General features: G+C 74.6%; 44 protein-coding genes and 1 pseudogene (2 of these 45 running past the window's edge). 30 read left to right on the plus strand and 15 right to left on the minus strand.

Annotation, left to right across the window (positions count from 1 at the left end):
- The 9 genes from MT994_RS11050 to MT994_RS11090 form a co-directional block, all read left to right on the plus strand.
- Positions 1-1,487, plus strand: the 3' portion of a protein-coding gene (locus MT994_RS11050) for a hypothetical protein (RefSeq protein ID WP_354806270.1). Its footprint begins 2,230 nt before the window's first position; the window shows 1,487 of its 3,717 coding nt (coding positions 2,231-3,717); its start codon lies beyond the left edge, outside the window; its stop codon occupies positions 1,485-1,487.
- Positions 1,488-1,661: 174 nt separating this feature from the next.
- The gene (locus tag MT994_RS11055; protein ID WP_031317155.1) at positions 1,662-2,375 is read left to right on the plus strand and encodes a LytTR family DNA-binding domain-containing protein; all 714 of its coding nucleotides are present in this window, start codon (positions 1,662-1,664) and stop codon (positions 2,373-2,375) included.
- Positions 2,372-3,754: a GHKL domain-containing protein gene (locus tag MT994_RS11060; protein ID WP_354806271.1), complete on the plus strand. Its 1,383-nt coding sequence runs from the start codon at positions 2,372-2,374 to the stop codon at positions 3,752-3,754. The genes MT994_RS11055 and MT994_RS11060 overlap by 4 nt, the downstream gene beginning before the upstream one ends.
- Positions 3,755-4,098: 344 nt before the next feature.
- Entirely contained in the window at positions 4,099-6,498 is a 2,400-nt protein-coding gene (locus MT994_RS11065) for a glycoside hydrolase family 3 N-terminal domain-containing protein (protein ID WP_354806273.1), read from the plus strand.
- A 128-nt stretch (positions 6,499-6,626) separates the two neighbouring features.
- Positions 6,627-7,043: a hypothetical protein gene (locus MT994_RS11070; RefSeq protein ID WP_021482261.1), complete on the plus strand. Its 417-nt coding sequence runs from the start codon at positions 6,627-6,629 to the stop codon at positions 7,041-7,043.
- 198 nt (positions 7,044-7,241) lie between these two features.
- Positions 7,242-10,235, plus strand: a complete 2,994-nt coding sequence (locus MT994_RS11075; RefSeq protein WP_354806274.1) for a glycoside hydrolase family 3 C-terminal domain-containing protein — start codon at positions 7,242-7,244, stop codon at positions 10,233-10,235.
- Positions 10,236-10,480: 245 nt separating this feature from the next.
- Entirely contained in the window at positions 10,481-12,970 is a 2,490-nt protein-coding gene (locus MT994_RS11080; RefSeq protein WP_194521731.1) for a glycoside hydrolase family 3 C-terminal domain-containing protein, read from the plus strand.
- 21 nt (positions 12,971-12,991) lie between these two features.
- Positions 12,992-13,630, plus strand: a complete 639-nt coding sequence (locus MT994_RS11085; protein ID WP_043658912.1) for a hypothetical protein — start codon at positions 12,992-12,994, stop codon at positions 13,628-13,630.
- Entirely contained in the window at positions 13,627-14,670 is a 1,044-nt protein-coding gene (locus tag MT994_RS11090) for a glycosyltransferase family 2 protein (RefSeq protein ID WP_021482550.1), read from the plus strand. The genes MT994_RS11085 and MT994_RS11090 overlap by 4 nt, the downstream gene beginning before the upstream one ends.
- A 9-nt stretch (positions 14,671-14,679) precedes the next feature.
- On the opposite strand, the gene MT994_RS11095 is transcribed toward MT994_RS11090, so the two are convergent.
- On the minus strand, positions 14,680-15,156 hold the full coding sequence (locus MT994_RS11095) for an Lrp/AsnC family transcriptional regulator (protein ID WP_354806277.1): 477 nt from the start codon (positions 15,154-15,156) through the stop codon (positions 14,680-14,682).
- Between the two features lie 142 nt (positions 15,157-15,298).
- Between MT994_RS11095 and MT994_RS11100 the strand changes: the two genes are divergently transcribed.
- From MT994_RS11100 to MT994_RS11140, 9 genes are all read left to right on the plus strand, one after another.
- Positions 15,299-16,612, plus strand: coding sequence for a thiamine pyrophosphate-dependent dehydrogenase E1 component subunit alpha (locus MT994_RS11100; RefSeq protein ID WP_354806278.1), 1,314 nt, complete (start codon positions 15,299-15,301; stop codon positions 16,610-16,612).
- Positions 16,609-17,637: an alpha-ketoacid dehydrogenase subunit beta gene (locus MT994_RS11105; RefSeq protein ID WP_021483500.1), complete on the plus strand. Its 1,029-nt coding sequence runs from the start codon at positions 16,609-16,611 to the stop codon at positions 17,635-17,637. Before MT994_RS11100 ends, MT994_RS11105 begins: the two co-directional genes overlap by 4 nt.
- On the plus strand, positions 17,634-19,355 hold the full coding sequence (locus MT994_RS11110; protein ID WP_354806279.1) for a dihydrolipoamide acetyltransferase family protein: 1,722 nt from the start codon (positions 17,634-17,636) through the stop codon (positions 19,353-19,355). Before MT994_RS11105 ends, MT994_RS11110 begins: the two co-directional genes overlap by 4 nt.
- Positions 19,356-19,363: 8 nt before the next feature.
- Entirely contained in the window at positions 19,364-20,992 is a 1,629-nt protein-coding gene (locus MT994_RS11115; protein ID WP_354806433.1) for a carboxyl transferase domain-containing protein, read from the plus strand.
- A gap of 4 nt (positions 20,993-20,996) precedes the next feature.
- Entirely contained in the window at positions 20,997-23,393 is a 2,397-nt protein-coding gene (locus tag MT994_RS11120) for a biotin carboxylase N-terminal domain-containing protein (RefSeq protein WP_354806280.1), read from the plus strand.
- Positions 23,390-24,565, plus strand: coding sequence for an acyl-CoA dehydrogenase family protein (locus MT994_RS11125; protein ID WP_354806281.1), 1,176 nt, complete (start codon positions 23,390-23,392; stop codon positions 24,563-24,565). Before MT994_RS11120 ends, MT994_RS11125 begins: the two co-directional genes overlap by 4 nt.
- 105 nt (positions 24,566-24,670) lie before the next feature.
- On the plus strand, positions 24,671-25,342 hold the full coding sequence (locus MT994_RS11130) for a MaoC family dehydratase (RefSeq protein ID WP_354806283.1): 672 nt from the start codon (positions 24,671-24,673) through the stop codon (positions 25,340-25,342).
- Positions 25,336-26,238, plus strand: a complete 903-nt coding sequence (locus tag MT994_RS11135) for a CoA ester lyase (protein ID WP_354806284.1) — start codon at positions 25,336-25,338, stop codon at positions 26,236-26,238. Before MT994_RS11130 ends, MT994_RS11135 begins: the two co-directional genes overlap by 7 nt.
- 115 nt (positions 26,239-26,353) lie before the next feature.
- The gene (locus MT994_RS11140) at positions 26,354-26,941 is read left to right on the plus strand and encodes a hypothetical protein (RefSeq protein ID WP_051876826.1); all 588 of its coding nucleotides are present in this window, start codon (positions 26,354-26,356) and stop codon (positions 26,939-26,941) included.
- 52 nt (positions 26,942-26,993) lie between these two features.
- Here the strand turns inward: MT994_RS11140 and pntB are convergent, their stop codons facing one another.
- The 3 genes from pntB to MT994_RS11155 all read right to left on the minus strand — a co-directional run bounded on the left by pntB (position 26,994) and on the right by MT994_RS11155 (position 32,974).
- Positions 26,994-28,403, minus strand: a complete 1,410-nt coding sequence (gene pntB, locus MT994_RS11145; protein WP_085386790.1) for a Re/Si-specific NAD(P)(+) transhydrogenase subunit beta — start codon at positions 28,401-28,403, stop codon at positions 26,994-26,996.
- On the minus strand, positions 28,400-29,998 hold the full coding sequence (locus MT994_RS11150; RefSeq protein WP_354806286.1) for a Re/Si-specific NAD(P)(+) transhydrogenase subunit alpha: 1,599 nt from the start codon (positions 29,996-29,998) through the stop codon (positions 28,400-28,402). The genes pntB and MT994_RS11150 overlap by 4 nt, the downstream gene beginning before the upstream one ends.
- Positions 29,999-30,169: 171 nt before the next feature.
- Positions 30,170-32,974 (minus strand): lysylphosphatidylglycerol synthase domain-containing protein, encoded by a 2,805-nt coding sequence (locus tag MT994_RS11155; protein ID WP_228485185.1) that lies wholly within the window; start codon positions 32,972-32,974, stop codon positions 30,170-30,172.
- Positions 32,975-33,144: 170 nt separating this feature from the next.
- On the opposite strand from MT994_RS11155, the gene MT994_RS11160 reads away from it, so the two are divergent.
- The 5 genes and pseudogenes from MT994_RS11160 to MT994_RS11180 all read left to right on the plus strand — a co-directional run bounded on the left by MT994_RS11160 (position 33,145) and on the right by MT994_RS11180 (position 40,233).
- Positions 33,145-34,062, plus strand: a complete 918-nt coding sequence (locus tag MT994_RS11160) for a DUF308 domain-containing protein (RefSeq protein WP_354806287.1) — start codon at positions 33,145-33,147, stop codon at positions 34,060-34,062.
- A 294-nt stretch (positions 34,063-34,356) separates the two neighbouring features.
- Positions 34,357-36,003: an ABC transporter substrate-binding protein gene (locus MT994_RS11165; RefSeq protein WP_085386786.1), complete on the plus strand. Its 1,647-nt coding sequence runs from the start codon at positions 34,357-34,359 to the stop codon at positions 36,001-36,003.
- Between the two features lie 114 nt (positions 36,004-36,117).
- Entirely contained in the window at positions 36,118-37,239 is a 1,122-nt protein-coding gene (locus MT994_RS11170) for an ABC transporter permease (RefSeq protein ID WP_081600020.1), read from the plus strand.
- Between the two features lies 1 nt (position 37,240).
- Positions 37,241-38,221 (plus strand): annotated as a pseudogene (locus MT994_RS11175) (ABC transporter permease); the annotation flags it as partial.
- 281 nt (positions 38,222-38,502) lie between these two features.
- Positions 38,503-40,233 carry an ABC transporter ATP-binding protein gene (locus MT994_RS11180; protein ID WP_354806290.1) on the plus strand — a complete coding sequence of 577 codons (1,731 nt, stop codon included), beginning with the start codon at positions 38,503-38,505 and terminating at the stop codon, positions 40,231-40,233.
- A gap of 97 nt (positions 40,234-40,330) precedes the next feature.
- On the opposite strand, the gene MT994_RS11185 is transcribed toward MT994_RS11180, so the two are convergent.
- The 3 genes from MT994_RS11185 to MT994_RS11195 form a co-directional block, all read right to left on the minus strand.
- Entirely contained in the window at positions 40,331-41,137 is an 807-nt protein-coding gene (locus tag MT994_RS11185) for a CPBP family intramembrane glutamic endopeptidase (RefSeq protein ID WP_233139820.1), read from the minus strand.
- 216 nt (positions 41,138-41,353) lie between these two features.
- Positions 41,354-41,710 (minus strand): hypothetical protein, encoded by a 357-nt coding sequence (locus tag MT994_RS11190; protein WP_354806291.1) that lies wholly within the window; start codon positions 41,708-41,710, stop codon positions 41,354-41,356.
- The gene (locus MT994_RS11195; RefSeq protein ID WP_021482834.1) at positions 41,707-42,675 is read right to left on the minus strand and encodes an SPFH domain-containing protein; all 969 of its coding nucleotides are present in this window, start codon (positions 42,673-42,675) and stop codon (positions 41,707-41,709) included. Before MT994_RS11195 ends, MT994_RS11190 begins: the two co-directional genes overlap by 4 nt.
- A 180-nt stretch (positions 42,676-42,855) precedes the next feature.
- On the opposite strand from MT994_RS11195, the gene MT994_RS11200 reads away from it, so the two are divergent.
- Genes MT994_RS11200 through MT994_RS11215 form a run of 4 tightly spaced genes read left to right on the plus strand, consistent with a single transcriptional unit; the run spans position 42,856 to position 45,701 of the window.
- Positions 42,856-43,626, plus strand: coding sequence for a hypothetical protein (locus MT994_RS11200; RefSeq protein WP_354806293.1), 771 nt, complete (start codon positions 42,856-42,858; stop codon positions 43,624-43,626).
- Positions 43,619-43,924, plus strand: a complete 306-nt coding sequence (locus MT994_RS11205) for a transcriptional regulator (protein ID WP_021482836.1) — start codon at positions 43,619-43,621, stop codon at positions 43,922-43,924. The genes MT994_RS11200 and MT994_RS11205 overlap by 8 nt, the downstream gene beginning before the upstream one ends.
- Complete coding sequence (locus MT994_RS11210; RefSeq protein ID WP_083711332.1) at positions 43,921-44,913, plus strand: ABC transporter ATP-binding protein; 993 nt, start codon at positions 43,921-43,923, stop codon at positions 44,911-44,913. Before MT994_RS11205 ends, MT994_RS11210 begins: the two co-directional genes overlap by 4 nt.
- A complete protein-coding gene (locus MT994_RS11215) occupies positions 44,910-45,701 on the plus strand; it encodes an ABC transporter permease (RefSeq protein ID WP_061267065.1) in 792 nt (263 codons plus the stop codon). The genes MT994_RS11210 and MT994_RS11215 overlap by 4 nt, the downstream gene beginning before the upstream one ends.
- A gap of 106 nt (positions 45,702-45,807) precedes the next feature.
- Here the strand turns inward: MT994_RS11215 and MT994_RS11220 are convergent, their stop codons facing one another.
- From MT994_RS11220 to MT994_RS11230, 3 genes are all read right to left on the minus strand, one after another.
- Complete coding sequence (locus MT994_RS11220; RefSeq protein ID WP_354806294.1) at positions 45,808-48,462, minus strand: heavy metal translocating P-type ATPase; 2,655 nt, start codon at positions 48,460-48,462, stop codon at positions 45,808-45,810.
- A 209-nt stretch (positions 48,463-48,671) separates the two neighbouring features.
- Positions 48,672-49,046 (minus strand): heavy-metal-associated domain-containing protein, encoded by a 375-nt coding sequence (locus MT994_RS11225; protein ID WP_021483343.1) that lies wholly within the window; start codon positions 49,044-49,046, stop codon positions 48,672-48,674.
- A gap of 24 nt (positions 49,047-49,070) precedes the next feature.
- Positions 49,071-49,409 (minus strand): metal-sensitive transcriptional regulator, encoded by a 339-nt coding sequence (locus MT994_RS11230; RefSeq protein ID WP_021483344.1) that lies wholly within the window; start codon positions 49,407-49,409, stop codon positions 49,071-49,073.
- 247 nt (positions 49,410-49,656) lie between these two features.
- Here MT994_RS11230 and MT994_RS11235 point away from each other — a divergent pair, with 247 nt between their 5' ends.
- From MT994_RS11235 to MT994_RS11245, 3 genes are all read left to right on the plus strand, one after another.
- A complete protein-coding gene (locus MT994_RS11235) occupies positions 49,657-50,139 on the plus strand; it encodes a hypothetical protein (RefSeq protein WP_076403897.1) in 483 nt (160 codons plus the stop codon).
- 84 nt (positions 50,140-50,223) lie between these two features.
- Positions 50,224-51,321, plus strand: a complete 1,098-nt coding sequence (locus MT994_RS11240) for a DUF2330 domain-containing protein (RefSeq protein WP_354806296.1) — start codon at positions 50,224-50,226, stop codon at positions 51,319-51,321.
- A 159-nt stretch (positions 51,322-51,480) separates the two neighbouring features.
- Positions 51,481-52,083, plus strand: coding sequence for an HdeD family acid-resistance protein (locus MT994_RS11245; protein WP_034654883.1), 603 nt, complete (start codon positions 51,481-51,483; stop codon positions 52,081-52,083).
- 89 nt (positions 52,084-52,172) lie between these two features.
- Here MT994_RS11245 and hemL read toward each other — a convergent pair whose 3' ends face one another.
- The 5 genes from hemL to MT994_RS11270 form a co-directional block, all read right to left on the minus strand.
- The gene (gene hemL, locus MT994_RS11250) at positions 52,173-53,588 is read right to left on the minus strand and encodes a glutamate-1-semialdehyde 2,1-aminomutase (RefSeq protein WP_354806298.1); all 1,416 of its coding nucleotides are present in this window, start codon (positions 53,586-53,588) and stop codon (positions 52,173-52,175) included.
- Positions 53,585-54,619: a porphobilinogen synthase gene (gene hemB / locus MT994_RS11255; RefSeq protein WP_354806299.1), complete on the minus strand. Its 1,035-nt coding sequence runs from the start codon at positions 54,617-54,619 to the stop codon at positions 53,585-53,587. The genes hemL and hemB overlap by 4 nt, the downstream gene beginning before the upstream one ends.
- Complete coding sequence (locus tag MT994_RS11260) at positions 54,616-55,596, minus strand: uroporphyrinogen-III synthase (protein WP_354806301.1); 981 nt, start codon at positions 55,594-55,596, stop codon at positions 54,616-54,618. The genes hemB and MT994_RS11260 overlap by 4 nt, the downstream gene beginning before the upstream one ends.
- A gap of 134 nt (positions 55,597-55,730) precedes the next feature.
- The gene (hemC, locus tag MT994_RS11265; RefSeq protein ID WP_354806302.1) at positions 55,731-56,831 is read right to left on the minus strand and encodes a hydroxymethylbilane synthase; all 1,101 of its coding nucleotides are present in this window, start codon (positions 56,829-56,831) and stop codon (positions 55,731-55,733) included.
- A 175-nt stretch (positions 56,832-57,006) separates the two neighbouring features.
- Positions 57,007-57,671 carry the 3' end of an FAD-dependent oxidoreductase gene (locus tag MT994_RS11270; protein WP_354806303.1) on the minus strand. It continues 808 nt past the right edge of the window, so the window shows 665 of its 1,473 coding nt (coding positions 809-1,473); the start codon falls outside the window, past its right edge; the stop codon is at positions 57,007-57,009.

Consider the following 57,671-nt stretch of genomic DNA (forward strand, 5'->3'; position numbering starts at 1 on the left):
AGGCGAGCGCGGCCGTGACGGGGGCCATCGCTGTCGGGCTCGCGTACGGGCGCCCCGCCGCGGGCCCGACGATCGCCGTCGCCGTGCTGCTCCTGCTCGCCGTCGGCGCAGGGCTCGCCGCGCGCGACCGCGACCGGCGGGGGGAGTGGTGGCTCGCCGCCGTCCTCGGCACCGCGGCGCTCTGGACGGCGCTCGCGGCCGCCGAGGTCGGGCTCGTCGAGGCGTACACCGCGCCGCCCGCGCTCGCCGCCGTCGCCGTCGGCGCGCTCCTCGCCCGCCGTGCGCGGCGCGGGTGGGAGCTCGCGGGCGCGGGTCTCGTGCTGCTCGTCGTGCCGTCGGTGCTCGTCCTGGGCGCGGCCCCGGGCGCGGGCGACGTCCGCGCGTCGCTGCTCGTCGTCGCGGGTGCGGTGTCCGTCGCCGGTGCGGTGCTGCTCCGGCAGGGCACGACGGCGGGCGGCGTCGCCCCGGCCGCGACGACCCGCAGCGCGTGGCGGCGTGCCGGTGCGCTCCGGCTCGCCGGAGCCGCGGTGCTCGCCGCGGTCGCCGGGACGGTGGAGTCGCTGCACGTCGCGCACGTGCCCGGCGGTGGCGCGCTGTTCGTCCTCGGGTTCGCGTGGGCGGTCGCGGCGGGCGGCGTGGCGGTCGGCGCGGGGCTCGTCGCGGCGCGCTCGGCCTCGGGGCGGGGTGCCGCGGCGACGCGGCGCTGGGCCGTCGCGCCCGCCTTGGGGCTCGTGGTGGTCGGCGCCGTCGCGAACGTGCGGCCCGTGTGGGGCGTCATCGCGACGGTCTGGCTCGTCGAGGTCGCGCTCCTCGCGGTGCTCGTGGTGGGGGTGCGCCGCGCCGTGCGCGGGCGGCTCGACCTCCCGCCCGCCTGGTTCCTGTGGCTGCTCGCCCTCGTCGCCGCGATCGGTGCGTGGTCGCCGCGCGAGCTGCGCGTCGAGGTCTTCTCCCTGCCCCTCGGCGCCGGGCTCCTCGTCGCGGGCTACCTCGCGCTCGCGGCGGGCGCCGCGGGCACGACGGGCACGGCGGGAACCGCGGGCACGGCGGGCACGGCCCCGGGCGGACCGAGCGGTCTCCCGGCCGCGCCCGCGCGCACGCCCCGGCCCCTCGGCGGCTGGCCCGTCGGCGTCGTCGGGTCGTGGCGTGCGCTCGCGCCCGGGCTCCTCGCGCTCGTCGGGCCGTCGGTGCTCGCGACGTACACCGACGCGCGCACGTGGCGCGCGATGCTCGTCGTCGCGCTCGCGCTCGCGGCGGTCCTCGTCGGGACGCGCAAGCACCTCGCGGCGCCGTTCCTGCTGGGCGTCGCCGTGCTGCCGGTCGAGATCCTCGTCGTGTTCGTCTCGCAGCTCGGCACGCGCATCTCCGCCGGGCCGTGGATGCTCACGCTCGCCGCGGCGGGCGGCCTGCTGCTCATCATCGCGACGTACTACGAGCGGCGGATCGCCGCGTACGACGGCGCCGCCGCGTACGTCCGGGACCTGCGCTGACCGAAATCCCTACCGGGTGGCCCGTTTCTCCGCCGGGTGGCCCATAATGTTCGGGATCCGCCGCACGACGGCGGGCTCATCGGCAACGTAGGCGGGGGCGAGGCCGCGACGGCACACGGAGGTGTCCGGTCGTCGGGCCACGCCCCGGGGGCGCAGTCCCTGGAGAACGGCATCGTGATCAGGATCGGCATCGTGGAGGACGACCCCGCGAGCAGCGCGCTGCTCGTGGAGTACCTGCGACGCTACGAGCAGGAGCACGGCGAGCAGTTCGCCGTCGCGCTCTTCGCCGACGGCGAGCAGGTGGTCACCGGGTACCGGCCGGACTTCGACATCCTGCTGCTCGACGTCGAGATGCCGAACCTCGACGGCTTCAGCGCCGCCCGCCGCATCCGCCAGGTCGACGCGGACGTCGTCCTGATCTTCATCACCAACATGACCCAGCACGCGATCAAGGGGTACGAGGTCGACGCGCTGAGCTACATGCTCAAGCCGCTGCGGTACTTCGCGTTCTCCCAGGAGCTCAAGCGGTCCGTGGCCCGGCTCCGACGGCGGTCGGCCGACTACCTGCTGCTCGCGGTCGACGGCGGCCTGGCCCGCGTCGCGACGGACGACATCGTCTTCCTCGAGAGCGCGAAGCACCGCACCACCGTGCACACGGTGGACGGGAGGCACTCCGTCGTCGGGCCGCTCAAGGCGCTCGAGGCCCAGCTGGAGGGCCGGGACTTCTTCCGGAGCAACAGCGGCTACCTCGTGAACCTGCGGCACGTGCTCGCGGTCCAGGGCAGCAGCGTGCTCCTGGTCGGCGGGCACGACCTGCTCATCAGCCGGGCGCGGAAGAAGGCGTTCCTCGCGGCCCTCACCGACTACCTCGGGGCGCGACGGGCATGAGCGCCGCGACCGACCTCATGGCGACCCTGCCCGACATCCCGCGCGCGCTGACCGGCCTCGCGGAGTGGCTCGCGTGCCTGGTCTACGTTCTCCTGCGCCGACCCCGCCTGCCGCGGGCCCGGCTCGTGGCGCTCGCCGTCGCCGCCCTCGCCGCGCAGGTCGGGGTGCAGGCGCTCGCCGACCTGCTCCCGCGTCAGCTGTGGACCGTCGGGATGGCCGCCGCGGTCGCGTGCATGTACGGGTTCATCGTCGCGGCGGCGCGCGTCTCGGCGCGCGACGCGGGGTACTTCGCGGCGCGCGCGCTCGTGCTCGCCGAGCTCGTGGCGGCGCTGCACTGGCAGGTCCACTGCTTCTTCTTCCTGCCCGACGGCCGACCCGGCACGGCCTGGCAGGTCGCGTTCTTCGTCCTCGTGTACGCGGTGGGGTACGGGGTCGCGTACGTCGTCGAGTCCCGCCACTTCCGCCCCGACCAGGAGCTCGACGTCACGGTCGGCGAGCTCGCGTCGGCGGTCGCGATCGCGCTCGTCACGTTCTTCATGAGCAACATCAGCTTCCTCAACGCGAACACGCCGTTCAGCGGACGCCTCGGGCTCGAGATCTTCTACATCCGCACGCTCGTCGACCTGTGCGGGTTCGTCGCCCTCTACGCCCAGCAGGGCCAACGGCTCCAGCACCAGGCGCGGTCCGAGGTGCGCGCCATCGACGAGATGCTGCGGCGGCAGCACGAGCAGTACCTGCAGTCGAAGCGGAACATGCAGATCGTCCACCGCAAGTACCACGACCTCAAGCACCAGATCGGGGTGATCCGCGCCGAGGCGGACCCGGGCCGGCGCGCGTCCTACCTCGACCACCTGGAGGCCAGCATCTCCGGCCACGCCCGGCAGGCCGACACCGGCAACGGCGTGCTCGACGTGATCCTCACGACCAAGAGCCAGGAGTGCGCGGAGCGGGACATCGACCTCACGTGCGTGGTCGACGGCGCCCTGCTCGACTTCATGTCCGCGATGGACGTCGCCGCGGTGTTCGGCAACGCCCTGGACAACGCGATCGACGGCGTCATGGCCGTCCCCGACCCGGAGCGGCGGATCATCAAGGTCGCGGTCTACGCGCGCGACCGCTTCGTGCTGCTCACGGTCGAGAACTACTTCTCCGGCGAGCTCCGCACCGAGGGCGGGGACATCGTCACCCGGCGCGCCGACCGCACCCGGCACGGGTACGGGCTCAAGTCCATCCGGTACACCGCGGAGAAGTACGGCGGGTCGATGACGGTGAACACCGAGGACCACTGGTTCCTCCTGCGCGTACTGCTGCCCATGCCGGAGGACCGCCCGCCCACGGGCTCGCCCCGGCAGGCGGCGTCGGCCACGCACCCGGCGTAGACCCGCGCCCCGCGGCCACGGACCCCGGCCGGGGTCACGGGCCGTCGCACGGCCACGGCCGTCGCCCCGGAGGCCGCCGGACGGCCCGTCCGGGCGGGACCTGGGACCCGCCCACCGTGACCCCGCCGTGACCTCGACGACCGTTCGTAGACGCAAAGCGACGGTTCGTGCACCCGGCCGCCCCCGCCGTCCGCCGCGTCCATAGCGTGACGGCGCGGCTCAGGGACCACGACGTCCCGGGCCTCGACGGGTTCGCAGAGCTCGCTGCGCCACGCACGCGCCTCCGGGTGGGTCGCCGGGGTGGGTGCGGAGCGGGTGGGCGCGGAGACGACAAGGGAAGGTCGATGAAGACAACGACAACGGCGGGACACCGCGACAACCGGGCGGGCCGCGTCAAGGGAGCGGCGGCGCTCGCGAGCCTCGCGCTCGTGGCCGCGGCGGGATGCACGGCGGGCACCACGGACGACGAGAGCGCGGCGGACGCGTTCACGACCCGGGAGGTCACGGACGGGACCACGTCCTTCGTGGTCGTCGACAACCCGGGCGACGGGCCCACGCTCTCCTACGGCAAGGACAGCGCGGTCGAGCTCCTCACCGAGGAGGTCGACGGCCAGGAGCTCGCGTTCAAGGACATGAACGCGAACGGGACGCTCGACACGTGGGAGGACTGGCGCGAGCCGGCCGAGGAGCGCGCGGCGGCCCTCGCCGAGGAGCTCACGATCGAGCAGATCGCGGGACTCATGCTCTTCAGCTCGCACGAGCGGTCGCAGGCCGACGGCCTCACGGACGCCCAGAAGGAGTACCTGACGGACTCCCACCTGCGCAACGTCCTGCACGCGGGCCCGAGCGACGTCGAGGCGACCGTCACGTGGGCCAACGAGATGCAGGCCTACGCCGAGTCGCTCGCGACCGCGGACGAGCCCTACGTCCCGGTGAACTTCGCCTCCGACCCGCGCTCGACCGCGGGCTCCGGCGGCTACAACGCCGAGGGCGCCGACATCTCGCGGTGGCCGTCGAACCTCGGCCTCGCCGCGACGTTCGACGTCGAGCACATGGACAACTTCGCCGAGATGTCCTCCGCGGAGTACCGCGCGCTGGGGATCACGACGGCCCTCAGCCCGCAGATCGACCTCGCGACCGAGCCGCGGTGGCTGCGCGTCGGCGGCACGTTCGGCGAGGACGTCGAGCAGAACACGGAGCTGGCCGCCGCCTACGTGGACGGCTACCAGAGCACGACCGGCCAGGACGGCTGGGGCCCCGAGTCCGTCAACGCGATGATCAAGCACTGGGCGGGCGACGGTCCCGGCGAGGGCGGCCGCGAGGCCCACACCGACGCCGGCAAGTACGGCGTCTACCCGGGCGGCAACTTCGACGCGCACACCGAGGCGTTCCTCGGGTCGCTCGACTCCGCGGCCGTCATGTCGGCGTACTCGATCGCGCTCGACGGCGAGGGCGAGCCGCTGTTCGGCGAGCGCGTCGGCACGGCGTACGACGACACGCGCATGAACCTGCTCCGCGAGGAGAACGGCTACCAGGGCGTCGTCGTCACCGACTGGGGCGTCACGACCGGGATGAACGACGAGGGCGCGGTCATCGCGACCGGCTGGGGCGCCGAGGACCTCACCAAGGAGCAGCGCCACTACGAGATCCTCAAGACCGGGCACGACATGTTCGGCGGCAACAACGACGTCGCGCCGGTCCTCGCGGCCCACGAGATGTGGCAGGCCGACTTCGAGGCCGGCACGAACGACGTCGACGCCGACACGCGGTTCCGCGAGTCCGGCGCGCGCATCCTCACGATGTTCTTCAACCCGGGCCTGTACGAGAACGCGTACCTGGACCTCGACGAGTCCACGTCGATCCTGGCGAGCGACGACAAGGTCGACGCGGGCTACGCGGCGCAGCTCGACTCCGTGGTCCTGCTGAAGAACGACGGCGAGACGGTCACCGCCGCGGACGCCGAGGCGTGGAAGGACAAGACCGTCTACATCCCGCGCAGCTTCAACACCGGCTTCGCGAGCTCGTTCGGTCCGGGCGAGTACACCGAGGGCGCCGGGATCGACCTCGAGGTGGCCGAGCAGTACTTCGGCACCGTGCTCACCGACGAGGCCGTCACGGACGCCGACGACAAGGTCACGAGCTACACCGCTCCCGACCTGTCGGACGTCGACCTCGTGCTCGTGGGCATGGACAGCCCGGACAACGGCGGCACGTTCTCGAACATCGGGCACGACCTCGAGAACGACACCTGGTACCCGCTGTCGCTGCAGTACCGCCCGTACACCGCGGACGGCCCGAACGTGCGCCAGACCTCGATCTCCGGCGACCTGCTCCCGGACGGCACGCGCCAGAACCGCTCGTACTTCGGGAACACGTCGAAGATCGCGAACGAGTCGGACCTCGACGCGTTCGAGCGCGCCGTGGCGGCCGTCGCGGCGACCGGCAAGGACATCCCGGTCGTCACCGTCCTCAAGGCGACCAACCCGGTCGTCCCGGCCGAGTTCGAGGCCGCGTCCGACGCGATCGTCGTCGGCTTCGGCACGAGCGACCAGGCGCTCCTCGAGGTCGTGCTCGGCCTCCACGAGCCCCAGGGCCGCCTGCCCGTCCAGCTCCCGAAGGACATGGACACGGTCGAGGCGCAGCAGGAGGACGTCGCGAAGGACATGACGCCCTACACCGACGCCGCGGGCAACGCGTACGACTACGGCTTCGGGCTGAGCTACGGCGGGCCGATCACGGACTGACGGACCGCACGGGCGGGCGGTCGCACGAGCGGCCGCCCGCCCGGGGCGGACGGCGCCCGTCCGGCGCCGTCCGACCCCGACAAGGCCGCGGGGTGGGCCCGCGGCACGAACGAACCAAGGAGCAGGAAGTGAAGCGGAACAAGGCGCTGACCACGGGGATCGGGCTGCTCGTCGCCGTCACGGGGGCCTTCGGGCTGACGGCGTGCGGGAGCGGCGACGACTCCGCCGCCGGGCCGTCGTCGTCCGAGAGCCAGGCGACCGACGTCGACGTGGCGACCGACCTCGAGAACGCGCGCACGGCGGTCGCCGATGCGCTCGCGGAGGACGACAGCTGGGCGCAGATCATGCTCGCCAGCGACGTCAAGGAGCCGACGGTCAAGTACGGCCTCCTCGTGGTGCCGTTCGTCCCCTCCGACGCCGCCTCGCGCGTCCAGGGCACGGTCGACATCAAGGACGGGAAGTACACGATCGAGGCCGACTCCGCCGAGACCGGCGAGACGTGGCAGATCGACCAGGACGGCACCATCACCCCGGCCGGGGAGTAGCCGCACCGCTCCCCGCCGTCCGCCTCCCCGCCCGCCTCGCCGGGCGGACGGCGAGGCGGACGGCGGGGGCACCGGACGGCACGGGTCGAGCACGGACGACCGTCCGTGCCGCAGAAACGACCGATCGTGCAGCCGCGGCGGGCGGCGCCGTACCCCGCTCCTAGCCTGAGGAACGGGCCGCACTCGAGGAGGAATGCAGTGAACGCCAGGGCGAAGAACGCCGACGGTGCCAGGACACCGATGTCGAACAAGAAGTTCCTGTGGATCTGGGTCCCCGTGCTCGCGACGGTGACCGTGCTCGTCGTCGTCGCGAACGTCGCGCTCAACGTCGCGGGCGGCTGGGTCGCGTCCCAGCTCGGGTCCGGCACCTACACGTTCACCAACTCCGAGGAGTCCTCGGGCTGGGACACCGCGTACTACACGGCCGAGCACGACAGCCAGGAGTCCGTCGACGAGGCCGCGAAGGCCCTCGTCGAGGAGATCGCGGCCGGCGGCATCGTCCTCGCGAAGAACGAGGCCGGCGCGCTGCCCCTCACGCCCGACGCCCGCGTGACCATGCTGGGCCGCGCGTCCGCGGACCCGGTGTTCGGCGGCTCGGGCTCCGGCTCGGTCGACACGAACTCTGCCGTGACCGTCCGCGGGGGCCTCGAGAACGCGGGCCTCACGGTCAACGACGAGGTCTACGCCTCGATCGAGGCGTTCGCGGCGGAGAACCCGCGCGGCCACATCGAGATGGACAACCCCGACGCGTCGAGCTACACCGTCGGCGAGCTGCCCGTCAGCGACTACGAGGCCCGGTCCGGGACGTTCGCCGGGTTCGGCGACGCCGCGATCGTCACGATCGGCCGCCCCGGCGGCGAGGGCGGCGACCTCACGCGCGACATGACCGGCTGGGACGACCACGCCGAGCCCGGTCAGCACCAGCTCGAGCTGAACAAGGACGAGAAGGACCTGATCGCGCTCGCGAAGTCGAGCTTCGAGACGGTCGTCGTGGTCGTCAACGCGTCCACGACCCTGGAGCTCGGCGAGCTGCAGGCCGACCCGGAGGTCGACGCGATCCTCCTCGCGGGCTCGCCCGGCGCCACCGGCTTCAACGCCCTGGGGTCGGTCCTCACGGGCGAGGTCAACCCGTCCGGCCGCACGGTCGACGTGTGGGCCGCCGACTTCACGGCCGACCCGACGTTCGCCAACTTCGGGAGCTTCTTCTACTCGAACGTCGAGGCGTCCTACCCCGTCTCGGCGGTCGAGAAGGCGACGTCCAACGCGACCGTCACGAGCAACGCGCCGTTCGTGAACTACAGCGAGGGCATCTACGTCGGGTACCGCTACTACGAGACCGCTGCGGCCGAGGGCTTCATCGACTACGACGACGCGGTGGTCTACCCGTTCGGCTACGGCCTGAGCTACACCGACTTCGCGTGGGCGGTCACGGGCACCGAGGCGGGCGACGTCGACGGGACCGTCGCGGTCACGGTCGAGGTGACGAACACGGGCACCGTCGCCGGCCGTGACGTCGTCGAGCTCTACTACTCCGCGCCGTACACGCCCGGCGGGATCGAGAAGTCCGAGGTCGTCCTCGGCGACTTCGCCAAGACCGGGACGATCGCGCCGGGCGCGAGCGAGACGGTGACCCTCGAGCTCGCCGTCGAGGACATGGCGTCCTACGACCACCTGGGCGCGAAGGCGTACGTCCTGGAGGCGGGCGACTACACGCTCAGCCTGCGCACCGACTCCCACACCGTCGCGGCGGGCACCGAGCCGATCACCTACCCGGTCGCGTCCGACGTCGTGTACACGGGCGAGGAGCACCGCGCGTCGGACCTCGCCGAGGTGACCAACCGGTTCGACGACGTCTCCGCACGCTTCAGCGCCGACGGCGCGGACGGCACGGTCGTCCCGATGTCCCGCGCCGACTTCGCGGGCACGTTCCCGCAGGCCCCGACGGCCGAGCAGTCGGTCGCGGACGAGGCCACCCAGGAGGGCTTCGCCGCCTGGGACCACGAGGCCGAGGCCGCCGCGTTCGACGGCGAGATGCCGGCGACCGGCGAGCGCTCCGACCTGACGCTCGTCGACCTGCGCGGCCTGCCGAAGGACGACCCGCGGTGGGAGGAGCTGCTCGACTCCCTGACGGTCGGCGACATGACGGACATGCTCCTCAACGGCGCGTACCAGACGGCCGCGATCGCCTCGATCGCCAAGCCGCAGACGGTCGAGCCGGACGGCCCGGCGGGCTTCTCGTCCTTCATCAACTCGTCGATCAACGGCGTCGCCTACCCGTCCGAGGTGCTCATCGCGCAGACGTGGGACGTCGACCTCGGCACCGCGATGGGCACGATGATCGGCGAGGAGGCCCTGCAGAAGGGGCTCAACGGCTGGTACGCGCCCGCGGTGAACCTGCACCGCTCGCCGTTCGGCGGCCGCAACTTCGAGTACTACTCGGAGGACCCGCTCCTCTCGGGCCGCATGGCCGCCGCCGTGTCGAACGGCGCGGCGAGCAAGGGCGTCTACACGATGCTCAAGCACTTCGCGCTCAACGAGCAGGAGACGAACCGCGTCGACAACGGCCCGGCGACCTGGGCGACCGAGCAGACGATCCGCGAGATCTACCTCAAGCCGTTCGAGCTCGCGATCAAGGACGTCTCCCTGGACGTCCGCTACATCGCGGACGACGAGGGCACGATCGAGGAGACGACGGTCGGGGCGCTCGGCATCATGAGCTCGTTCAACCGCATCGGCGCGACGTGGACGGGCGGCTCGAAGCCGCTCATGACGGACGTGCTGCGCGGGGAGTGGGGCTTCGAGGGCTTCGCGATCACGGACTTCAACCTGTACCCGTACATGAACCCCAACGAGGGTCTCGACGGGGGCACGGACCTGACGCTCACCTTCCAGCCGTCGAAGTCGTTCGGCGACACGACGTCCGCGAAGGCCGTCACCGACATCCGGAACGCGACCCACAACATCCTGTTCACGGTGGCCAACTCGAACGCCATGAACGGGCTCGCCCCCGGCGCGACGGTCACGTACACGCCGCCCACCTGGGTCTACGTCCAGATCGGCGTGTCGGTCCTCCTCGGGCTGCTCGTCCTGGTCGGCGCCTTCCTCGTGGTCCGGCGCGTCCGCCGGCACCGGTCGGCGGCCGAGGAGGTCGCCGCACCCGCCTCCGAGCCGGCGGTCCCCGCCGCCCGGTAGCCGGTGACCACGGGCCTCCCGGGCGGGCGACCGCCCGGGAGACCTGGCACCCGGCGCCGTCGGGCCGGCGGCGCCCACCACCGCCGGCCCGACGCCGGGGCCCGGACCGCCGTCCGGCACCGGGCCCCCGCCCCGCACGTCCGACCAGCCGCCGTCCGCGGCGCACCGCCGACGGCCGGCCCCGGCCTGCCCGGGACCGCCCCGACGCACCCCGCACGACCCCACGACCACGCAAGGAGAGCACCGTGCAGCTCCACGGCGAGACCACCGCCGCGGCCGGCGAGACGGCCGCGGCCCCGGGGACGACGACCGCCGTCGTCCCGACCGCGAGCCTGACGCTCCTGGAGAAGGCGGCCCTGCTGACGGGGAAGACCGTGTGGGAGACGCACGACCTCCCGCGGCTCGGCGTCCGCTCCCTCTGGCTGGCCGACGGCCCGCACGGCGTCCGCAAGCAGCTCGGCGCCGCCGACCACCTCGGCATCGCGGCCTCGCAGGAGGCCACGTGCTTCCCGACGGCGGCCGCCGTGGCGAACACGTGGGACGTCGAGCTGGCCGAGCGCGTGGGCTCCGCGCTCGGCGCCGAGGCCGCGGCGCAGGACGTGGACGTGCTGCTCGGCCCGGGCCTCAACATCAAGCGGTCGCCGCTCGGCGGGCGCAACTTCGAGTACTTCTCCGAGGACCCGCTGCTCGCGGGCCGGATGGCCGCCGGCTACGTGCGCGGGATCCAGTCCCACGGCGTCGCCGCGTGCCCCAAGCACTTCGCGGTGAACTCCCAGGAGCTGCGCCGCATGGTCTCGGACTCCGTGGTCGACGAGCGCACGCTCCGGGAGGTCTACCTCTCGGCGTTCGGGATCGTCGTCGCGGAGGCCCGGCCCCGGACGGTCATGTCGTCGTACAACCTCGTCAACGGCGTCTACGCCCACGAGGACCCGTTCCTCCTCACCCAGGTCCTGCGCCGGGAGTGGGGGTTCGACGGCGCCGTCGTCTCCGACTGGGGCGGCTCGAACGACGTCGTCGCCGCCGCGGCGGCCGGTGGCACCCTCGAGATGCCGGCGGCCGGCCTGGGCTCGGCGCGCCGGCTCGTCGACGCCGTGCGGTCGGGCCGCCTCGACGCGGCCGACCTCGACGCGCGCGCCGAGGAGGTGCTGCGGCTCGTCGCCGCGGCCCGCGAGCCGGGCACCGCCCCGGCCGTCGACGCCGACGCCCACCACGCGCTCGCCCGCGAGGTCGCGGCGCGCTCGGCGGTGCTGCTCAAGAACGAGGACGCGATCCTGCCGCTCGCGGCGGGGACCAGGGTCGCGGTCGTCGGCGACTTCGCGCGCACCCCGCGCTACCAGGGCTCCGGGTCGTCCGCGGTCAACCCGACGCGCCTCGACAGCGTGCTCGACGTGATCGACGGCTCGGGGCTCGAGCTGACGACGTTCGCCCCCGGCTTCCGTCGGGACGGCACGCCCGACGCCGCGCTGCGCGAGGAGGCGGTCGCGGCCGCGCAGGGCGCGGACGCGGTGCTGCTGTTCCTCGGCCTCGACGAGATCGCCGAGTCGGAGGGTCTGGACCGCACGACGCTCGCGCTGCACCCGGCGCAGGTCGAGGTGCTCGAGGCCGTGGCCGCGGTCAACCCCGCGACCGTCGTGGTCCTCGCGGGCGGGGGCGCGATCTCCACCCCGTGGCTCGGCGCGGCTCGTGCGCTCGTGCACGGCTACCTCGGGGGGCAGGCCGGCGCCGGGGGCGTCCTCGACGTGCTCACCGGCGCCGTCAACCCGTCGGGGCGGCTCGCCGAGACGCTGCCCGTGCGGCTCGCGGACACCCCGACCGCCGCGTCGTTCCCCGCCACCGGGCGCACCGCCGTCTACCGCGAGGGCCTGTACGTCGGCTACCGCTACTACACGAGCGCGGACGTCCCGGTCGCGTTCCCCTTCGGGTTCGGGCTGTCGTACACGACGTTCTCGCACTCCGACCTCGTGGTCGACGCGGACGCGGGAGCCGTCGGCGTGACGGTCACGGTCACCAACACCGGGCCCGTCGCGGGGGCGGACGTCGTGCAGGTCTACGTGCGTCGGGAGACGCCGGGCGTCCACCGCCCGGACCGCGCGCTCGCGGGGTTCGCGCGCGTCGAGCTCGACCCGGGCGAGTCGCGCACGGTCACCGTGCCCCTCGGGGACGCGGCGTTCCGGCACTGGGACGTGGCGACCGGGGCGTGGCAGGTCGAGCAGGGTGCCTGGTCGGTGCTCGTCGGCTCCCACGTCGACGACCTCCCGCTGCGCGCGACGGTCGAGCTCGACGGCACGGTGCCTCCGCGCACCGAGGACGACCTGCCCGAGCCGTACCGCACCGGACGCGTCCACGACGTGTCGGACGCGCAGTTCGCGGCGCTCCTCGGCCGGCCGGTCCCGACCGCGGCGTGGTCCGGGGTGCTCGGCGTGAACGACCCGCTCTCGCGCCTCGCCGACGCGCGCTCGCCCCTGGCCCGGCTCGCGTTCCGCGTCCTGTCCTGGCGGCGCGACGCGGCCGACCGCAAGGGTGCGCCGGACCTCAACGTCCTGTTCCTGCTCAACATGCCGTTCCGGGCCATCGGGAAGATGACCGGCGGCATGGTCGACGACGCCATGGTCGACGGCATCGTCCGCATCGTCAACGGCCACTTCTTCCGCGGCACCGGCGCCGTCGTGCGCGGGTTCGTCCGCAACCGCCGTGCCGACCGTCGTACCGCCCGCACGCTGCGCGGCGACGCCTGACCCGCTCGAAAGGGAACACCCATGCTCACCCGCCTCCGCGACGCCTGGCGCCGGTTCTCCGAGAAGCGACCGGGGACCGCGCAGTTCGTCGTGTTCCTCGTGCTGAGCAACGGCATCACCGTGCTGCAGCTCGCGCTCATGCCCCTCATCAAGTGGGTCTTCGGCATGACCGCCCTGGTCGACGTCGCGTTCCAGGTCTGGCCGGTCGGGACGAACCCGGACGGGTCGACGTTCTACGTCTTCGACTACGCCGCCGGTCCGCTCCCGGGCGGTGGCGGGGGGCTGGCATACTTCCTCGCCGTGCAGATCACCTTGCTGGTGGCGCAGGTGATCAACTTCTTCGCGCAGCGCACCATCACGTTCAAGTCCAACTCGTCGGTCGCGAAGGCCGCGCTCTGGTACACCATCGCGTACGTCGTCATCTCGATCGCGGCGGCCGCCGCGCAGGGCCTGTACAAGACGCCGATCTACGAGCTGTTCATCGACACGTGGGGCCTGGGCGGCGCCGGCGAGACTCTCGCGGACTTCACGACGATGATCATCAACGCCGCGATCTCGTTCTGGGTGTTCTTCCCGATCTTCAAGGTCATCTTCAAGCAGGTGCCCGAGACGCCGGCCGCGCCGGAGGCGGAGCACGCCGGAGAGGTGCGTGCGTCGTGACCCCGCTCCTGACCGTCGTGGTGCCGGCGTACAACGCCGAGCCGTACCTGGCGCGCGCCCTCGACTCGCTCGTCGGGTTCGGTCCCGAGGTGGAGGTGCTCGTCGTCGACGACGGCTCCACCGACGGGACGGCGGCGCTCGCCCAGGGCTACGCGGACCGGTACCCGGGCGAGGTGCACGTGCTGCGCAAGGCCAACGGCGGGCACGGGTCGGCGATCAACACCGGCCTCGACCACGCGCGCGGGGAGTACCTCAAGGTCGTGGACGCCGACGACTGGGTGGACCGCGCCGCGCTCGCCCAGGTGCTCACGACGCTGCGCGGGTTCGTGCGCCGGTTCGTGGACGCCGGCACCCCCGGCGGGGAGCCCGTCGACCTGCTGGTGAGCAACTTCGTGTACGAGAAGGTCGGCAAGCGCGTGAAGACGGCCGTCCGGTACCGCGGCGCGCTGCCGCGCGGACGCGTGCTCACGTGGTCGCAGACCCGCCGCTTCGCCAAGCGCCAGTACATGATGATGCACGCCCTCATGTACCGGACCCAGGTGCTGCGCGACGCGGGCCTGCGGCTCCCCGAGCACACGTTCTACGTGGACAACCTGTACGCGCTGGTGCCGCTCGCGCACGTGCGCACGCTGTACTACCTCGACGTCGACCTCTACCGGTACTTCATCGGCCGCGAGGACCAGTCCGTGCACGAGGCCGTCATGCTCAAGCGGCTCGACCAGCAGCTCCGCGTCAACTGGCTCATGCTCGAGCACGTCTCCCGGACCCCGGTGACCGACCGGCGCCTGCGTCGCTACCTGCTGCACTACGTGGAGATCATCTGCGCGGTGTCGTCGATCCTGCTCGTGCGCGCGGGGACGCCCGCGTGCCTCGTGGAGAAGGAGCGGCTCTGGTCGCGCCTGCGCGCCCAGGACCCCCAGCTCTACCACCAGGTGCGCTGGTCGGGCCTCGGGCAGATCGCCAACCTCCCCGGTCCGGCGGGACGGCGCGTGACCGTCCTGGCCTACCGGGTCGCGCAGCGCGCGATCGGCTTCAGCTGACCGTCCCCGTCAGCGCGGGCCGCGGCGCTGCTTCTCGATGAGCGGCCGCAGCCGGTAGGGGATGAGCTCGCCCATCGACAGCGAGGTCTCCGTGCGCTCGACGCCGTCGATCGCGAGGATCGCGGCGTCGATGCGGAAGAGGTGGTCCGTGTCGCGGCACGCGACGGTGACGCGCAGGTCCGCGGTGCCGCTGCGCCCGAACGCCTGCACGACCTCGGGGATGCGCGCGAGGTCGTCGACGATGCGCGCGAGCTCCTTCTGCCGGAGCTGCACCTCGACGAACGCCGTGAGGGGGTGTCCCAGCACGTGCGGGTCGATGCGCCGGTCGAGGTCGAGGAACGCGCCCTCGGCCTCGAGGCGGGCGAGCCGCGCGGCGACCGTGTTGCGGGAGAGCTGCAGCCGGTCGGCGAGCGCGACGATCGTGGCCCGCGGGTCGTCGGCGAGCGCGAGCAGGAGGTCGAGGTCGACAGCGTCGGCGCTGTGCATGGTGCTCACCCTAACCGAGTGACAGCGGTCACAGTGCACGGTGCGGCAGGCGTCGGTGGAGCCATGTGCGTGACGCGGGTTACGTTCCCCCTACCTCGGTCCTCGACGGAGAGGACCGGCTCCCCGAGGTGAGGTGGCGACGATGCCCAGCGAACCTGCGGTGCGGACCGGACCGACGGCGGCGACCCCGCCGAAGGCGTACGACGGTCACCGGGCGGCAACCCCGCGCGACGCACGAGCAGACCGGAAGAACGTGGTGCGCGACGTGCGCAAGGACGCGCCGCGGCAGGACCCGCCCGACCCGAGCCCCGGGTCGACGCCGACCCTGCGCGTGCTCGACGAGGACGGCACCCGCCACCGCGACCCGGACCTGGACCGGTGGCTCGCGGACCTCGACCCGACGGCGCCCGACGACGCCGCGCGCGCGTCGGCCCGGTCGGCGCTGCTGCGGCTCCACGAGGACATGGTCGTGGCGCGTCGCATCGACGCGGAGGCCACGGCGCTCCAGCGGCAGGGCGAGCTCGCGCTCTGGCCGCCGCTCCTCGGCCAGGAGGCGGCGCAGGTCGGCTCGGCACGCGCGCTGCGCGACGACGACTTCGTCTTCTCCTCCTACCGCGAGCACGCCGTCGCGCGGGTGCGCGGCGCGGCGCTCGTCGACCTCGTGCGCGTGTGGCGCGGCGTCGCCGTCTCCGGCTGGGACCCGTACGCGATCGGCATGGCGTCGCCGCAGGTCATCATCGGCGCCCAGGCGCTGCACGCGACGGGCTGGGCGATGGGCGTGCAGAACGACGTCGACGCCGGCCGCGTCGACGCCGCCGCCGGGCTGCCGGTCGGGGTGTCGTACTTCGGCGACGGTGCGATGAGCCAGGGCGACGTGAACGAGGCGTTCGTCTTCGCGTCCACGTACCGCTCGCCCGTGGTGTTCTTCTGCCAGAACAACCAGTGGGCCATCTCCGAGCCGGTCGCGCTCCAGTCGCGCGTCCCGCTCGCGGAGCGCGCCCGCGGGTTCGGCCTGCCGGGCGTGCGCGTCGACGGCAACGACGTCCTCGCCGTGCTCGCCGTGACCCGCGCCGCCCTCGACCGCGCCCGGCACGACGGCGGTCCCACGTTGATCGAGGCCGTCACCTACCGCATGGGCCCGCACACCACGGCCGACGACCCGAAGCGCTACCGCGACGCGGCCGAGGTGGAGGAGTGGACGCGCCGCGACCCGATCGCGCGCTTCGAGGCGTACCTGCGCGCCGTCGGGGTGCTCGACGACGCGGGCGCGGCGCACGTGCAGGACGTCGCCGACGCGGCGGCCGCCGAGCTGCGCGCCGGGTGCGTCGCGCTCACCGACCCGCCGCCGCTCTCGCTCTTCGACCACGTCTACGCGGAGCCGCACCACGCGCTGGACCGCGAGCGCGCGGAGTACGCGCACTACCTCGCCAGCTTCGACGGGGAGGAGGCGCGATGACGACCCTCACGCTCGCGAAGGCGCTCGGCGCCGGGCTGCACCGCGCGATGACCGACGACGACCGCGTGGTCGTCATGGGCGAGGACGTCGGCCGCCTGGGCGGCGTCTACCGCGTGACGGACGGGCTCCAGGCGGAGTTCGGACCGCGGCGCGTGCTCGACACCCCGCTCGCGGAGTCCGGGATCATCGGGACGGCCGTCGGGCTCGCGTACCGCGGGTACCGGCCGGTGTGCGAGATCCAGTTCGACGGCTTCGTGTTCGTCGCGTTCGACCAGATCCTGTCCCAGCTCGCGAAGATGCACGCCCGCACCGGCGGGAAGGTGCGCCTGCCGATCACGATCCGCATCCCCGTGGGCGGCGGCATCGGCGCGGCCGAGCACCACTCGGAGTCGCCCGAGGCGCTGTTCGCGCACACGGCCGGGCTGCGCGTCGTGTCGGTCGCGAACCCCCAGGACGCGTACACCGTGCTCCGCCAGGCCGTCGCGTGCGACGACCCGGTGATCTTCTTCGAGCCCAAGCGGCGCTACCACCTCAAGGGCGAGGTCGACCTCGACCCCGTCGACCCGCCGCCCATGGACCGGGCCCGCGTCGTGCGCGAGGGCCACGACGTCACGCTCGTCACGTGGGGCGGCCTCGTCGGGACCGCGCTCGACGCCGCCGTCGCCGCGTCGGACGACGGCGTCTCCGTCGAGGTGGTCGACCTGCGCTCGCTGTCGCCGATCGACCACGACACCGTCGCGGCGTCGGTCCGCAAGACCGGGCGGGTCGTCGTCACGCACGAGGCCCCGCGCCAGGCCGGGCTCGGCGCGGAGATCGCCGCGACCGTGACGGACCGCTGCTTCGAGTACCTCGAGGCCCCGCCCGTGCGGGTCACGGGCCACGGCATGCCGTACCCGCCCGCGAAGCTCGAGGGTCACTACCTGCCCGACCTCGACCGCATCCTCGACGGCGTCGACCGCGTGCTGGGGCGCGTCGAGCCGTTCGTGCCGTCGTCCGGGCGTCCCGTCGCGGAGGTGGCCCGATGACGGCGCTGCGCGAGTTCCGCCTCCCCGACCTGGGCGAAGGGCTCACCGAGTCCGACATCGTCAGCTGGCACGTCCACGCGGGCGACCGCGTCGAGCTCAATCAGGTCATCGCGGAGGTCGAGACCGCGAAGGCCCTCGTCGACCTCCCGTCCCCGTACGCGGGCGTCGTCGCGTCCCTCCACGCCGAGGAGGGCCAGACCGTGAGCGTCGGCGAGCCGCTGGTCACCTTCGAGGTCGACGACGGCGCGGCCCCCGTGTCCGGCGGCGGTGCCGCCCCGGTGACGGACGGCGCCGCGGCGCCCGGGTCCGCCGAGGGCGCGGTGGGTGCGTCCGTCCGCGGGCCGGAGCGCGCGTCCGCCGGAGTCCCGGCCCGGGTGCCCGACGCCGTCCCCGCCCTGGTCGGGGCGTTCGCCGGGGCGGTCGGCGGGGTGGGAAACGCTCCGACGGGAGGCCTGTCCGACGGCCCGGCCCGCTCCTCGGGCGGTGACCCGGCCGTCGACCCGGCCACCGCCCTGGCCGACCCCGCCGACGCGCCCGAGCCGAACCTCGTCGGCTACGGGGCCCGACCCGACCGGGTCGGGCGGCCCGCGCGTCGACCCCGGCGGGCGGTGACTGAAACCCAGGTTTCACCGCCCGACGTCGCCGAGGCGCCCCGCCGCACCACCGGGACCGGCGAGCGGCCCCGGTCGACGCCGCCGGTGCGCGCGCTCGCGAAGAAGCTCGGCGTGCGGATCGACCGCGTCGAGGGCTCCGGCCGCGACGGGCTCATCACGCGCGAGGACGTCCTCGCGGCGGTGAGCTGCCATCGCGACGTCGCCCGCCGACCGCGCGACGAGCACCACGCGCACCCCGCGACGTCCGCCGGCCCGGGGGCATCGAGCGGCGAGAAGCGAGAAGTGGCCCCTCCGGACCGCGGCCGCGGGGCCACTTCTCCCCTCTCGGCGCCGGGCGCGGTGACGGGCGTGGCCGCCGACCGCGCGGCCGGCCTCGAGGCGGAGGTCGTGCCCGTGCGGGGCGTGCGCAAGCACACCGCGGCGGCGATGGTGGCGAGCGCGTTCACGGCGCCCCACGCGACGGTGCTCCTCACGGTGGACGTGACGCGGAGCGTCGAGCTCCTGGAACGGCTGCGCACCCACCGCCTCGCGCGCGGCGCGCGGATCACCGTGCTGGCGCTCGCGGCCCGAGCGCTGTGCCTCGTGCTGCCGCGCCACCCCGCGCTCAACAGCGCGTGGCGCGACCTCCCCGACGGCTCGGCGGAGATCGTGCGGCACCGACGGGTGCATCTGGGGATCGCGGTCGCGACCGACCGGGGGCTCGTCGTGCCGCACGTGCCCGACGCGCAGGCGCTCGACCTGCCCGACCTCGCCGTCGCGCTGACCGACCTCACGACCACCGCGCGCGACGGCCGCACGACGCCCGAGCGCCTGACCGGCGGGACGATCTCGATCACCAACGTCGGGGTGTTCGGCGTCGACGCGGGCACCCCGATCCTCGTCCCCGGCGAGGCGGCGATCCTCGGCCTGGGGGCGGTGCGGCGTCGGCCCTGGGAGCACGACGGCGAGGTCGCGCTGCGCGACGTCGTCACGCTCAGCCTGTCGTTCGACCACCGCGTGGTCGACGGCGAGCAGGGCGCGCGCTTCCTCGCCGACCTGGGCGCGCTGCTGGAGGACCCGGCGCTCGCGCTCCTCGCCGGGAGCCGGCAGGAGGTGGTCGCGTGACCGTCCTGATGAGCGCCGTCGAGCCCGGGTCGGACGCGGCGCGCGCGAACGACGCCGCGCAGCGCGGGCTCGCGCAGGAGCTGCGCGAGCGCACGGCGGACGTCGCGCGCGGCGGCCCGGCGTCGGCGCGCGACCGGCACGTGGCGCGCGGCAAGCTGCTCCCGCGCGACCGCGTCGACCGGCTGCTCGACGAGGGCAGCCCGTTCCTGGAGATCGCACCGCTCGCCGGGTACGGCGTGGACGACGGCGCGTGGCCGGCGGCGGGCGTCGTCGCCGGGATCGGGGTGGTCAGCGGGCGGCAGGTCATGGTCGTGTGCAACGACGCGACCGTGAAGGGCGGCACGTACCACCCGCTCACGGTGAAGAAGCACCTGCGGGCGCAGGAGATCGCGCTGGAGAACCGGCTGCCGTGCGTCTACCTCGTCGACTCGGGCGGTGCCTTCCTGCCCCGGCAGGCCGAGGTGTTCCCGGACCGCGACCACTTCGGCCGCATCTTCTACCACCAGGCGCGTCTCTCGGCGGCGGGGATCCCGCAGATCTCCGCGGTGCTCGGGTCGTGCACGGCGGGCGGCGCCTACGTGCCCGCGATGAGCGACGAGACGGTCATCGTGCGCGGGCAGGGCACGATCTTCCTCGGCGGGCCGCCGCTCGTGAAGGCGGCGATCGGCGAGGTCGTCACGGCCGAGGAGCTCGGCGGCGGCGAGCTGCACGCGCGTCGCAGCGGCGTCGTCGACCACCTCGCCGACGACGACGAGGACGCGCTCGACACCGTGCGGCGCATCGTCGCGACGCTCCCGCCCGACCCGGAGCCCGCGTGGGACGTGGCGCCCAGCGAGCCTCCCCGCGTGGCGGGTGCCGCCGTACAGGACCCGGGGGAGGATCTGTACGCCGCCGTCCCGGCCGACGTCCAGGCTCCCTACGACCCCCGCGAGGTCATCGCCCGGCTCGTCGACGGGAGCCGGTTCGACGAGTTCAAGCGCGAGTACGGCGACACGCTCGTCACGGGCTTCGCGCGGATCCACGGGCACCCCGTGGGGATCCTCGCGAACCAGGGCGTGCTGTTCTCGGCGTCCGCGCTCAAGGGGGCGCACTTCGTCGAGCTGTGCGACCAGCGCGGCATCCCGCTGCTGTTCCTGCAGAACATCTCCGGCTTCATGGTCGGCACGGACGCCGAGGCGGGCGGGATCGCGAAGGACGGCGCGAAGATGGTCACGGCCGTCGCGACGACGCGCGTCCCGAAGCTCACGGTGATCGTCGGCGGGTCGTTCGGGGCGGGGAACTACTCGATGTGCGGGCGCGCGTACTCGCCACGCTTCCTGTGGTCGTGGCCCGCGAGCCGCATCTCCGTGATGGGCGGCCCGCAGGCCGCGTCCGTGCTGTCGACCGTCAAGCGCGACCAGCTCGCGGCGCGCGGCGAGACGTGGGACCCCGACGAGGAGGCCGCGTTCTCCGCCGGCATCCGGGCCGACTACGACGAGCACGGCAGCCCCTACTACGCGACCGCGCGGCTGTGGGACGACGGCGTGATCGACCCCGCCGACACGCGCCGCGTGCTCGGCCTCGCCCTCGGCGTGTGCGCGCGCACGCCCCTCGCCGAGACCTGGACCGGTGACCGGTTCGGCCTCTTCCGGATGTGAGCCGATGACCTCCCGCACCTTCCTCGACGCGACCGCCCACCCGTCCGGCGGGACTGGCTTCCGCACGGTCCTCGTCGCGAACCGCGGCGAGATCGCGTGCCGCGTGATCGGCACGCTGCGCCGCCTCGGCGTGCGGTCCGTCGCCGTCTTCTCCGACGCCGACGCCGACGCTCGCCACGTGCGCGAGGCGGACGTCGCGGTCCGGCTCGGGCCCGCGCCCGCGACGCAGAGCTACCTCGACGTCGACGCCGTCGTCGCCGCGGCGGTCGCGACCGGGTCCGAGGCGGTCCACCCCGGCTACGGCTTCCTCTCGGAGAACCCGGCGCTCGCCCGGGCGTGCGAGCGCGCGGGGATCGCGTTCGTCGGGCCGGGCGTCGACGCGCTCGAGGCGATGGCCGACAAGCTCGCCGCGAAGAGCATCGTCGGCGCGCGGGGCGTGCCCGTCGTGCCGGGGGCGGGCGAGCCCGGGATGTCCGACGATGACCTTCTCGCCGCCGCGGGCACCGTCGGGTTCCCGCTGCTCGTCAAGCCGTCCGCCGGGGGCGGGGGCAAGGGCATGGTCGTCGTGCGCGCCGAGGCCGACCTGCCGGGCGCGCTCGCGTCGGCGCGTCGGGTCGCGGCGTCGTCGTTCGGCGACGACACGCTCCTGCTCGAACGGCTCGTCGAGGCGCCGCGCCACATCGAGGTGCAGGTGCTCGCGGACACGCACGGGACCGTGGTCCACCTCGGCGAGCGCGAGTGCTCTCTCCAGCGCCGCCACCAGAAGGTCGTCGAGGAGGCGCCGTCGCCGCTCCTCACCGCGGAGCAGCGCGCCCGCATGGGCGAGGCCGCGTGCGAGGTCGCGCGGTCGGTCGGGTACGTCGGCGCCGGGACGGTCGAGTTCCTCGTCCCCGCCGCGAGCCCGGACGAGTTCTTCTTCATCGAGATGAACACGCGCCTCCAGGTGGAGCACCCCGTGACCGAGATGGTCACCGGCCTCGACCTCGTCGCGCTCCAGCTGCGCGTCGCGGCGGGCGAGCCGCTGGGCCTGGCGCAGAGCGACGTCGTGCTCCGCGGCCACGCCGTCGAGGCGCGCCTCTACGCCGAGTCGCCCGACCGCGGCTTCCTCCCGGCGACCGGGTCGGTGCTGGTCTACGACGACGGTGGCGTCCCGTCCGGGCCCGGCGCCTCGCCGCTGCGCCTCGACTCCGGGATCTCCGCCGCTGCCGTGGTGGGTGGGCACTACGACCCGATGCTCGCGAAGGCCGTCGCCTGGGGCGAGACGCGCGACGAGGCCGTGGAGCGCCTCGACGGCCTGCTCGCGCGGACGGTCGTGCTGGGTGTCGAGACGAACACGGCGTTCCTGCGGTCTCTCCTCGCGGACGACGACGTCCGTGCCGGTCGGCTCGACACCGGCCTGATCGACCGGCTGGTGGCGTCGGGGTCGGGGTCTGTGGTCGGGTCCGGCGAGGGGCCGGGGGGTGCGCGCGCCGTCTACCCTCCGCGCCCTCGTTCCTCGGGCGCTCCCGCCAGGCCCGACCACGACGGCGCGCACACCCCCCGCCCCCTCGCCTCGGAGGTCGGCTCGCCGGCCGGGCGCGATGGTGCGGACGCTCGTCGGTCCCTCGTCGCCGCAGCCCTGTTCCTCGTCGAGCAGGCGGTTGTGGCTCGTCCGGGGGGCGGGACGGGCCATAACCGCCTGCTCGACGCCGGGATGGCTGCCGACGGCGATCCCTGGCGCGTGGGGGACGGGTGGCGGCTCAACGGGGACGCGGCGGCGCGGCGGGTCCTGCTCGTCGATGCCGGCGGGGGCGCGCACGAGGTGCGGGTGACCGGGGTGGTGGGGGACGCCGTCGTGCACGTGCCGGCAGCCGACGACGGCGCGTGGCCCGGCTCGACGACGCACGCGGTCCGGGCGTCGCTCGCCCGCGACCCCGGGGTCGACGGCGCGTGGTGGCTCACCCTGGACGGTGTCCGGGAGCGCGTGCGGCTCGCCCTCGACGCACCCCCCGCCGGCGGCGAGCCCGCGACGGTGTGGGTGTGGCGCGACGGGCGGACCGTCGCCCTGGCCGCCCCGGACCGGGAGCAGCGCGCGGCTCGGGCGCGGGCCGACCGCCGTCGGGCACGGGGTGACGCGCCCGGCGCGACCGACCCCGAGGTGCGCGCCGCGATGCCCGGCACGGTCGTGACGGCCGCCGCGGACGGCGAGCCCGTCACCGCCGGGGACGTCCTCGTCACCGTCGAGGCCATGAAGATGGAGCACCCGCTCCTCGCCCCGCACGACGGCGTCGCGGACGTGCGCGTGCGACCCGGCGACCTCGTGCGCCGGGACCAGGTGGTCGCCGTCGTCCACCCTCACGACTCCGGTGCGGCACAACCCGCCGCCCCGGTCCCGCAACCCGACACCCAGGGAGCATCATGATCGAGGCCGACGTCCTGCTCGACGACGAGCAGCGGAAGCTCAGCCAGGTGGTGCGCGACTTCGCGGACAGCGTCGTCGCCCCCGCCGCCTACCGCTACGACACGGAACGCCGCCTGCCGATGGAGATCATCGCGCAGATGGGGGAGCTCGGGCTGTTCGGGCTGCCGTTCCCGCGCGACGTCGGCGGCCAGGGCCAGGACTACGTGTCGCTGTGCCTCGCCGTCGAGGCGCTCGCGCGCGTCGACCAGTCGATCGCGGTGACGCTCGAGGCCGGGGTCGGGCTCGGGATCGTCCCGCTCTACCGGCACGGCTCGCGCGAGCAGCAGGAGCGGTGGCTGCCCGACCTGCTCGCCGGGCGGGCGCTCGCGGCGTTCGGGCTCACCGAGGCCGGTGCCGGGTCCGACGCGGGCGGCACCCGCACGACCGCGCGGCTCGACGGCGACGAGTGGGTGATCGACGGGTCCAAGCAGTTCATCACCAACTCGGGGACGCCCATCACGAGCCTTGTGACGATCACCGCCGTCACGGGCGAGACGGTCGGCCCGGAGGGCGAGCTGCGCAAGGAGCTGTCAAGCATCATCGTCCCGGCGGGGACGCCCGGGCTCGAGGTCGGGCCGTCGTACGACAAGGTCGGCTGGCACACCTCGGACACGCACCCCCTCACGCTGACCGACGTCCGCGTGCCCGCCGGGAACCTGCTCGGCGAGCGCGGCCGTGGGTACGCGAACTTCCTCCGCGCGCTCGACGAGGGCCGCATCGCGTTCGCCGCCCTCGCGACCGGCGCCGCGCAGGGCTGCCTCGAGGAGGCGCTGCGGTACGCGCGCGAGCGCGTCGTCTTCGGTCGGTCGATCGGGGAGAACCAGCACGTCGCGTTCACGCTCGCCCGCATGCAGGCGCGCGTCCACACCGCGCGCCTCGCGTGGCTCGACGCCGCGCAGAAGCTCGTGCGCGGCAAGCCGTTCAAGGCGGAGGCGTCGGTCGCGAAGCTCGTCGGTGGCGAGGCCGCGATGGCGAACGCGCGCGACGCCTCGCAGATCTTCGGCGGCTACGGGTTCCTCAACGAGAACCCCGTCGCGCGGCACTACCGCGACGCGAAGGTGCTCGAGGTCGGCGAGGGCACGACCGAGGTGCAGCTCATGGTCATCGCGAGGAGCCTGGGACTGGAGGGCTAGCGGGGGACCGACGCCGACCACGACGTTGCTGTCGTTCTCACGGTCATCCCGACAGCAACCTCGTGGTCGGCGGCCGGCGACGTCAGGGACGAGGGGAGGAGCAGCATGCGCGAGGTGGTCCAGCGGGGCCTGTACTACGACGAGCTCGAGACCGGGGTGGTGTACCGCCACCGGCCCGGCCGCACGCTCACGGAGGCGGACGACGTCGTCTTCTCCACGCTCACGATGAACCACCAGGCGCTGCACCTCGACGCCGCGTGGGCCGCGACCCAGCCGTTCGGGCAGCGGCTCGTCAACTCGATGATGACGCTGTCGACGCTCGTCGGGCTGTCCGTCGGGCAGGTCACGCAGGGCACGATCGTCGCGAACCTCGGGTTCCGCGAGGTCGAGTTCCCCCAGCCGCTGTTCCACGGCGACACCCTCTACGCCGAGACGGAGGTCGTCGAGAAGCGGCTCTCCGCGTCGCGGCCGGGGCAGGGCGTCGTGACCCTCGAGCACCGCGGCCTCAACCAGGACGGCGTGCTCGTCGCGCGCGCCGTCCGCACCGCGCTCTTCTGGACGCGCGCCGCCCACAAGGCGGCGTCCGCGGCGGTGCCCGACGACGCCCGGTCCCCCGGGGCGTCCACCGGACCCGGGGCTGCGGGCACGGTGGGTACCGATCCCGGCGACACCCCCGGGCCCGGCGCCGGGCACGACGACGGCCCCGGGCTCGGCGAGCACGCGGCGGGGGTGCACGAGCCCGTGCTCGAGCGCGGCGACGAGGAGAGCGCGTGGTGACCGGCGGCGTCGGGCACCGCGCCGCCTCCCCGCCAGGGTTCGGGCTCGGGCCCGCGCTGCTGTTCTGCCCCGCCGACCGGCCCGACCGCTTCGCCAAGGCCGCGGACCGCGCGGACGCCGTGATCCTCGACCTCGAGGACGCCGTCGCCCCGCACGCCAAGGACGCCGCGCGGCGTGCCGTCGTCGAGGCGTCCGCGACGCTCGACCCGGGGCGCACCGTCGTGCGCGTGAACCCCGTCGGGACGCCCGAGCACGCGCTCGACGTGGCGGCGCTCGCGGACACGCGGCTGCGCACGGTGATGGTCGCGAAGTCGGGCCCGGAGCTGCTCGGCTCGCTCGGAGCGCTCGCGACCACCCTCCCGGGCGTCCGGGTCCTCGCGCTGTGCGAAACGGCGGCCGGCGTCCTCGCGGCGCCGGAGCTCGCCCGCAGGCCCGAGGTCGTCGCGCTGATGTGGGGCGCGGAGGACCTCGTCGCCTCCCTCGGGGGGACGTCGAGCCGCCGCCCCGACGGCACGTACCGCGACGTCGCGCGGCACGCCCGCGCCGCGGTGCTGCTCGCGGCGGGTGCGGCGGGGAAGGCCGCGGTCGACGCGGTGCACCTCGACGTGGGCGACCTCGACGGGCTGCGTGCCGAGGCCGAGGACGCCGCCGCGTCGGGGTTCGCCGCGACGGCGTGCATCCACCCGAGCCACGTCCCCGTGATCCGCGCCGCCTACGCACCGACCGCCGAGCAGGTGGCGGACGCCCGCGCGCTGCTCGACGCCGCGGCCGTGAACCCGGGCGGCGCGGGCGCCGTCTTCACGTTCGAGGGCCGCATGGTCGACGAGCCGGTCCTCCGGCACGCACGGGCGGTCCTCGACCGGGTGGTTCTCGACCGGGCGCCGTCGGACGGATGAGCGCGGGGATCTCGCGCTCGCGGGCCCGGCCGACGGCGCCTCGTCGCGGCTGACCGGACAAATACCCCGCTCCGCCCGTTCCGCTTGCGGGCTCGGGCATCGTATGGTCACTCGCGTGAACGTCTACGTCGTCCTGTCCCGCAGTCGTACGGTCCTGTCCCGGACGATCGCGCTGGCGACGCGCGACGAGTTCACGCACTCCTCCCTGGCGCTCGACCAGGGGCTCGACCTCATGTTCAGCTTCGGCCGACGCCGGGCGGGCAACCCGTTCGTCGGCTGCTTCCGGCGCGAGCGGTTCGACGACGGCCTGTACCGCGGCATGGACGTCGTGCCGGGGGTCGTGCTCGCGGTGCCCGTGACCCCCGAGCAGCACGAGGCGATCCGCGTCCGGATCACCGAGTTCCTGCTCGACTCGCACGCGTTCTCGTACAACGTGCGCGGCCTCGTCGGCGCGCGGTTCGGCCGCGGGCACGAGGCCGAGGACCGGTTCTTCTGCTCGGAGTTCGTCTACCACGTGCTGCACGGCGCGGGCGTGTGCGACCTCGGGGTCGAGCGCTGGCAGGTGCGGCCCCAGACGCTGCTCGACCTGCCAGGCCGCGTCGTCTTCCGCGGGGACCTCAAGGACTACGTCGCCGCGCACCGGACGCTCGAGACGCTGCCGTCGCTGACGTTCGCCCCCGCCCGGGAACGCGTGCCCGGCTGATCGCCGACGCGCGCTCCACGGGCCCCGCGCCGTCCCCGTCGCCCGCGGCCCCTCAGCCCGCGCGGAGCGCCGCCACGATGTCCTCGACCCGTTGCTTGGCGTCCCCGAAGAGCATCCCGGTGTTCTCGCGGAAGAACAGCGGGTTCTGCACCCCGGCGTAGCCCGCCGCCATGGACCGCTTGAAGACGACGACCTGCTCCGCCTCCCACACGTGCAGCACGGGCATCCCCGCGATGGGCGAGCCCGGGTCGTCGAGCGCGGCCGGGTTCACGGTGTCGTTCGCCCCGATGACGAGCACGACGTCCGTCCCCGCCAGGTCGTCGTTGATCTCGTCCATCTCGAGCACGATGTCGTACGGGACGCGCGCCTCCGCGAGCAGCACGTTCATGTGCCCGGGGAGCCGGCCCGCGACGGGGTGGACGCCGAAGCGGACCTGCGCGCCGCCGTCGCGCAGGAGCTGCACGAGGTCGGCGACGGGGTACTGCGCCTTGGCGACCGCCATGCCGTAGCCCGGGGTGATGACGACGCTCCGCGCGTCGCGCAGGAGGGCCGCGACGTCGTCGGCGCTCACCTCGCGGTGCTCGCCCTGCGGGCCCTCGCCGCCCGCGGGGGCCGCACCCTCCTCGGCCCCGAAGCCGCCGAGGATGACGGACACGAACGACCGGTTCATGGCCCGGCACATGATGTAGCTGAGGATCGCACCGGAGGACCCGACGAGCGCGCCTGTGACGATGAGCAGGTCGTTGCCCAGCATGAAGCCGGCCGCGGCGGCGGCCCAGCCGGAGTACGAGTTGAGCATCGAGACGACGACGGGCATGTCGCCGCCCCCGATCGACGCGACGAGGTGCCAGCCCAGCGCGAGCGACACGACGGTGAGCAGCAGCAGCGGCCACACGGACGGCGCGACGACGAACCACGCGACGAGCCCGAGGCTCGCCACGAGCGCCCCGAGGTTGAGCAGGTTCCGGCCGGGGAGCTGGAGCGGCGCCGACCGCGTGCGGCCGGACAGCTTGAGGAACGCGACGACGGAGCCGGTGAACGTCACGGCGCCCACGAGCACGCCGAGCGAGACCTCGACGAGGTGCGCGACGTCGTCGTGCCCCGCGGCCTGCGCGGTGAGGTAGGAGTTGAAGCCGACGAGCACGGCCGCGGCCCCGACGAAGCTGTGCAGGATCGCGATGAGCTCGGGCATCTGCGTCATCTCGACGCGGCGGGCCCGCCACGTCCCGACGGCGGCGCCCACGAGGAGCACGACCGCGACGAGCAGCGCGGTGACGAGGACCGGGCGGGCGCTCGTGCCGAGCGCGAGGACGATCGTCGCGGCCAGGGCGAGGACCATGCCGACCATGCCGAGGACGTTGCCGCGGCGCGCGGACTCCTGCTTCGACAGGCCCGCGAGGCTCAGCACGAACAGGACGGCCGCGAGGACGTAGACGGCCTGGGCGACGGACGTGGCGGTCATCGGGCCACCCCCTGCGCGCGGGCGGGGACGTCCTTGCGGAACATGCCGATCATGCGGTTCGCGACGAGGAAGCCACCGAACACGTTGATGCTCGCGAGCGTCGCCGCGACGAGCGCGAGCGTCGTGACGACCCAGTCGTCGGAGCCGAGCTGCAGGAGCGCGCCGACGAGGATGATGCCGGAGATCGCGTTCGTCTGGGCCATGAGCGGCGTGTGCAGGGAGTGCGTGACGTTCGAGATGACGTAGTACCCGACGATCACCGCGAGCGTGAACACCGTGACGTGCCCGACGAGCGACGGCGGCGCGAACGACAGCGCGAGCGTGACGAGCACCGCGGCGAGCGCGGCGCCGACGGTCCGACGGCGGCGGCGCAGGCTCGCGGCGGCGGCGGCCTCCGCGGCGGCCCGCTCGCGGTCCGCGGCCTCCTGGGCGGGGTCCGGCGGTGGTGACGCGGCGGGGGACGGCGCCGCGCTCACCGCGACGGGCGGCGGCGGCCAGAGGACCTCGCCGGCGCGCGCGACGGTCATGCCGCGCTGGACCGGGTCGTCGAGGTCGAGCACGGGCACGCCGTCCGTGCCGGGCGTGAGCAGCTCGAGCAGGTGCACGACGTTCGTCCCCAGGAGCTGCGACGTGTGCTGCGGGAGCCGGCCCGCGAGGTCGGTCCAGCCGACAACCACGACGCCGTTCTCGGTGACGACACGCTCGCCCGGCACGGTGAGCGCGCAGTTGCCGCCGCCCGAGGCCGCGAGGTCCACGACGACGCTCCCGGGACGCATCCCGGCGACCGCCTCGGCCGTGAGGGTGCGCGGCGCCCGGCCGCGCACGAGCGCCGTCGTGACGACGACGTCCGCGTCGGCCGCCTCGCGCGCGTAGACGGCGAGGGCCGCCGCCTCCTGCTCGGGCGTGAGCGGCTTCGCGTAGCCGTCGGCCGACATGCCCTGCTGCGCCGCGGGCTCGCGCACGGCGGTGCCGCCCATGGACTCGATCTGCTCGGCCGCCTCCGACCGGACGTCGAACGCGCGGACCTGCGCGCCGAGGCTCGCGGCCGCGCCGACCGCGGCGAGCCCCGCGACCCCACCGCCGATGACGAAGACCTTCGCGGGCGGCGTCTTGCCCGCGGCGGTGACCTGCCCCGCGAACATGCCGCCGTACTCGGCCGCGGCCTCGACGACGGCGCGGTAGCCCGCGACGTTCGACAGCGTGCTCAGGACGTCGAGGGCCTGGGCACGCGAGATGCGGGGCACGGCGTCGAGCGCGAGCGCGGTCACGCCGTGGTCGGCGAGGCGCCGCACGAGGTCGGGGTCGTTCGCAGGACCGAGCATCGCGACGAGGGTCGCGCCCGGGCGCAGGAGCGCCACCTGCGCGTCGGTGGGCGCGTTCACGGCGGTGACGACGTCGGCCCCCCACGCCGTCGCGGCGTCGACCACCGCGGCGCCCGCGGCCTCGTACGCGGCGTTGGAGAACGTGGCCCCCGCGCCCGCGTCGTGCTCGACGACCACCTCGTACCCGAGCGCCCGCAGGCGCTCGACCGTGCGCGGGGTGGCGGCGACCAGCCGCTCCCCGTCCCTCACCTCGCGGGGGACACCGATCCTCACGTGCGGGCTCCTCACCTCGTCGGGCGTCGTCGGCACGCGCGCGACCGGTGGGGACGGCGGGTGCGCGGCGAGCCTATCGGGGGCCGCCCGCGCCGTCCCGGGTCGAACGTCCCCGGGGCCGCGGTGTCGGCCCGCGCGGTGCGCGGACCGCGCCGGAGCCGGGAGCGGCGGCTAGAGGTCGCCCTTCTTCTGCAGGAAGCGCATGGCGAACCAGCCGATGGGGATGCGCGCCCAGTACGTCGCGACGCGGAAGAGGAGGGTGGCCGACGTGGCGAGCGCGACCGGGACGCCGGCCGCGGTGAGCCCCGCGGTCAGCGCGAGCTCGATGGTGCCCAGGCCGCCCGGCGTCGGGACGGCGGCACCGGCCGCGTTGCCGACCAGGTAGATCACGGCGACGTCGACGAGGTCCAGCTCCTGCCCGAACGCCGCGAGCGCGGCGTCGAAGGCCAGCACGTAGCCGAGCGTCATGACGATGTTCCCCGCAAGGCCGACGGCGAGGCGCCCCGGCTGGCCGAGCATCTCCGAGAGTCGCGGCCACACCTGCTGGACGGTCGGCCGGAGCTTGGCGAGCGCCCACGTCCGCACCGCGGGCACGAGGAGCGTCGCGAGCACGGCGAGCGCGACGCCGCCGATGGCGAGCAGCACCGTCGTCGAGGGGAGCTGGACGAGGCCACCCTCGCCGGTGAAGACCGACAGCACCACGAGGATGAGGATCGTCACGACGAACTGCGACACCTGCACGAGCGCGACGGTGGCGACGGCCATCGGCGTCGAGATGCCGCGCTTCGTGAGCAGCCGGAGGTTGAGCGCCGCCGGGCCGATCCCCGCGGGCGCGGCGAGCGCGACGTAGGAGCCGGCCGCCTGGGTCAGGTTGACGCGCCAGAACGGCAGGCGCTTCGGCGAGAACGCCGTGAGCGTCATCGCGGCGCCGACCCACGTGAGGATGCCGAGCACGAACGACAGGACGGCCCACCACGGGTTCGCCTCGGTGACGGCCTCGGCGATCTGCTCGAAGTTGAACGACGTGACGAGCGCGGTCACCGCGGCGATCACGAGCGCGATCGTCAGCACCGTGCGGGCGCCGAACCGCGTGATCCGCTGCGGCTCGACGTCCGCCTCGGGCAGCCGCTCCACGAGGGCCGCGCGCAGCTCCTTGAGGAGCTCCTTGTCCTGCCGGATCTCCTCGCGCGTGCTCGGCGGCAGGGCGACCGACTGGAGCAGCGGGCCGATGGCGGCGATGTCGTCGTCGGGCAGCACGCTCACCGCCGACTCGACCGCGCGCTGCGCCCCGACGCGCAGCGCGAGCAGCGCGACCATCTGGGCGAGGTCCATGCGGCGCGCGAGCTCGGACGACGCGATGTCGCCCTGCTCCCACCCGGTGAGCCACACCTCCGGGGCGCCCGTCGCCGGCTCGTGCGAGACGAGCACGACGTCGGAGGTCAGGGCACGGTGCGCGATCCCCGCGGAGTGGGCGAGGCGGAGCTGGCGCCACGCCTCGTTGAGCACCGAGCCGGTGACGTCCTCGACGGGGAGGTCGCGCAGCGACACGGCGCCCGTCGCGTGCTCCTGGACCAGCACCATGGAGTCGGCGGACTCGGCGACGCCCAGGAGCCGCGGCGTGCGGACGCCGGCCGCCCGGGCCGCGTAGGACAGGAGGGCCGTGCGCTCCGCGGCGGCGCGCAGCGAGATCGCGGCGCGACCCTCGCTGCCGCGCAGGCGCAGCGACCGCCAGAAGCGGGTGAGGAAGCCGACGACCTGGCGGTCGCCGTCGAGCACGACGACGTCGCGGCGCACGTCGTCCTCCGCGAGCATCGCGTAGACGCGGTTGTCGCCCGCGCGCGTCAGCGCGATCGCGGCCGGGTCGGACGGGGCGTCCTGCGGCTCGGGGGCGGCGTCCGTGCCCTGCGGGACCTCGCTCTCGTCGGCGTGCGCGGCCCCGAGGTGGTGCGCCGCGAGGGCGGCGTCGGCGGTGAGGACGGTCCCGCCGTCGTCGCCCGCGCCGGGCGCGCGCAGCACGCCGACGTGCACCTCGGCCGTGATCCGGCCCTCGGCGTCGACCTCCGTGATCGGGTCGTCCGCCGCCTCGGCGAGCTCGTCGTCGTCGGTGACGTCGCGCACGCGGACGAGCGCCACGGGTGAGAAGCCCGCGCGCCGGACCCCGGCCACGAGGTCGGGCCCGTAGGCGCGCTCGCTGCGGACTCCGGAGACGTACCGCACGGCCAGCCCGGCGATGCGCCCGAGCAGCAGCGTGATGATGATGCCCGGCAGCGAGACCTGGCCGGTGATGAGCACGACGCCGATCGCGACGAACAGCAGGTTCCACGACCACTTGACGGTGCGTCGCCGGGTGCGGGTGCCCGCGGCCGTGAGGAGGCCGGCGATCGCGGCGACGTACAGGTAGTCGGGGATGGTGAGCTGCCACGACCCGTCGATGAACGCGGAGAGCCCGCGGATCAGGTCGTCGGAGCCCCACGTGCGCAGCGCGAGCACGACCAGCACCCCGAGGAGCAGGCCGAGCGCCGCGGCGACGATGGACTCGACGACCTGCCGCCCCAGCCGGCGCAGACCGAGCTCGACCAGCACCGCGAGCGGCACGAAGAGCGTGATGAGCCCTTCGAGCACGGTGACCGGGAGGAAGAGCACGCGGGCGAGCACGTCCGAGAAGTTCTGCACGTCCTCCGCGACGCCCTCGGTCGTGCCGTGCGCATACACCGACATGAGCATGACGACCGCGACGCCCACCGCGCACAGCACGAGGTTGACGAAGTCGATCGGGTGCCGGACCCGCTGCTCGGCGGTGTCGACGACCCGGACGGTGCCCTCGTCGTCGGCGTCGCGCGGGGCGAGCAGCGCCTCGAGCGCGCCGGTCTGGGGACGGGCGTCACGCCGGCCCGACGCGGCGAGCGACCCGACCTCGACGACCGCGCCCACGTGGGGCGTGTCGCCCGTCGTCGGCTCGGGCGCGGGGGAGGACATGCCTGCGAGTCTAGGTCCGGGGGTCCCGGCAGGCGCGGTATTTGGCCGATTCCTCCGGGTGATTCGCCCGGTTCGACCGGTTGTCCGATGCACCTGGGGGGTTGTTCGACGGGCGGGTGTGAGGAAGGCCTCCCTAGCATGGGGGTGCGAGCACCCCTGGGGAGGTCGGCATGGCACGTGGCACGACGACGCAGCGCGACGAGGCCGGAGACGCCGCACCCGCGACGCCGGACGAGAGCGGGCAGGAGCGCAACCCCTTCCGCCGGGTGTGGTGGCTCCCCGTCGTCCGGGGCACGCTCCTCGTCGTCCTGGGCCTGCTCCTCATGATCGAGCCGCTCGAGCAGCTGGGGACCCTCCGGGTCGTGCTGGGGGCGTTCCTCGTGGCCGACGGCGTGCTGGTCGCCGTCCAGGGGTTCGTGCACCGCAAGCAGGTCGGGTCGGCGTGGTGGCTCGCGCAGGCCGGGGTCAACGTCGTGTTCGGCGTCGTGGTGGCGCTGTGGCCGGACCTCGGCGCGACGGCGCTGTACTACGTCCTCGCCGTCTGGGTGCTCGTCCTCGGCATCACGACGATCGCCGGGGCGGCGGCGCTCGTGCGCAACCGCGACCTCGGCTGGGCGTGGATGCTCGCCGTCGGGATCGTGTCGGTGCTCTTCGGGATCCTCCTCGTCACGCGCCCGCTCGACGCGTTCGACGTGCTGCGCCTCGTCACGGTGGTGTTCGCCCTGTACGCGTTCGTGTCGGGGGCGATCCACGTGGTGTCCGGCTTCGCGGTCCGGGCGGTCGCACGCGAGCTCGCCGACCTGCGCGCGCAGGCGGTCGCGGCCGGTGTCGTCGTGACGGGCGGGTCGGTGCTGGGCGCCGCCGCGGTGCACCCGGGCGTCGCCCCGCCGTCGGCCGTGGGCGGCGCGCCCGCCGCGACTCCGGCGGCCGACCCGGCGGCTCGCGCACCCGACGCGTCCCCGACGAGCGACCACCCCGGCCCGGCCGACCCCGCTCCGGTGGAGACCGCCCCGGTCGAGCCTGCTCCGGACGGCCCGGCAGCGGGTGGTCCCGGGGCGGCAGGGCCGGAGGGCCACGCGGGCTCCTGAGGGCCGTGCGGCAGTCGTCCGCCAGGGCCGGACGCCCCGAAAGGGGCGGGACTTTACACCCACGACGCGACCGCTGTGAGTGTGTCTCACGTCACGACCGTTGCCCGGGGCGCAGGGTTACGACCGGGTAACAACGCTGGCGTTCTGTCCGGGTTTCTGTCGATCCTGACACCTGTGCGACACGGCACTGTGCTAGAAATCACGGCACTCCGCCGACAGGTCGGGGTCCTGGTGCGTGCAAGGTCGCGCCACCGGTGTCTCGCACCCCGAGAAACCCGAGAAAGAGGTAGACACATGACAGCGGTGTCCAGGAAGCGGCTCCTCGCCGCGGCCGCCGGCATCACGGCGGTGACGCTGACCCTGACCGCGTGCGGCGGTGGCTCGAGCGACGGCGAGGGCGACGGGGACGGCGGCGGTTCGGCGAGCGGCTCGCTCGTCATCGGCACCACCGACAAGGTCACGGTGCTCGACCCGGCCGGCTCGTACGACAACGGCTCGTTCGCCGTGATGAACCAGGTCTTCCCGTTCCTCATGAACACCCCGTACGGCAGCCCCGACGTCGAGCCCGACATCGCGGAGTCGGCCGAGTTCACCTCGCCGACCGAGTACACGGTCAAGCTCAAGCCGGGCCTCAAGTGGGCCAACGGCAACGACCTCACGTCGTCCGACGTGAAGTTCTCGTTCGACCGCCAGGTCGCGATCAACGACGAGAACGGGCCTGCGTCGCTGCTCTACAACCTCGACAGCGTCGAGGCGCCCGACGACACGACCGTCGTCTTCCACCTGAAGAGCGAGAACGACCAGCTCTTCCCGCAGATCCTGTCCAGCCCGGCGGGCCCGATCGTCGACGAGGACGTCTTCGCGGCCGACGCGCTCACCTCGGACCAGGACATCGTCGACGGCAAGGCGTTCGCCGGCCAGTACACGATCACGGGCTACAAGTTCAACGAGCTCGTCTCCTACGAGGCGTACGACGGCTACGAGGGCCTCCTCGGCCCGGCGAAGACCGACAAGGTCGCGGTGAAGTACTTCGCCGAGGCGTCGAACATGAAGCTCGAGATCCAGCAGGGCAAGATCGACGTCGCGTGGCGCAGCCTGTCCGCGACGGACATCGAGGACCTGCGCGGCAACGACGACGTCAAGGTCGTGGACGGCCCCGGCGGCGAGATCCGCTACATCACGTTCAACTTCGACACCCAGCCGTTCGGTGCGAAGACGCCGGAGGCCGACCCGGCCAAGGCGCTGGCCGTGCGCCAGGCCGCCGCGTCGCTCATCGACCGCGACGAGCTCTCGGACCAGGTCTACAAGGGCACCTACACCCCGCTGTACTCCTACGTGCCCGCGGGGCTGACCGGCGCCGCCGAGCCGCTCAAGGAGATGTACGGCGACGGCGCGGGCAAGCCCGACGCCGCGAAGGCGCAGCAGCTCCTGGCCGACGCGGGCGTCGAGACGCCCGTGACGCTCAACCTGCAGTACTCGAACGACCACTACGGCCCGTCGTCGGCCGACGAGTACGCGCTCATCAAGGACCAGCTCGAGAAGGACGGCCTCTTCACGGTCAACCTGCAGACCACCGAGTGGGTCACGTACGCCAAGGAGCGCACGTCCGACGTCTACCCGGCCTACCAGCTCGGCTGGTTCCCGGACTACTCCGACGCGGACAACTACCTCACGCCGTTCTTCCTCACGGAGAACTTCCTGGTGAACCACTACGCCAACCAGGAGGTCAACGACCTCATCCTCCAGCAGGCGGCGACGCCCGACGCCGACGAGCGCACCGCGCTCATCGAGGAGATCCAGAGCAAGGTCGCGGCGGACCTGTCCACGCTCCCGTACCTCCAGGGCGCGCAGGTCGCGGTCGTCGGGACGGACGTGGAGGGGGCCGAGGACACGCTGGACCCGTCCTTCAAGTTCCGCTACGCGGCGCTGTCCAAGGGCTGACCGGCAGCTGCCCCAGCCGCCCGGCCCTCCCCGCGCGACCCGCGGGGAGGGCCGGGCACCGCTCGTCCGGACCGGCGACCACGCCGACGCCCGGGCACCTGAGGAAGAGACGACATGACGACCACCACCACCGACGTGCCCGTCGGCGAGGACGCGCCCCGCGACCCCGGCGGCACGGGGCGGGTGCGCACCCCACGCACGACCCGCCGTCGCGGCGGCGGGCTCGGGAGCTACATCCTGGTCCGCGCGCTGCTCATCATCCCGACGGTCTTCATCCTCGTGACCACGGTCTTCGTGGTCATGCGGGCCACGGGCGACCCGATCACCGCCGCGCTCGGCGGACGGCTCACGCCGGACCAGCTCGCCGAGCGCATCCACGAGGCCGGGTACGACCGCCCGGTGGTCGTGCAGTACCTCGAGTACCTCGGCGGCATCGTGCGCGGCGACTTCGGCACGACGATCAGCGACAACCGTCCCGTCACCGAGGTGCTCGCGACGTACGGCACCGCGACGCTCGAGCTCGCGGTCTACGCCCTGCTCGTCGCGTTCGTCGTCGGCATCCCGCTGGGCATGCTCGCGGGCTACCTGCGCGACCGCGTGCCCGACGCGATCCTGCGCGTCTCCGCGATCCTCGCCTACGCGACGCCCGTGTTCTTCGCCGGCCTCATGCTCAAGCTCGTCTTCTCGGTGTGGCTCGGCTGGCTGCCCGTGTCCGGGCGCGCGTCCACCGACGCGGAGATCGAGCTGCAGTTCCTCGACGACCCGACCGGCTTCTACCTGATCGACGCGATCCGGACGGGCGACCCGGCGATCGTCGGCGACGTGCTCCAGCACGCCGTGCTCCCGGCGCTCGCGCTCGGGCTGCTCACGGCGGGCGTGTTCCTGCGGCTCGTGCGCACCAACGTCATCGGGACGCTCTCGACCGACTACGTGGTCGCGGCGCGGTCGCGCGGCGTGCGCGAGTCCCGGCTCGTGCGCGCGCACGCGTGGCGCCCCGCGCTCATCCCCATCATCACCGTCATCGGGCTCCAGGTCGCGATGCTCCTCGCGGGCGCCGTGCTCACCGAGACGACGTTCGAGTGGAAGGGGCTCGGCTTCCAGCTCGCCGAGTATCTCCAGGCGCGCGACTTCGTCGCCGTGCAGGGGATCGTCGTGCTCATGGCCGTGATCGTCGCGGTCACGAACTTCCTCGTCGACATCATCGCGGCGCTCATCGACCCGAGGGTGAGGTACTGACATGGTCGCGGAGACCGTCGTCCCGGCCGGTCCGGGCACCGGGGGCCCCGTCCCCGTCGTCGTCCCCGAGCGCGGGCGCGTCGCGTGGTGGAAGCGCCTGCCCGTCGTCCACCAGCTCCGGCAGAGCGTCGGGCTGCAGCGCGGCATGCTCGTCACGGGCCTCGTCATCACGGGCCTCTTCCTGCTCACCGCCGCGCTCGCGCCCGTGCTCGCCCCCTACGGGTACAGCCAGCTCCGCACCGCGGACGGGCCGTTCGGCGCGCAGCAGCCGCCGTCGGCCGAGCACCTGCTCGGCACGACCGTCGGCGGCTACGACGTCCTGTCGCGCGTCATCTGGGGCGCGCAGACGGCGCTCCTCGTCATCGTCGTGGCGATCCTCGCCTCGATCGTCGTCGGGGTGCTGCTCGGGCTCGTCTCCGGGTACTTCGGCGGCTGGGCCGACCGCCTGCTCGTCGTGGTCTGCGACGCGATCTACGCGTTCCCGTCCCTGCTCCTCGCGATCCTCATGGCGATCGTCATCTCCGGCGGCCAGTCGAGCATGTGGGGCGGCATCCTCGCCGCGGCCTTCTCGATCACCGTGGTGTTCGTGCCGCAGTACTTCCGCGTCACGCGCGCGGAGGTCGTGCGGATCAAGGGCGAGGCGTTCGTCGACTCGGCGCGCGTGCTCGGCACGCCGCACCGGCGCATCATGGTGCGCCACGTCCTGCGGAACTCGACCCGCACGCTGCCGCTCATCGTCACGCTCAACGCGTCCGAGGCGATCCTCACGCTCGCCGGGCTCGGGTTCCTCGGGTTCGGCATCGAGCCGACGGCGGCCGCCGAGTGGGGCTACGACCTCAACAAGGCCGTGTCCGACGTGACGAGCGGCATCTGGTGGACCGCGCTCTTCCCGGGCCTCGCGATCGTGCTCGTGGTGCTCGGCATCACGCTCGTCGGCGAGAGCCTCAACGACCTCGCCGACCCGCGGCTGCGCTCCCGCCGCGCGTCCGCCGAGGTGTCGGGCGACGTCGCGGAGACGTCGGTCGTGCCGGGCGGCACGCTCACCGCCGGCCCCGGCGGCCTCGACGCGATCGAGGGCGCGGGCTCGCGCTCCGACGAGCTCGCCGCCGTCCCCGGGCAGCGCGACCCCGACGCCGTCGGGCTCGACGGGCGGCCCGGCGGCACGCCGGACGACGGCCCTCCGACAGGTCCGGCGGCAGGCCCCGCGGCCGGTCCTGCGCCTGCTCCGGCGGACGCACCCCACGACGAGACGGAGGACCGGCGATGAGCGCCGTGACCGAGACGACCCGCCGCGAGAGCGGTGACGCCGCACGCCCCGTCGTGACGATCCGCGACCTCGCGGTGTCGTTCGCGACCGACGCCGGGGCGGTGCGCGCCGTCGACGGCGTCGACCTGGAGGTCGCGCCCGGGGAGGTGCTGGCCGTCGTCGGCGAGTCGGGCTCCGGCAAGACGGTGACCGCGAAGACGATCCTCGGCCTGCTGCCGTCGACCGCGACGGCGCGCGGCGCCGTCGTGCTGACGAACAAGGCCGGGACGGCCGACCACGACGTCGTGACGCTGGGCGGGGAGCGGCTGCGCCAGGTCCGCGGGACCGACGTCGCGATGGTCTTCCAGGAGCCTTCTGCCGCGCTCAACCCCGTGTACACGGTGGGCTGGCAGATCGTCGAGGGCATCCGCGCGCACACGAAGGTGACGCGGCGCGAGGCGCGCCGGCGCGCGGTCGACGTGCTGCGGCGCGTCGGCATCCCCGACCCGGAGACGCGCGTCGACCACTACCCGCACCAGTTCTCCGGCGGGCAGAAGCAGCGCATCGTCATCGCCATGGCCCTCGTGCTCGACCCGGGGCTCATCGTCGCCGACGAGCCCACGACCGCGCTCGACGTGACCGTCCAGGCCGAGATCCTCGACCTCCTGCGCCGGTGCCGCGACGAGTTCGGCACGGCCATCGTGCTCATCACGCACAACATGGGCGTCGTCGCGGACCTCGCCGACCGGGTCGCGGTCATGTACCAGGGGAAGGTCGTCGAGCAGGCGCCCGCGCGCGAGCTCTTCGCCGCCCCGCAGGCCGCGTACACGCGCGCGCTGCTCGACTCCGTGCCGCGCGTCGGCGAGGGGACCGCGAGGGCCGAGGCCCGCGCGTCGGCCCGCGACGCCGGGTGGGCGGACGCGGAGCCCGTGGTGGCCGCGCAGGGACTGACCGTCACCTACCCGGGCCGCCTGCGCCGTCCCGGCTTCACCGCGGTCGACGACGTCTCGCTCACCATCCGGCCCGGCGAGGTGCTCGGCCTCGTGGGCGAGTCCGGCTCCGGCAAGACGACGTTCGCGCGCGCCGTCGCCGGCCTCACCCGGGTGACGGGCGGGTCGCTGCGCGTGCTCGGCGTCGAGATGAACGGCGTGAGGGAGCGCGAGCTGCGCCCCGTGCGGCCGCGCATCGGGTTCGTGTTCCAGGACCCCGCGACGAGCTTCAACCCGCTGCTCACGATCGCGGACTGCGTCGCGGAGCCGCTCGTCGTGCACGGGCGCGCGGAGTCGCCCCAGGCGGCGCGCGGGCGGGTCGACGAGCTCCTGGAGGCCGTGCAGCTCCCGCGGTCGTACGGCGACCGGTTCCCGCACGAGCTCTCCGGCGGGCAGCGCCAGCGCGCGTCGCTCGCCCGGGCCCTCGCGCTCGACCCGGAGCTGCTCGTGGCCGACGAGCCGACGTCGGCGCTCGACGTCTCCGTGCAGGCGCGCGTGCTGGAGCTGTTCGCCGAGCTCCAGCGCGAGCTCGGCTTCGCGAGCCTGTTCGTGTCGCACGACCTCGCCGTCGTGGACCTGCTCTCCGACCGCATCGCGGTGCTCTACCGCGGGCGGCTGGTCGAGGAGGGCACGGGCGCCGAGGTGCTGGGCAGCCCGCGCGAGGAGTACACGCAGCGTCTCCTCGCGTCCCTGCCCGTGCCCGACCCGGTGCTCCAGGCGGAGCGCCGCGAGCAGCTCCGCGCCCTCCGCGGCGCCTGACGCCCCGGCCCGTCGGGGGAGAACCCTGGTCTGTCGAGGGAGAGCCGTGGTCCGCCGAGGTAGAGCCGTGGTCTGGCTCTCCCTCGGCGGGCGGGCGTCACGCGAGGCCCAGGGACTGCTTCCACTCCAGGGGCAGGAGCGCGTACCCGACGAACGCGACGACGTCGAGCAGGGTGTGCGCGATCACGAGCGGCATGACGCGGTGCCGGCCCCAGCGGGACGTGTAGAACCACGAGAACACGACGCCCATGACGACGTTCCCGAGGAACGGTCCGAACCCCTGGTACAGGTGGTAGGACCCGCGCAGGAGCGAGCTCCACACGACGAACTTCACGCGGCCCCACCCGAGGTCGCGCGTGCGCTCGAACAGGTAACCGACCGCGATGACCTCCTCGAGCAGGCCGTTCTGCAGCGCGGCGAGGATGAGCACGGGCACCGTCCACCACGCGGCGTTGAGCGCCGACGCCTGGACCTCGACCGTGATGCCGAGGACACGCCCGAGCGCGTAGAACCCCAGGCCGGGGATCCCGATGGCCGCGGCGAGGGCGAACCCCCAGCCGACGTCGCGCAGGGGCCGGGCGCCGTCGAGCCCGATGGCACGGACGGCGGAGCGGCCGCGCGCGCTGAGCAGGTAGAGCGCGAGCGCGACGGGCAGCACGGCGAAGAAGATCCCGACGAGCTGGTAGGTGAGGTCGAGGTACGGGCGGGCCGACCGGCTCACGTTGAGGCTCGCGGACTGCTCGCCGAGCGGGGTCCCGGCGGTGAGCCGCGCGACGATGTTGATGATCGCGTAGACCGCGGACTTGCCGAGGCTGAGCCCGAGCACGATCCAGATCTCCGCGCCGATACGACGGCGCGTGGCGCGGTCCGGGCGCGCGGGAGCGCCGTCGGCGGTGCCGGGCACGACGGCGGCCGTCGGGCCGGGCACGGGCGCGGCGGGGGAGCCGGGAGCGGTCAAGTCGGGCACCGTCCGGTTATAGCACCGGTCACCGGAACCCACCTCGGTGCCTCCTGGACGGAACCTGTCCGCCGACCACGGTCGGAGCGCCCCGCGAGCACGCGATCCGCGACCGGATCGGGGCGAGAGCGGTCGCGGACCCCGTGCTCGGCGGGTGGGGGGCTATTGGCGGGGTGGGCGGCCCGGGCGGCGGGGTGGGCGGACGTCGCGGGGGAGGCGGCCGGCGTCGTCGAGCGCTCGGCGCAGGAGCATCTCGATCTGCGCGTTGACGCTGCGCAGGTCGTCGCCGGCCCAGCGGGCGAGGGCGTCGTGCACGGCGGGGTCGAGGCGCAGGAGGACCGACTTGCGCTGTGGCCGCTGCGCTGTGCCCGTGCCCGACGACGCCTGCTCGCCCGGCGAGGGTGCGTCGCCCTCCGGCGTGGCCGGCTCCCCCGCGGGCACGCCGCGGCCCGACGACGGCTGGTCGCCGTCGTCGGGCGCGTCGCGCTTCTCGGGCGGCGTGGGCCCGACGGGCGTCACTGGTACAGGGACCCCGTGTTGACGACGGGCGTCACGCGGCTGTCGCCGCAGAGCACCACGAGGAGGTTGGAGACCATCGTCGCGCGGCGCTCGTCGTCGAGCGTGACGATGTCCTCGGCCTCGAGGCGGGACAGGGCGTCCTCGACCATGGACACCGCCCCCTCGACGATGCGCGAGCGTGCCGCGATGATCGCCCCGGCCTGCTGGCGCTGGAGCATCGCCTGCGCGATCTCGGGCGCGTACGCGAGGTTGGAGATGCGCGCCTCGATGACCTCGACGCCCGCCACGACGACGCGCTCCGCGACCTCCGCCGCGATCTCGGCCGAGACGACCTCCGTCGCGCCGCGCAGCGACTCCTCGCCGGCCTCGGCGTCGTCGTAGGGGTGGGACATCGCGACGTGGCGCAGCGCGGACTCGGCCTGGACCACGACGAAGTCGTCGTAGTCCTCGACCGCGAACGACGCCTTGGCGGTGTCGGCGACCTGCCACACGACGATCGCGGCGATGTTGATGGGGTTGCCGTCGGCGTCGTTGACCTTGAGCTCGCTCGTCTCGAAGTTCCGGACGCGCACGGACACGCGGCGGCGGGTGCTGAGCGGCACCGTCGCGACGAGACCCGTGGTGCGGACGGTGCCCAGGTAGCGGCCGAAGAACTGGACGACGACCGTCTCGCCGGGGTTGATGACGGCGACGCCGGTCGGGACGAGCACGCCCGCGAGGAACGCGAGGACGCCGAGCGTGATGAGCACGGCGGGGTTGCCGGCCTCCGCCGCGGCGGCCACGACGAGCCCCGTGCCGCCGAGGAGCAGGACGATGCTCAGCGCGATGACGGCGGCCGCGCCGCCCGCGCCGAGGGACCAGGCGGGACGCTCGGTGACGTCGACGCGCGTGCCGTCGTGGCCGACGGGGCGGCCGGTCGGTTCGCCGCCGACGGACTCCTGCGGGGGTGCTGCGCTCTCGGTCACGGTGGTCGTCCTCTCCTGCGGCGGCGCCGCGTCGTGTATAGCAAAGTGATATCACATTTCGGAGGAGCGCCGCCATCCGTCCCGCGGGTCTTGCGCGACGGCGCCCGCGTGTGGGAACCTACAAACAGGTTTGCAGAGCAAAGTAGTTTCCGGAACGTCCCGCACCACCGAGAGGCCGCCATGACGACCAACCACGGCGACACCGTCCACGACGGAGCCGTCGGCGAGCCCGACGAGCCGTCCCTCGGCGCCGCCGAGACGCTCCGCCTCATCCGCGAGCAGCAGGAGCGCGCGCGCCAGGCGACTGAGCCCGACTCCCGGCTGCTGTTCCTCGCGTGGGGCGTCGCGTGGCTCGTCGGCTACCTGTGCCTGTGGACGAGCGCGGTCCGGGTCGCGGACGGGACCGCGACGGTCCGCGTCACGAGCGGCGCCGGCCAGGTCATGGGCGCCCAGCCCGAGCCGTGGGCCTTCTGGGTCTTCTTCAGCCTCATCGCGGCCGCCGTCGCGTTCACGATCGTCCACAGCGTCACGCGCACCGCCGGGACGCGCGGCGTGAGCGCCCGCACCGGGGCGATGTACGGGTGGTCGTGGATGCTCGGGTTCGTCTGCTTCGGCCTGGTGCTCGGCGGGCTGGCCCGCGCCGGGGCGTCCGAGGAGGTCATGGCGCTCGCGAGCAACGCGTTCGCGTGCGTCGTCGTCGGCCTCCTCTACCTCGGCGGCGCCGCCGCGTTCGGTGACCGCGGGCTGTTCGTCCTCGGGGTGTGGATCCTCCTCACCGCGGCCGTCGCGACGTTCGCCGGGCTGCCGCTCACCTACCTCGTCATGGCGCTCGCGGGCGGTGGCGGCTTCCTCGTCATGGCCGGGATCGAGCAGGTCGTGCGCGTCCGCCGACGGCGGCGCGCGTCCCGCCCCGTGCCCGCCCGGCCGGCGAAGGGTGCGGCCGATGCCTGAGACCGAGCTCGACCCCGTCATCCACGCGCCCGCGCGGCTGCGCGTGGTCGCGACGCTCGCCACCCTCCCGACGGGCGACGAGCTGTCCTTCCCCAAGCTCCAGAAGCTCCTCGACATGACCGCGGGCAACCTCTCGACGCACCTGCGCAAGCTCGAGGACGCCGGCTACGTGACCGTCACCAAGACGCACGAGGGCCGCACGCCCGCCACCTACCTGTCCCTCACCGCCCGCGGTCGCGTCGCCTTCGAGGACTACACGACCGCCCTCGACGCCCTCCTGAAGGGAGCCCGACCATGAGCGACGAGCGCACCGAGCGCGCCCCGCGCACCGGCCCGGTCCGGACCGCCCGAGCCGAGCCCGCGCCGTCGGGCACGGACCGCACCCCGCCCGTGGTCGCCGTCGACCGCGTGACGCGTCGCTTCGGCGCGGTCGTCGCGCTCGACGACGTCTCCCTCACCGTCGGGGGTGGTGAGCTCGTCGGGCTGCTCGGCCCGAACGGCGCCGGGAAGTCGACGCTGCTGTCCCTGGTCAGCGGGCAGCGACGGCCCGACTCCGGGACGGTGCGGCTCCTCGGGGGCGACCCGCGCGACGCGCGCAGCCGCGTCGGCCTCGGCCTCACGCCGCAGGAGACGGGCCTGCCCGCGACGCTCAAGGTGCGGGAGGTCGTGGACTTCGTCGGCGGCCACTACCCCGACCCGGTCCCGACGGCGGAGCTGCTCGAGCAGTTCGGCCTCACCGAGCTCGCGGGCCGCCAGACGGGCGCGATGTCCGGCGGGCAGAAGCGCCGCCTCGCCGTCGCGCTCTCGCTCGTGGGCCGCCCGCGCGTCGTGCTGCTCGACGAGCCGACGACGGGCCTCGACGTCGGCGCGCGGCAGGCGCTGTGGGACGCGATCCGCGCGTACCACGCGGGCGGCGGGACGGTGCTGCTCACGAGCCACTACCTCGAGGAGGTGCAGGCGCTCGCGCAGCGCGTCGTCGTCATCGACCAGGGCGTCGTGAAGGCCGACGACTCGCTCGACGCGATCCTGCGGCGCGTGTCCCTGCGGCGCGTCGTCGTCGGGTCGGCCGTCGACCTGCGCGACCGTCCGGGCGTCGTGCGGGCCGACCGCCTCGGCGACGGCCGCCAGGAGCTGTACACGCCCGACGCCGACGCGCTCGTGCGCGAGCTCGTCACCTCGGGCGTCGACTTCCACGACCTCGAGATCCGGGGGGCGAGCCTCGAGGAGGCGTTCGAGCAGATGGTCGCGCGCGGCGCGGCCCCGACGACGGAGGCACGGGCCCGATGACCACCACGACCACCACCCCGCGGACGGCGACGCTGCCCGGGCCGCTGCGCCTCACGTGGCTGCACCTCAAGTACCAGTTCCTCGAGACCGTGCGCGTCCCCGTCGCGGTGCTCGGCAACCTGCTGTTCCCGGCGCTCGCGATGTTCTTCTTCGTCGTGCCGCAGAAGGCCGTGGCCCAGGACCCGGTGGCGGCGACCATGGCCGTCGCGTCGCTCGGTCTGTTCGCGATCTGCTCGGCGAGCCTGTTCACGTACGGGCTCGGCGTCGCGGAGGACCGGCAGCTGCCGTTCGACCCGTTCGTCCGCACGCTGCCCGCGGGGCCCGCGCCGCGCATGGCGGCGCGCGTGCTCAACGGCGGGATCTTCTCGTTGTTCGGCCTCGTGCCGCTCATCCTCATCGGCTGGCTGTTCACCGACGCGAGCGTCACCGCGACCCAGCTGCTCGCGGGCGTCGGGACGGTGCTGCTCGTGTCCGTGCCGTTCGTGCTGCTCGGCATGGCGATCGGCTACTCGCTGTCGGCCAAGGCGGCGCTCCCGGTCGTGCAGGTGATCCTCTTCCCGCTCGCGTTCGCGGGCGGCCTGTTCCTGCCCCCGTTCCTCTTCCCCGACTGGCTCGACGCGATCTCGAAGGCCACCCCGACCCGCGCGGGCCGCGACCTGCTCGTCCAGGCCCTCACGGGCGAGCCGGCGTACGGCGCCGCGTGGTTCGTGCTCCTCGGCTGGACGGTGCTGTTCGCCGTCCTCGCGGTCGGCGCCTACCGCCGCGACGAGGGCCGCCGCTTCCGCTGACCCTGGGACTCCGTCCACCCCTCCCGCCGAGCACGGGATCAGCGACCGGATCCGAGCGATTCCGGTCGCGGATCCCGTGCTCGCCGGGCGATCCCGTCGACGAGTGTCAGGCAGCGCGGCGGAGGCGGAGGGAGTTGCCGACGACGAGCACCGAGCTCGCGGCCATCGCCGCGCCCGCGATCATCGGGTTGAGCAGGCCGGCCGCGGCGAGCGGGATCGCCGCCACGTTGTAGGCGAAGGCCCAGAAGAGGTTCTGCTGGATGACGCGCAGAGTGCGGCGCGACAGCCGGATCGCGGTCGCCGCGCTGCGCAGGTCGCCGCGGACGAGCGTGAGGTCGCTCGCCTCGATCGCGACGTCGGTGCCGGTCCCCATCGCGAGCCCGAGGTCGGCCGTCGCGAGCGCGGCGGCGTCGTTGACGCCGTCCCCGACCATCGCGACGACGCGGCCCTCGCGCTGGAGCCGGGCCACGACGTCGACCTTCTCGTCGGGGAGGACGCGCGCGACGACGTCCGTCTCCGCGATGCCGACGGCGCGCGCCGCCTCGAGGGCCGCGCCCTCGCCGTCGCCCGTGAGCAGGTACGGCCGCAGGCCGAGCTCCCGGAGCTCGCGCACGGCCTCGGCCGACGTGGGCTTCACCGGGTCGCGCAGCACGAGCACCGCGCGCGCCCGGCCGTCCCACGCGACGACGACGGCGCTCGCCCCCGACGCCTCGGCCGCCGCGAACGCGTCGTCGAGGGCCGGCTCCGGGGTCACGCCCTCGCGCGCGAGCCACGCGGGCTGCCCGACGAGCACTCGGCGCGCGGTGAGCCCCGCCCCGTCGGCGCCCAGCGAGAGACCCGAGTGCGCGGTCCGGACGACGGCCTCGACCCCGCCGCCCGGGGCGCTGCGGAAGTCGAACGCCTGCAGCGAGCCCACCGCGACGCCGTCGGCCCCGACCCGGGGACCGTCGTCCGACGCCGGGGCGCCCGCGGGCAGGTCGCGCGCGGCCGTGGTGATCGCGCGCGCGATCGGGTGCTCGCTGAGGGCCTCGACCGCGCCCGCGTGGCGCAGGGCGTCGCGCGCGTCCGCAGCCGCGGGGTCGTCGGCCACGAGCCTGTCGAGCGGCGCGCGGCCCGACGGCGTGACGACCGCCTCGAGCGCCATCGCGCCCTGGGTGACCGTGCCCGTCTTGTCGAGCACCACCGTGTCGACGCGGCGCGTCGACTCGAGGATCTCCGGGCCCTTGATGAGGACGCCGAGCTGCGCGCCCCGGCCCGTGCCGACGAGCAGGGCCGTCGGCGTCGCGAGCCCCAGCGCGCACGGGCACGCGATGATGAGGACCGCGACCGCGGCGGTGAACGCGAGCTGCGTCCCGGCGCCCGCGAGGAGCCACGCGGCCAGGGTCCCCACCGCGAGCACGAGCACGACCGGCACGAACACCGCGGAGATACGGTCCGCGAGCCGCTGCACCGGCGCCTTGCCCGTCTGGGCCTGCGTGACGAGGCGGCCGATCTGCGCGAGCGTCGTCTCCTCGCCCACGCGCGTCGCCCGCACCAGCAGCGCGCCCGCCGCGTTCACCGTCGCGCCGGTCACGGCGTCGCCGGGTCCGACGTCGACCGGCACCGGCTCGCCCGTGAGCAGCGACGTGTCGACGGCGCTCGACCCCTCCAGCACGACGCCGTCCGTCGCGACCTTGTCGCCCGGCCGCACGAGGAACACGTCGCCCACCGCGAGGTCGGCGACGGGCACGCGCTCGGTGACGCGCGCGCCGTCGGGCCCGGTGCGCGGGGTGCCGTCGGGGGCGAGCAGCACGCGCTCCGCGTCCTTCGCGCCCAGCGCGAGCAGCGACCGCAGCGCGTCGCCCGCGCGCCGCTTCGAGCGGTGCTCGGCGTACCGGCCCGCGAGCAGGAACGTCGTGACGACGGCCGCGACCTCGAAGTAGAGCTCGGGCGCGGCGCCCGCGTGGCCGCGCGACGGGACGAGCGTCGGCTCCATGCGCATCCCGAGCGCGCCGGCGCCGCCCAGCAGCAGCGCCCACAGCGACCAGAGCGTCGCGGCGACCACGCCGAGCGACACGAGCGTGTCCATCGTCGACGCGCCGTGCCGGGCCGCGCGGAACGCCGCCGCGTGGAACGGCCACGCGGCCCACGTGACGACGGGCAGCGAGAGCGCCGCGACGACCCACTGCCAGCCGGTGAACTGCAGCGCCGGGACCATCGACAGCGCGACGACCGGCACGGTGAGCACCGCCGCGACGCGCAGGCGCTGCGCCAGCACGGCGCCGCGGTCGGTCGGGACGGCGCCGTCGTCGGGTGCGGCGGTGGCGCGGTCAGGCCCGACGGCGCGGTCGGGCTCGATGGCGGGGGCCGGCTCGGTGGCGGGGTCGGCGGAGGTGCGCGGGCCCGCCTCCGGGTCCTCCGGCCGCACCGCCGCCTCGGCGGTCGCTACGGCGGTCGTCTCGCCCTGATCCGCCGGGGGAGTGCCCCGGTCGGCCGTGGCGGCTGCGCGGCGGGTCGTGACGCGGGCCGTGTAGCCGGCCTTCTCGACGGCTTCGACGAGGTCGGCGTCGGTGACGTCGGCCGCGAGGACGACGTGCGCGGTCTCCAGCGGGAGGTTGACCGTCGCGGTGACGCCCTCGACGCGGTTGAGGCGCTTCTCGACGCGCGCGACGCACGACGCGCACGTCATGCCGCCGATCGCGAGGTCGACCTCGGCGACGGGCCGGGCCTCCGCGGCTCCGCCGGGTGCGGCGGTCGGCGTGGGCGCGGGCTGTGCGGTCATCGGTGGGGCTCCTCGACGGGGTGCGGGGCGAGGTCGCCGCGGTGGTCCGGCGTGGTGGCCGTCGCGGCGTGCGCGGCGCTGCTCGTGCGCGCGGGGGGTCGGGGGTCGCGGTGGCGACCGGGACCCGGGGTGCCCGACGACGGTCGCGGCCTCGTGCGGTCGAGGCGCGTCCCGCCGTCGGGCACCGGGGAGGTGCGGACCGGGGACGGTCAGGCGCGGGGCGGGACCTGAAGGTCGTACGTCTTCGTCGCGGGGGCGGCGTCGGCGGCGGGCTCGGTGCCGCAGCCGCACGCGCAGTCGTGCGCCTCCTGCTTGTCGGCCGCCTGCTCGGCGTACTGGGCGGCGAGCGCGTCCTGCTGGACCTCGACCGACGCGACCTCGTACCCGGCCTCGTCGACGGCCTCGCGCAGCGCGGCCTCGTCGAGCGGGTCGTCGGAGAAGACCGTGACCTCGGACGTGCTGCCGACGCGGAGCTCGACGCTCACGTTCTCGACGCCGGCGACGGCCTCGAGGTCCTTCGTGACGTGGGCGACGCAGTTGCCGCAGGTCATGCCGGTGACGCCCAGGGTCGTGACGGTGCTCATGGTGCTCCTCGGGTGGTGGGGTGGTCAGCTGCGGACGAGGCGGGCGATGGCGTCGGCGGCCTCCTTGACCTTGGCCGCGCCCTCCGCCTCCGACTGGCGGGCCGCGTCCACGACGCAGTGGCCCAGGTGGTCCTCGACGAGGCCGATGCTCACGGCCTGGAGCGCCTTGGTGACGGCGGAGACCTGCGTGAGGATGTCGATGCAGTAGACGTCCTCGTCGATCATGCGGGCGATGCCGCGCACCTGGCCCTCGATGCGGCGCATGCGCTTGAGGTACGCCTCCTTGTCGGACGCGTAGCCGTGCGGACCGGTGTGGACCGCCTGCTCCTGCTCGACGGCCGTCGCCTCGGTCGTGTCGGTCATGCTCTCCTCCTCGTCCAGGACGCGATAGCGCGCCCGCCGCGCGGGTGGTGCGGCGGTGATACCCCGTCAGGGTACGCCCCATCATACCCCCGTGAGGTATCCGCGGGGAGGCTCGGCGAACGCCTCCTGGGCCGTGACACGTGTCATGCCCGTGGGGTGAGGACTCCACCCCGTCCGGTGACGGGCCGCACTGCCGCAGGCGCCGTACCGGCGCGAGGCTGGAGGCACCACCAACGAGAGGCGCACCATGACCGACATCGTCACCGGGCTCCAGGACCTCACGCAGGGCCTGCCGCCCTTCCTGCGCTGGGTCGGGGTCCTGCTCGCCGGCGCGATCCCCTACGTCGAGGCCGAGGGCGCGGCGGTCCTCGGGGTCGTGGCGGGCGTCAACCCGTTCGTCGCCATCCCGGTCGCGATCGTCGGCAACGCGATCGCGCTCGCCCTGGTCGTCTGGGTCATCGGTGCCGCGCGCAGCGGGATCACGCGCGGACGGACCGTCGAGACCACGCCCAAGCGCCAGCGGATGCGGCAGGTGTTCGACCGCTACGGCGTGCCCGGCGTCAGCCTCCTCGGGCCGCTGCTCCTGCCGAGCCACGTCACCGCCGCGGCGATGGTCGGGTTCGGGGCTCCGCGCGCCCGCGTCTTCGCGTGGGGAGTCGTGGCGGTCGCCGCCTGGGCGCTCGTGCTGGGCGTCGTCGTGCACCTCGGGGTGAGCGCCGCCGTCGGCTGACGGCCGATCACGACGCCGTCACGACGGGATCACGATTCGTCGCCCGCCGCGCGGTGCCCCGGGTGCGCACCTACCCTCCCAAGCATGGGCACGGGAGCCGGAGCACGACGCGCGCTGCGCGTGGCGGTGGTGTCGGTCGCGCTCGCGGGGACGGGCGTCGTCGCGGCACCGCCCGCGGGCGCGTGCGCGTGCGGCGGCCTCGTCGACGGGCCCGCGTACGACACGGCGGTCTCCCACGAGACCGCGGTCCTCCAGTGGGACGGGACCACCGAGACGATGCTCGTCGAGCTCTCCACGCTGTCGAACGCGCCCGAGGTCGGCCTGCTGCTGCCCACGCCCGCACCGGCGGAGGTCGCGCTCGCCGACCCGCAGGTGTTCCGCGAGCTCGACGAGCTCACCCAGCCGCGCGCCGTCGTCTCCGACACCCGGTGGTGGCCCGAGCTCGGCTTCGGGAGCGGGGCGGACGCCGTGGCGGGCGCGGGCGTCACGGTGCTCGAGGAGGTCCGCCTTGGGCCGCTCGACGTCACGACGCTCGGCGCGAGCGACGCCGGCGCGCTCGACGCCTGGCTCACCGAGCGCGGGTTCCAGCTCCCCGAGACGATCCGGACGGCCCTCGCCCCCTACGTCGGCGAGGGCTGGTCGTTCGTCGCGGCCCGGCTCGCGCCCGAGGAGGCGGCCGCGTTCGACGGCACGCTCCAGCCGCTCCGGGTCACGTTCCCGAGCGGCTCGCTCGTCTACCCCATGCGCATGTCCGCCGTCGCGGAGGACACCCAGAGCACGCGCACGTACGTCCTGGCCGACCACCGCGTCGACCGCGTCGACCCGACCGCCGAGGCGCAGGAGCCGACCGTGCGCTTCGCCGGACGGCTCGACCCGGCGGACGTCACGTCGCAGGAGCTCGCCGCGCTGCTCGCCGCCGGCGGCTTCGTCACGGCCCACGAGCAGGTGTTCACCGCGCCGGCGACGCAGATCGTCTCCGACTTCTCCTTCGCCCCCGCCGCCGCGGACGTCGCCTTCACCCCGACGTACGCCGTGGTCGCCGAGAAGCGGATCGGGCCGTTCTTCGCCGGGCCCGTCCTCGCGTTCGCCGGCGTGCTCGCGCTCGCGGCGCTCGTCGTCTGGCGAGGCCGACGACGGCGCGCGCCCTCGCCGGCCCTCGCGCCGCACCCCGCGCGCGCCTGAGCGGCACGACCCGGCCCGCTGCCCGGGTCACCCCGGACGGGCGAGACGCGCGGTTCGCCGCGACACGCGGCACCGCCGGGTGTTCCATGGAGGCGAAGCGGGAGGCGCCCGGGCCCAGGCCGTCGGGAGCCGGCCCGTCACCTCGGCAGGGGAGTGACCATGACGATCCAGGACCCGATCCTCACCGCCTTCTCGCGCACCGCGAAGCAGGTCTGGTACTGGCCGGTGATCCGCGGCGTGCTCGCCATCCTCTTCGGCATCATCGCGCTCGCGTGGCCGGACAAGACGGCGGCCGTCGTCATCTGGGTGATCGGCATCTTCGCCGTCGTCGACGGCATCGTCGAGATCGTCGAGGGCGTCCGGCGCCGCGGCACGGGCAGCGGCACCGCGCTCCTCGTGACGATGGGCGTCCTGAGCCTCGCGGTCGGCGTCGTGCTGCTCGTGTGGCCGGGCAAGACCGCGATCGTGCTCACCTGGATCGTCGGGTTCTGGGCCGTGGTCTACGGCCTGTTCCAGACGGTCGCGAGCCTCGACCTGCGCAAGGTGCCCGGGAGCGGGTGGGGCTGGGGCGTCGTCGCCGGCCTGCTCGGCATCGTCTTCGGTCTGCTCGTGCTGTTCAACGTCAACGCCGGCCTGGTGTCGATCGTGTGGCTGCTCGCGCTCTTCGCGATCGTCTGGGGCGTCATGCTCATCGCGTTCGGCGTCCAGATCCGCTCGCTCGGCCGACAGGCCGGACGCGCGGCAGCACCCGGCACGTACTGACCCCCGCCGACCACGGGGTTGCTGTCGTTCTGAGCGTCAGGACGACAGCAACCCCGTGCTCGGCGGGTGGGATGCTCCGGCCGGACGCGTCAGGCGGGGCGGGCCTCCGCGGCCGCGCGGGCGGCGGCGGGGAACGCGTCGAGGATGCGGGCGACGGCGGTGTCGTCGTGGGCGGCCGAGACGAACCACGCCTCGAACACTGACGGCGGCAGGCTGACCCCGGCGTCGAGCATCGCGTGGAAGAACGCGCGGTACCGGAACGTCTCCTGCGCCTGGGCCTGCGCGTAGTCGCGAACCCCTGAGGTCGCGGCGAGCTCGCCGAACATCACGGAGAACAGGGAGCCCGCGCGCTGCACGCGGTGCGGCACGCCCGCGGCGTCGAGCGCGGAGCTCACCGCCGCCGACAGCACGCCCGCGACCTCGTCCACGCGCGCGTACACCGTCTCGTCGGCGAGCCGCAGCGTCGCGAGGCCCGCCGCGACCGCGACGGGGTTCCCCGAGAGCGTGCCCGCCTGGTAGACGGGGCCGAGCGGTGCGAGCTGGTCCATGACGCTCGCCGGTCCGCCGACCGCGGCGACGGGCATCCCGCCGCCCACGACCTTGCCGAAGGTGAACAGGTCGGGCGTGTAGCCGTCCGTGCCCTGGCCGCGCAGCACCGCGTTCTCGAGGCCCCACCAGCCGCTCGGCCCGACGCGGAAGCCCGTGAGCACCTCGTCGAGGATCAGCAGCGCGCCGTGCGCCGCCGTGATGCGGCGCAGGCCCTCGTTGAAGCCCTCCGCGGGCGGGACGACGCCCATGTTCGCGGGCGACGCCTCGGTGATGACGGCCGCGATCTCGGATCCGCGCTCCGCGAACGCCGCCTCGACGGCCGCGAGGTCGTTGTACGGGAGCACGAGCGTCTCGGCCGCCGTCGCCTCGGTGACCCCGGCCGAGCCGGGCAGGGCGAGCGTCGCGACGCCGGACCCCGCCTCGGCGAGCAGCGCGTCCACGTGCCCGTGGTAGCAGCCGGCGAACTTCACGACGACGTCGCGCCCGGTCACGCCGCGCGCGAGGCGGATCGCGGTCATCGTGGCCTCCGTGCCCGTGGACACGAGGCGCACGCGCTCCGCGGCGGGCACCCGACGGCGGATCTCCTCCCCGAGCTCGACCTCGCCGAGCGTCGGCGCGCCGAACGACAGCCCGCGGGCCGCCGCCTCCTGGACCGCGGCGACGACGTCGGGGTGCGCGTGCCCGAGCAGGGCCGGGCCCCACGAGCACACGAGGTCGACGTACTCGCGGCCCGCGACGTCGGTCACGTACGGGCCGCGCGCCGAGGCGAGGAACCGCGGGTCGCCGCCCACGGACCCGTAGGCGCGCACGGGCGAGCTGACGCCGCCCGGGAGCACGCCCTGCGCGCGCACGAACGCGGCGTGGTTGTCCGCCCCGCCCGCGCCCGGCGCGCCGAACAGCGCCGCGTCCTGCGCCTGCACGGCCTCCGCCGTCCCGAAACCGCCCGTGTCCGTCATGCCCGCGTCCTTCCGTCGTTCTCGTCCAGCCAGCCCGCGAGCTCCGTCGCCCAGTAGGTGAGGATCACGTCCGCGCCGGCGCGCTTGATGCCGAGCACCGACTCCGTGACGGCGGCGCGCCGGTCGATCCAGCCGTTCGCCGCGGCCGCCTCGATCATCGCGTACTCGCCCGACACCTGGTACGCCGCGACGGGCACCGCCGACATCTCCGCGACCGCCGCAAGCACGTCGAGGTATGACCCGGCGGGCTTCACCATGACCATGTCCGCGCCCTCGGCGAGGTCGAGGTCGGCCTCGCGCAGGCCCTCCCGGGCGTTGCCCGCGTCCATCTGGTAGGTGCGGCGGTCGCCCTGGAGCGCCGAGTCCACGGCCTCGCGGAACGGCCCGTAGAACGCGCTCGCGTACTTCGCGGAGTACGCGAGGATGCCGACGTCGTCGAACCCGGCGGCGTCGAGCGCCTCGCGGATCACGGCGACCTGGCCGTCCATCATGCCCGACGGCGCGACGACGTCCGCGCCCGCCCGCGCCTGCGCGACGGCCATCGAGGCGTAGCGGTCGAGCGTCTCGTCGTTGTCGACGACGACGCCCCCGTCCCGGCCCTCGGCCAGCACGCCGCAGTGCCCGTGGTCGGTGAACTCGTCGAGGCACGTGTCCGCCATGACGACGGGCCCGCCGCCCGGGTGCTCGCGCGCCGCCTCGACCGCGATCCGGATGCCGCGCTGCAGGATCCCGTCCTCGGCGTCCGCCTGCGTGCCGGTCGCGTCGCGCTCGGCCGGGATGCCGAAGAGCATGACGCCGCCGACTCCGGCGCGCGCGGCGTCGCGCACGGCGTCCGCGAGCGTCGCCTCGGTGTGCTGCACGACGCCCGGCATCGACGAGATGGGGCGCGGGGCGTCGAGGCCCTCCTTGACGAACAGGGGGAGCACGAGGTCGGACGCGTGCACGCGCGTCTCGCTGACGAGCCGACGCACGCGCGGGCTCGTGCGCAGGCGGCGCGGCCGGTGGTGCCCGACGGGGAGCTGGTGGGTCACGAGGGGTCTCCTTCAGAGGTCGGGTCGACGCCGGTCGTGCCGGCGGCCGGGGGAGCGGCCGGGTCGTCGGGCTCGGCGGTCGTGCGGGTGGAGGGACCGGTGGTGGCGAGCGCGCCGACGAGCGCGGCGGCCAGCGCGGCGTCGGTCGGGCGCTTCGCGACGGCATCGAGCCGCAGCCCGACGTCGCGCGCGGCCCGGGCGGTCGGGTCGCCGATCGCGACGCCCACGACGTCGTCGCGCGGGCCGAGCTGCCGCGCGACCTCGCGCGCGACGCTCCCCGAGGTGAGCACGACGGCGTCCACCGCGCCCGCGCGCCACGCCGCGACGACGTCCGGCGCGAGCGTGTGCGTGACGGTGCGGTAGACGGTGACGACGTGCGGGACGTACCCGAGGTCGTGCAGGCCGTCGTGCATCGTCGGCGCGGCGAGGTCCCCCTGCGGCAGCAGGACCACACCTCTACCTCGCGAGGTAGAGCCCTGGTCCCCCGAGGTAGAGCCCTGGTTCCCCGAGGTAGAGCCGCGGTCCGCCGAGGTAGAGGCCTGGTCCGACAGGGGGAGGGCGGCGAACGCGGCGACGAGGCCGCGGGCGGAGTTCTCGTCGGGCTCGAGCTCGACGGTGACGCCGACCGCCTCCAGGGCGCGGCGCGTCGCGGGCCCGACGGCGGCCCAGCGGGCCCGGCGCGCGGCGTCGCCGAGGTCGACGCCCTGGCGGGCGGCGCTCGCGACGAGCTCGTCGATCGCGTTGACGCTCGTCACGACGACCCACGCGAAGTCGCCGTGGAGCAGGCGGGCGAGGGCGCCGTCGACGGGCGCCGTGTCCTCGACGGGCGCGCGCTCGATCGCCGGGCTGACGAGGACGTGGGCGCCCGCGTCGCGGAGCGTCGCCGCGAGGCCCGCGGCGCGCTCGGGCGCGCGCGGGACCAGGACGGTCCGACCGGCGAGCGCGTCGGCCCGGCGGGCTGCGTCCAGGTCGTCCACGGGATCCCCAGCGTCCACGGGGTTCCCAGCGTCCACCGGGTCCGCAGGGTCCACCGCGTCCGCCCTGCCGCGCGCCGGGAGCGAGGGCACCACGGGCGCGGGTCCCCGCGACGGGTCGCGCAGCGGTCCGGGGCTCATTCCGCCGCGCCGCGGTAGCCGCCGTCGCGGAGCTGCTCGCGGGCAGCCTCCACGGCGCGGTCGGTCGCCGGGGCCTCGACGGCGGGGGCGTCGAGGACAGGGGTGCCCGCCCCGGTCTCGCGCAGCGGCGCGAGGCGCGCGGCGCCGTCGGCGAGGAGCGCGTCGGCGACGCGGGCACCCAGCCCGCGCGCGACGTCGTCCCGGGCGGTCGCGGCGGCGGCGAGCGACCCGGTGCTCGGGGGGAGCGCGGCGCGCGCGGAGTGCGTGAGCTGCTCGGCGCCGTCGACCCGCGCGACGACGGCCGTCAGCGCCACGTCGCCGTCCTCCACGACGGCGTGCGCGCCGACGGGGGCCGCGCACCCGGCCTCGAGCCGGCCGAGGAGCGCGCGCTCGGCGAGCACGGCGAGCCGCGTGGGCTCGTGGTCGAGGTCGTGCAGGGCGCGGGCGAGGACGGGGTCGTCGAGGGAAGACGTGCGTACCTCGACGGCGAGCGCGCCCTGCCCGGCGGCGGGCGCCATGATCGCGGTGTCGATCACCTCGGACACGGCCTCGAGCCGGCCGAGGCGGGCGAGCCCCGCGTACGCGAGCACGACGGCGTCGAGGTCCGCCTCCTCGCCGAGCGCCCGGGCGAGGCGCGTGTCGACGTTGCCGCGGATGTCGACGACGTCGAGGTCGGGGCGGACGGACCGGAGCTGCGCGGCGCGCCGCGGCGACCCGGTGCCGACGCGCGCGCCGCGCCGGAGCGTCGTGATGGTCAGGCCGCCGCGCGCGCACAGGACGTCGCGCGGGTTCTCGCGCTCGGGCGTGACGACGGTGAGCCCCGGTGCGGGCTCGGTCGGGAGGTCCTTGAGGGAGTGCACCGCGACGTCGCACCGGCCGTCGAGCAGCGCCTCGCGGAGCGCGGTCACGAAGACGCCCGTGCCGCCCATCTGGGCGAGCGAGCCGGTGAGCACGTCGCCGTCGGTGCGGATGCGCACGATCTCGACCTCGCGGCCGGTCAGCTCTTCGAGGCGGCGGGCGACGTGGCCGGTCTGGGTCGTCGCGAGGGCGCTGCCGCGCGTGCCCACGCGGAGGGGCGTCGTACCTGCAGGACTCACGGAACCAGTCTCTCCCCACTTCGGCATTCCACGAAAATGTGCACGTCACAGCGCGGGAATGATGCGGGGAGTGACGTGGTCCTGACGGCCGGTCAGGAAGTTGCGGACAATGTGTCAGGTCATTTCGCGGGGAATTCTCGGGACTATTCCGGCGCGCAATCCGGTGAGGATTCCCTCACCCCGCGGCCGCGAGGCCGCGGGCGCATTCCTGTGCGTGGCCGACGATCGACGCGAGCCCCGTCCCGGCGATCCAGCCGCCGGTCACGGCCAGCCCGGGCACGGCGTCGACGCGCGCGACGAACGCCGCGACCTCGCGCCGGAACGCGGGCGTGGGCGGGGGCAGCGCGCCGTTCCACCGCGTGACGACGTGGCCGAGGACGCGCCCGTGCAGGTCGACGCCGAAGAGTCGCGACGCGTCCACGACGACGCGGTCGAGGTCCGGCTCCGTCGTCGCGCCGATGCGCCCGTAGCTCAGGCGCACCACGTGGTGCCCCGGCCCGGCGGCGGCGCGGACGCGGTCGCGCAGCCAGGGCCACTTGGCGGTCGAGTGCGTGAGCGCCTTGGCCTCGACGTCCGACGGCGGCGCCGCGCGTCCGGCGTCGCGGTGCGGCGGGGCGACGAGCAGGCCGGTCCCGCGCGGGGCGTCGTCGAGCTCGGGCGCGCGCAGCAGGAGCGTCACGAGCCGCACGTCCGCGCCGGGCTCCGGGTCCGGCAGGAGGTCGGCCGCCGTCCCGACGAGCGGGCCGAGCGCGTCGACGAGCGCCGGGGTCGTCACGACGAGGCGCGGCGCGGCGAGGTCGACCGGACCGCTCGGGGTCTCGGCGCGCACGAGCCAGGTCC

It is taken from the genome of Cellulosimicrobium sp. MI9406, assembly GCF_040595865.1.
Classification (GTDB): domain Bacteria; phylum Actinomycetota; class Actinomycetes; order Actinomycetales; family Cellulomonadaceae; genus Cellulosimicrobium; species Cellulosimicrobium funkei.

Excerpts from the sequence above, each read along its gene's own strand:
- MT994_RS11095 (WP_354806277.1), bottom strand. The coding sequence starts at position 15,156 with ATGCACAGCGCCGACGCTGTCGACCTCGACCTCCTGCTCGCGCTCGCC.
- pntB (WP_085386790.1), bottom strand. The coding sequence starts at position 28,403 with ATGACCGCCACGTCCGTCGCCCAGGCCGTCTACGTCCTCGCGGCCGTC.
- MT994_RS11060 (WP_354806271.1), top strand. The coding sequence starts at position 2,372 with ATGAGCGCCGCGACCGACCTCATGGCGACCCTGCCCGACATCCCGCGC.
- MT994_RS11225 (WP_021483343.1), bottom strand. The coding sequence starts at position 49,046 with ATGAGCACCGTCACGACCCTGGGCGTCACCGGCATGACCTGCGGCAAC.
- MT994_RS11200 (WP_354806293.1), top strand. The coding sequence starts at position 42,856 with ATGACGACCAACCACGGCGACACCGTCCACGACGGAGCCGTCGGCGAG.
- MT994_RS11115 (WP_354806433.1), top strand. The coding sequence starts at position 19,364 with ATGAGCGCCGTCGAGCCCGGGTCGGACGCGGCGCGCGCGAACGACGCC.
- MT994_RS11215 (WP_061267065.1), top strand. The coding sequence starts at position 44,910 with ATGACCACCACGACCACCACCCCGCGGACGGCGACGCTGCCCGGGCCG.
- MT994_RS11235 (WP_076403897.1), top strand. The coding sequence starts at position 49,657 with ATGACCGACATCGTCACCGGGCTCCAGGACCTCACGCAGGGCCTGCCG.
- MT994_RS11125 (WP_354806281.1), top strand. The coding sequence starts at position 23,390 with ATGATCGAGGCCGACGTCCTGCTCGACGACGAGCAGCGGAAGCTCAGC.
- MT994_RS11205 (WP_021482836.1), top strand. The coding sequence starts at position 43,619 with ATGCCTGAGACCGAGCTCGACCCCGTCATCCACGCGCCCGCGCGGCTG.
- MT994_RS11180 (WP_354806290.1), top strand. The coding sequence starts at position 38,503 with ATGAGCGCCGTGACCGAGACGACCCGCCGCGAGAGCGGTGACGCCGCA.
- MT994_RS11105 (WP_021483500.1), top strand. The coding sequence starts at position 16,609 with ATGACGACCCTCACGCTCGCGAAGGCGCTCGGCGCCGGGCTGCACCGC.
- MT994_RS11220 (WP_354806294.1), bottom strand. The coding sequence starts at position 48,462 with ATGACCGCACAGCCCGCGCCCACGCCGACCGCCGCACCCGGCGGAGCC.
- MT994_RS11160 (WP_354806287.1), top strand. The coding sequence starts at position 33,145 with ATGGCACGTGGCACGACGACGCAGCGCGACGAGGCCGGAGACGCCGCA.
- MT994_RS11155 (WP_228485185.1), bottom strand. The coding sequence starts at position 32,974 with ATGTCCTCCCCCGCGCCCGAGCCGACGACGGGCGACACGCCCCACGTG.
- hemL (WP_354806298.1), bottom strand. The coding sequence starts at position 53,588 with ATGACGGACACGGGCGGTTTCGGGACGGCGGAGGCCGTGCAGGCGCAG.
- MT994_RS11065 (WP_354806273.1), top strand. The coding sequence starts at position 4,099 with ATGAAGACAACGACAACGGCGGGACACCGCGACAACCGGGCGGGCCGC.
- MT994_RS11100 (WP_354806278.1), top strand. The coding sequence starts at position 15,299 with ATGCCCAGCGAACCTGCGGTGCGGACCGGACCGACGGCGGCGACCCCG.
- MT994_RS11130 (WP_354806283.1), top strand. The coding sequence starts at position 24,671 with ATGCGCGAGGTGGTCCAGCGGGGCCTGTACTACGACGAGCTCGAGACC.
- MT994_RS11210 (WP_083711332.1), top strand. The coding sequence starts at position 43,921 with ATGAGCGACGAGCGCACCGAGCGCGCCCCGCGCACCGGCCCGGTCCGG.
- MT994_RS11240 (WP_354806296.1), top strand. The coding sequence starts at position 50,224 with ATGGGCACGGGAGCCGGAGCACGACGCGCGCTGCGCGTGGCGGTGGTG.
- MT994_RS11230 (WP_021483344.1), bottom strand. The coding sequence starts at position 49,409 with ATGACCGACACGACCGAGGCGACGGCCGTCGAGCAGGAGCAGGCGGTC.
- MT994_RS11165 (WP_085386786.1), top strand. The coding sequence starts at position 34,357 with ATGACAGCGGTGTCCAGGAAGCGGCTCCTCGCCGCGGCCGCCGGCATC.
- MT994_RS11085 (WP_043658912.1), top strand. The coding sequence starts at position 12,992 with ATGCTCACCCGCCTCCGCGACGCCTGGCGCCGGTTCTCCGAGAAGCGA.
- MT994_RS11120 (WP_354806280.1), top strand. The coding sequence starts at position 20,997 with ATGACCTCCCGCACCTTCCTCGACGCGACCGCCCACCCGTCCGGCGGG.
- MT994_RS11245 (WP_034654883.1), top strand. The coding sequence starts at position 51,481 with ATGACGATCCAGGACCCGATCCTCACCGCCTTCTCGCGCACCGCGAAG.
- MT994_RS11170 (WP_081600020.1), top strand. The coding sequence starts at position 36,118 with ATGACGACCACCACCACCGACGTGCCCGTCGGCGAGGACGCGCCCCGC.
- MT994_RS11110 (WP_354806279.1), top strand. The coding sequence starts at position 17,634 with ATGACGGCGCTGCGCGAGTTCCGCCTCCCCGACCTGGGCGAAGGGCTC.